Source organism: Halalkalibacter wakoensis JCM 9140, from assembly GCF_000513095.1.
GTDB classification, from domain to species: domain Bacteria; phylum Bacillota; class Bacilli; order Bacillales; family Bacillaceae_D; genus Halalkalibacter; species Halalkalibacter wakoensis.
The window spans coordinates 55011-111840 of sequence record NZ_BAUT01000005.1 but is presented as its reverse complement, the minus strand read 5'-3'; the positions used below and the strand labels follow the sequence as shown (position 1 = coordinate 111840).

The following is a 56830-nucleotide window of genomic DNA, read 5'->3' as shown; positions in this document are numbered from 1 at the left end:
GACTTTTGGTAAGATATCATTTGAAACACAAGGTGTGATCGATGACAAGTTAGAAATTGTCTCCATAACAGGAGATGATCATGCTCATCATTAAGTGAATGTGAACGGGAAGGCAGCTCATTGTTTTTCGCCTTTCCGTTCTTTTTTAAAGGAGAATGGATAGATGAACAGATTGTTAGTAGTGGATGATGAAGTTCAGATGCAAAGATTAATATCGATTTGCTTAAGTGAACAAAATTATCATATTGATCATGCCTCATCAGGAGAGGAAGCACTTCGTTTTCTAAGCGAGAAGCATTATGATCTCATGCTCCTCGATGTGATGATGCCAGCGATGAGTGGTTATACAGTTCTTGAGAAGATCGAACAACAATATTCCTCGTTGCCTGTTATTCTCTTAACAGCGTTAGGGGAAACGGAACATATAGTAAAGGGGTTGGATTTAGGGGCAGATGACTATGTGACAAAACCATTTGAACCTAGTGAACTCAGAGCCAGAGTCCAAGCCGTTCTTCGGAGAATGGAAAAACAAAAACATGAACAGGTAAACGAATTATTTGGAGTCTTGCTAAATGAACAGCAAAAAACGTTTACAGCAAATGGACAAGTCTTACCACTGACAAGAAAAGAATATCAAATTTTGCACCGCTTGTTTTGCAACCCAGGCCAAGTATTTACAAGAGATCAATTGCTGGAGCTGGAATGGGACGGTTTTGCTGATCGCTATGACCGGAATATCGATACGCATATAAAAAACATTCGGGAAAAAGTAAAAAGTGCTGGTGTTGAGAAGAAACTGATCGAAACAGTATGGGGAATTGGGTATAAATTCGCGCACCCTGAGCAAAACACATGAAGCTCTCAACAAAATTAATTTTTCTCGTGTTCTTTTCTTCTTTAATTGGAATTATGGCTATGAGTATTTCGTTTTACCAAGTGTCAAAAACCTTTTACAAGACCCAACTACAACAAGATATTGAACATCGCCTTGCAGCCCATCGTGAAATTATCGAAGAAGACTTTACTTCTCATACTCTTCATCATGTTGTAGTGATGGAAAGGAGAGGGCCTGAAAGTTCATTTATTATCTTTGATGCAAACTTTCGAGTAATGGACTACTCTTATCCAGTTGATCCTGAGAGATTGATTTTCTATCGTGAATGGGTAAGCCAAGTGAATGAATTAAGCCAAACACAGTTTGTCGAAACAATCGCTCACCACATTCCTCATATTTGGTCGGCTGTTCCGTTAAAACAAAATAATGTGGTCGTTGGGTATCTGTTTATTGATCAAGATACAGGAGATTTTGAACAAGCAAAATCGAAGTTGCTTTTCATTTCCATGATTATGGCTTTGTTTTCTCTTCTTTTGTCAGCTATCATTACTATTTATTTATCAAAAAGGTGGACAGACCCATTAGTAAAAGTACGTAATTCTACAAGGGAGATGGCAAAAGGAAACTTTGAGGTAAGGTTGGATGCAAAAGGAAATGATGAAATAGCTGATTTGATGAAAGACACCTCATCGATGGCTGAACAACTAAAAGAATACAGGGATTCAAGACAACAATTTTTAACAAATGTTTCGCACGATCTACGCACTCCGTTAACGTACATGAAGGCATATGCGGCAATTCTCATGGAGAAAACACAGTTAGAAAAAGAGGCACAGGAGCATGCTACTGTCATTTATCAAGAGGCGAAGCGAATGGAGCGTCTCGTCAATGATATTTTTCAGTTAGTGAAGCTTGACGAGGGAAAATACACAATTGATTTTCAAGAGGAGGATTTGGTGCAACTCGGCAAAGAAATACTCCAGAAAAATAAGGTAGAAGCAGAAAACAAAACAATCCAGTTTACTTTTTCAAGCAGTGATCCTGAAATTGTGGCTATGGTCGATCGAGAAAGGTTTGAACAAATTTTGTTGAATTTAGTTACGAATGCTATTCGACATACGCCAGAAAATGGCACAATCTCTCTTGTTATTGAACAAAAGCCTTCTATAATTTCAATTACTGTACATGATACAGGAGAGGGGATTCCTAATGAAAACCTAAAGCATATTTGGGACCGGTTTTATCGAGTTGAGAAATCACGATCGACAAAACATGGTGGCAGTGGATTAGGTTTAGCCATTACAAAACAACTTGTGGCATTACACAATGGAGAGATAACGGTAAAAAGCAAGGTAGGGGAAGGAACGATTTTCGTCATAAAACTACCAAACAACATGCATATATGAAGGGAAACAGATCTAAATGAATAAACGAATTCTAATTATAGCTATATTATTTTTGTTAACAGCCTGCGGGGAAAGCGATCATGTGGAATCTTTCATGCATGTACACGGGTTGGAGTTTGATCATAGCGGTGATCGTTTTTATGTTGCGACTCATCATGGACTTATAGATGTTAGCGAAAAAGGCTGGTATAAAGTTGGGAAAGATGAGGAACAGCATGACCTTATGGGTTTTACTATTTTACAAGATGGAAAAATGATCTCGAGTGGGCATCCAAGTCACAAGTCAGATTTAGAAAATCCACTTGGAGTAATTGTAAGTGAGGATAAAGGTGAATCATGGACACCAATTGCACTTCACGGAGAAGTAGATTTTCATGTTTTGCATGTCAATAAAAGGAATGAAAACATAATGTACGGGATTGATTCTTATCACTCTGAGCTATACAAGTCAGTAGATGGTGGCGACCAATGGGATCAAGTCGTTACAGAAGGTTTACCAGGATCTGTTGGAGAAGTTTATGCCCTTACGACGAGGTTAGAAAATCCTGATGTGCTCTTAGCAGGAACAGAATTCGGACTATTCATCTCTGAAGATGGAGGCTTAAAGTGGGATGAATATCAAAAGGACTTTATAGCTACTGCTTTTGAGTACGTTAATGAATCAGAGCTGCTGCTTGCCTATTTTATAGGTGAAAAAGAAGGTTTACATGTAAGTGACGATTTTGGGCAAACATGGGTCTCGATGAATCTTCAATTAGAAGAAGATGCAGTAACCTATATAAGTGTTCACCCATTTAATGATGATGAAATAATCGTTGGGACAGTACAACAAAGTGTTTATCGAACAACAGATCTAGGTCGGAATTGGGAAGTGTTGGCAACAGAAGGCGAACCCAACCAAGCCTATCATCCAAATAATGAAACGTGATAATGTGATTATTGTTGGGGAGGATAAGGGAAAAAGAATTTGTGGTGATCGTGTGGAAAAGAAAATCATTGAATTAGCACCTCCTCATTTGCAGGAAAAAATGAAAGAAGAACTGGGGGCTTTGAGTTTCACAAAAAACTTCAGATCGGCTACAGCTGAAGAGTGGTATGTTTTTCTTAAACATTATCATGATCCGAAAACAGGAGGAGCTGCAGGTAAAGCAATCATACATTATGATCTACAAGGGAATCGAGATGTTTTTATTAACACAACAATTATTTTCGACGACCCGACCCTTTACGAAGACCATCTTCAACCACTTGTCTATGCCATAGCTGATGAATTAGTCAATCGTCTAGTTGGGTATGCCAATACGCTACTAGCCGTACATGCAGGAGCCAACTCCTTTGAAGCCGAATATGTTCGTTGATAAACGAAAAAGCTGTGTAATTCTCGTATGAAAAAGAGATTACACAGCTTTTTTAAGTTGTGTCTATTTCTTTGTCGATCACTAATTTGAGTAGGCGACTGCATCATCTAACTTTTGTGCATTTTCTTGAATTTCAACAGCATAATCACTTTTGGCAGTACCATGGTCGTCTATATAATTTTCAAGACCGCCAACTCCACGATGATAGGCTGTAAGTGCATAGTTCCAATCCTCATATTGATCATAAAGATAGTGTAAATAGACGACAGACAGTTGAATGGAATATAACGGATCAAACAGCAGATCATCTTCGTAAGGAAGTTCGGCCATCTCGGCAATCCATGGAGCTGTATTTTTCATGAATTGAGCCATTCCGTATGCATGTCCATACCGCGTTTCTGGACCGACAAGAGTCGGATCAAAGGTTCCCCCTGTTTCTGTTTTGAGCAATTCATATACGATAAACGGATCAATTTCACGTTGTTGTGCGAGTTCTGCTAAAAATATGCCCCATTCCTTTTTAAACTTCCCGTCACTATCCTCAAAAAATTGTTCAGCGAGCAATGACGAAGCAACCCATGATTCATAGTTGAGCACCATATCTTCTGAGGCATTAAAATTTGATAGGTGTTGCTTCAGTTCCATCATCTCTATTTCTATTTGTTGTTCTTTAAGTTCATTATTTGAGTCAGAAATGGCTTGTTCTAATTTTGCTTTTTCAACATAAAGGAATCCAATCGTGAACGCAAACAAGGTAAACAAGCCAGTAAAAAGTATTCGTTTCATAGATGTGTCACCTCTTTTTCTTGAATAACGTCGTCTATCTTAACGAATTCCGGCTAAATTCTCAAAGGTGTAAAGAATCCATAAAGCATAGGAGAAGGTGCTGTAGTTTCTTTTTTTAAAGCAAATCAACTAGGATCTTCTGTTTCACCCCACATGCTTTGCCTTCCTTCAATATTCAACTAATTTTCAGGAAGGCAGTAGAAAATTTAATAAAAAATGGAAAATATTCTTAATTTGAACTGTATTTTTATGGAAATACCTTGAAACATTTTGAAATTCATCATATACTACATTACAACAGTAATGCACTATGTTGTTGAGGGGGTGTTTTATTAGATGATTCAAAGTGATGGGTCAAAGCCGATTTACGTACAGGTTTCTGAATGGATGGAAACAGAGATTTTACGTGGAAGTTTTGAATCTGATCAAAAAGTCTATTCACAGTATCAATTGGCAGATATGTTTAACATAAACCCGGCTACCGCGGCAAAAGGATTAAATATGCTAGTAAATGAAAACATTTTATATAAAAAGCGAGGATTAGGATTATTTGTTGCAAGTAATGCAAGCGAAATGATCTTAACTCGAAGGAAAAATGAAAATTTAGCAAACTTGGTCATGGATGTAGTGAGGGAAGCAAAACATCTACATGTAACCGAGCAGGAACTAATTAAGATGATTCAGCTATCATTTACAAAGAAGGAGGATGACAAATGAATATAGTTGAGTTTCAAAATGTGACAAAAAAGTATGGCCCTAAAACAACCATAAATAATCTCTCCTTTGCAATCGAAGAAAATAAGATTACAGGAATTATTGGTAGAAACGGTGCAGGAAAGACCACTACATTGAAGATGGTAGCAGGACATATTAAACAAACCTCGGGGGACATAGTTGTTTTTGGGGAGAATCCATTTAATAGTTTACTAGTATCAGCAAACATGATTTTTGTTCACGATCAAATGAATCTACCAACCTCTTTGCGTTTAACTGATATTTTAAAATCGGCTGAAATGTTCTATGTAAATTGGGATTCAGAACTAGCTGGACGGTTGTTTCGCTATTTCTCTTTGGACCCGAAGCAAACTCACGACAAATTATCAAAAGGAATGAAAAGCACATTTAACATGATAGTCGGATTGGCATCAAGATGTCCTTTAACAATTTTTGACGAACCGACAACGGGGATGGATGCAGCTGTGCGAAGTGATTTTTATCGGGCTTTGTTAAAGGATTACCTAGCTCATCCACGGACAATTTTGATATCAAGTCATCATTTAAATGAGATAGAAGAGTTATTGGAGGATATTCTTTTGATCAAAGAGGGTCAGAATCATTTGCATCTGTCTTTATTAGAACTAAAAGAAATGGCGATTGGCCTATCTGGCAATAAAGAAGTGCTTCAAGAATGGATGGGGGATAGGGAGGTTTATTACCGAACTAGAGTAGGACTTGATGATGTTTACGTTGTTACGAAAAACACTTTTACTAAAGAAGATCTTGCAAAAATGACCGATACAGGAGTTGCCATTTCAGCTGTGTCACCAAATGATCTGTGTGTCTATTTGACGAGTCCATCAACGGGAGGAATTGATGATGTCTTTAAGTGAGATTTCATTTTCGACAACAGTGAAAAGATTGTATTTTTATAAATTGAAAGCGAATGTAGGTATATTTAGTTCATTAGTATTGTTGCAAATAATGGCCATCTTGTTTTCGTTAAACGGTACTGGACAGATGGGAACGGGGGGGATGGGCTTTTCGGTTAGTGTCAATTATTATTCAGCGAACTTGGTCATTGGATTTACTATGTTGTGGGCTTTTATCCAATCGATCATGCTCACAACAAAGTCATTTCGATATGATGATTTTACCTTTGTCACAAATCGGGTAACGAGTAATATTGCCAATATCGCCTTCTTAGTGACCGTTAGTTTCGTCGGCGCAGTACTAGCTTTATTAACGAGTCCACTTTTAAAAGTAGTCGCGTATTATTTTCTGAATCATGAAGTTCTTTTAGAAACCAGCGCCTTCTATTCTCCAACGGAGTTTATGATTGGTGTGGGAGCAACGAGTTTATATGTTTTACTTTTTAGTGCATTAGGTTATTTGGTAGGGACATTCGTTCAAATAAGCAAAATATTTAGTGTGATTTTGCCTGCGGTCTTTTTTGCTACTTTATTTTTGGAAGCGAGAGAAGGGGCAGGGAACCTTTTGGCATCGATCATTTCTGCTTTGTTTACAGAGTCGTCATTTGCTTTGTTTTTCATTAAGGTCGGAGGAAGTGTTCTTTTGTTCTTTTTCTTAGCTACCATCATGTCTAATAGACTGGAGGTAAAACAATGATGTTTCTCGGAACGATTATTATGTTTGGTTTTATTGTAATCGTGATCACCTTATCACTAAGATTATCACGTTCCAAACAAATTTCCATTTCCTCAAGTTGGAAGACGAAAGGATTTATCGGTGGATATACGGGCCTATTAGTAATAGCTCTTGTAGTGTCAATGTTCCTGCCGATTGAAACAGCCAAACAGCATTCAATTAGTCAAATGGATTTGGATCAAAGGTATCAACAATTTTATGATGCAGCTAATGAAGGAAGAATCGATGAGGTAGACTCCATATACGTTGCTAACACATGGGAATTTGAAGTAGAGGATAGGATCATTGAAGTTATAAGCAATAACAATGAGTATGTAGGGGTTTCGGTTTTTGCACAAAGAAAAGAGACGAATGATGGAATAGTTGAGTTAGCGTATTATACAACAAGACCAATGGTTGAAGGGTACGATTTATCACATTTAATCAAACCAACACAAGTAGGCTTTGAAAATAACACGATAAAATTGAGTCAGCCTGAGGATGTACATGTGAACTTTACGAAATTTACAAATGAATTTACGATTAGTCAATTCACGGGAGAACCGAGTCTTATGGACCCAGATTATAGTACCGTTCAAATAGGTCCTTCTTTATTGTTCATAAAAATTCCAAAAGACACCGAACTGGTGGACTTATCTGATATTTACATTAACTTTGTAGATGAAGCGTTACTGAATCAATAAAGTGAAAGCTGCCCTTAACAAGTGATGATGTTTGTTAGGGGCAGCACGAATTACTCCTTTTCTTCCAAAACCATACGTAAACCATATTTGGGTCTTAACGTAATAAGCGGTTGTGGTTTTACTATATGATGATTTGATGCGAGCTTCCACTTAAATCGTTTTGCGATACAAGCTAAAACCAACACCGATTCCATAATTGCAAAGTGGTTTCCGATACAAACGCGCGGTCCGCCACCAAATGGAAAATAGGCGAAAGTTGGAATCGTTTTAATAAAGTTGTTTTCAAACCGTTCTGGGATAAATTGTTCCGGGTTTTTAAAATATTCTTCCCTTCGATGAACGCCGTATTGACTCATCATAATCATATCGCCTTTTTTGAAATGATACTCGCCTACATTCACATCTTCATCAGCACGTCGTCCGATCACATACGCAGGTGGGTACATGCGAAGGGCTTCTGAAATAACGTTTTGTGTAAATGGCAACTTTTGATAGTGCTCGGGAGTCACCGGGGTGTCTCCAATAACTGACTCTATTTCATCATGAAGCTTTTGCTGCTTTTCAGGATGTTGTGTCAACAAATATAAAGTCCATGAAAGTGCATTCGCTGTTGTCTCGTGCCCTGCTAAGAAAATCGTCATTAGTTCATCTTTGAGTTGATCATCTGTCATTTTTGCACCACTTTTTTCATCGCGAGCTTGCAATAATACCCCAAGAAGATCTTGAGAAATAGAGCCTTCTTTTCTTCTTTTATCAATAATAGAGGAAATAACCTCATCCAATGATTTTATTGATTGTTTATATGTTCGATTGGCCTTGGTCGGAACCCACAATGGTAGAGGATATAGAGACCTCATCCTTTTAACAGCCAGTTTCATATACGTATCCATCGGTTCTCCGATTTTTGAAACTCCTTCTTCAAACTCCATACTAAACATGGTTTTTGCAATAATACCTAAAGTAATATTCATCATCTCATCGGTTATAACTACTTCTGCTCCATGTTCCCAATTAGACAGACATTGATTAGTCGTGTCAATCATATCCTGTGCGTACTTGCTAATATGAGCGTGTTGAAAAGAAGGCTGAATCATTCGCCTCTGCTGGATATGAACTTTTTTTTCACTTGTGAGAAGTCCTTCCCCAACAACATCCTTCAAGATTTGCAAATCTTGGGACTTTACAAAGCTTTTTTGTTTTGTGACGAGTATTTCTTTTATTAAAGCTGGATTAGATACGACATACACTCTTCTTGGGCCAAAGCGAATTTTGGCCAAATCTTTATATTCGGTTGAAAGAAAAGTGAGAAACCCAAGTGGATCTCTTTGAAAATCTTTCACATGCCCAGTCAACCATTTTCCGCTTGGTCCGTTTATAATCTTCTCTTTTGTCATCAGTCTTTCCCCCTTTTTTCAGTGCCCTCCTTTTTTTAGAGTAAGGTGACATACGGTTTAGTTTATGAATAAAGGTTGTTTTGGCTTGTACGGTAGCGGAACCCTCTTTTTTATTTGTGAAACATGGACAAATCTGCAAGCAGCATACACGTTTTTGAATATATAAGTAAAAGTACAACTTTAGGTTGAAAGGGGAAGGCGGAAAATGGGGAAAAAGAAAAAAAGAAAAAAACAGGAAGTGAATCTAGGCAAACTCGTAAAGCATTTTGGCTACAGATCAGAGGTGAAACTAAATAAATGGTTACACCAACTATTTGAAGATGATCAAATGATGAAATTAATAAAACAAGGAGCGAAAAATCACAGGAAGGGATTGAAGGAGTTACGAGAATATATGAATGTTATCGCTCTTTACTTAAACGTTCCTACTAAAGAAGATGTAGCAAACGTAGCAAAAATTTCAAAGCAAATCGAAGAAAAGGTGGATGCAATAGAGGAAAGACTAATGACTGGTTCAACGGAAGTTAAACGGCCAGAACGAGTCACGAAATATGAATATAAAAGAGAATTAAAAAAACTATTAATTCAAAGCATAGTAGATTCATCTAACTTAAAAGAGAAATAACTTATCGTTTGTAAGGAGGAAGCTAGATGGATGAGAAACAAGACAAGGGTACTAATAGGTGGGAAGGCATTCGATCAATCTTTCTAGACCCGGTCCCAAAAGTTGGCCAAACAAACAAAGAAACCATATGGAAGCTAAACAAATCTACATTATTCTATTATCCATCTCCAAACAAACAATACAATACACCATTGTTTTTGATCTACTCACTTATTAATGAATCATACATTCTCGACCTTCACCCGGGTATAAGCATGATAGAAGCATATGGAAAAGAAGGATATGATGTTTATTTACTCGATTTTGGAAAAGTCGGCTATGAGGATAAAGACATAAAGCTTGATGATTATATTCGTACGATTGAAAAGGCAGTGAAACGAGCAAAAATACACGCCAATTCAACAGATATTAGTGTAATTGGCTATTGTCTAGGGGGCACATTAGCTGTAATGCATGCGGCTATTACAAAAGAATCAATAAAAAATCTCGTACTGCTTGCACCTCCAATTAATTTTACAGACTCACCTTTTTTGAAAAAATGGTTCAAAGATCTTAAAAATCATGATTTAAACATGGAGTTACTAGATGATTATGGGATCGTTCCAGCAAAAGTAATGGAATGGATGATGAGGCTTGTGGTATCACCACTAACGTATAGTTCTTATTTGTCACTGTTTCACCGCGCGAATGATCCAGCTGCTGTAAGGAAATGGCGGTTATTTAACCAATGGGTAAAAGGACATGTACCATTTTCTGGTGCTGCCTTAAAGCAATTCATAACGGAGGTTATTAGAGACAATAAACTAATCAAAAGCCAGCTTATCTTAAATAGGAATGATGTTTTGTTATCAAGAATTCAGGCCAATTTATTAGTCATTTCCACAACTGGAGATGACCTTGTCCCTGAATTCTTTACGAAACCGTTGATGAATGAAGTGTCGAGTCAAGATAAGACATACAAACTAGTAAAAGGAGGGCATGTTACGCTTGCTATGACTGGAGAGATTCCCGATTTTCTAAGTGAGTGGCTAAGAGTGAGGTCATAAAAGCTCTGCTCCTATTGTGAAGGAGCAGGTTTTTTTTTGAAAGCCCAATTAGTATGTAATTCAATTAGGTATATTCTTCTTCTTCATACCTTTTAATAAATATCCACCTTTAAACTTACGAGGTTCATAAGAAACAATAAAGGCATGTGGTTCTTTCTCTTCAATCATGCTGATGAGTTTTTGTTCCATGCTTCTTTTTGTTAAAATTTGTAATTGATATCTTGTGCTATCTTTGCCCATTCCTTCAAAAACAGTTACTCCAAACCCTTCATTTCGCAAGCTTGAAATTAAGTCAACATTCCTTGTTAACAGATTTACTGTTAATGTTGTATATCCTAAAGCTAGTTTATTCTCGATGTATCCTCCAATGTAGATACCAGCTCCAAACCCTACCGCATAGGTTAGCATTTCAGCGATGTTTTGTTCTCCACTTAGTACGATTGAAAGACCAAAAATATGAACTAATGCCTCCAAAAAGCCAAAGGCAGAAGCAAGGATAGTCATATTCTTTACTACAAAAATAATTCTAAGAGATAATACCGGTACTAAAATGATCTGAAGTAATAATATTAAAAAGATGTTATACATAAGCGTCACCCTGTCATTAACCTTTGGACTTCTGCTCATATCATTTCCAATTCAGTTTTGCGATATGTAACCAAACCAAAAGTACTGCACATGTAAGACAGAAGAATGATCATACTAAATATGATAAGAGAGCTGTCTTATCTTTCATAACTCAGGACAGGAGGATTTAACATGAGCAAAAACAATCCACAAGGTCAGTACGATGAAGTAGAATATTCTGAGGAATTAGCTGACGCTAAAGACAAAGAAGCTATGGCGAGAATGGATCAAGCCGATGAACGCGCTCAAAAAAAGCAGGAAAAAAACAGGTAACCGGTTGGGGTGAAAAGGTCTAGTTAGACCTTTTGCGCTATTTCATTACTTATGTAAAAATAAAGTTCTTGGTCTTTAACTATATATTTTTGGATGTAGATGAATTATAGTTAAAGTAACTATGAATAGATGAGGTTTTTATTTTATGGGACGGATGAAGAAATTTGATGAGACAGCTCAACAAGTTCTTAACTTAATGAAGGATACCATTTCAGCAAAAACATTCTTTGTTGCGACAACTCAGGATGAACGATTTCGAATTTTACAAACCATTAATCAAGAAGGCGGTTGTTCAATCCCAGCTAAAGTGGATGCACCATTATCGGAATCCTATTGTGGAAAGGTGGTCCATGACAGTAGACCACTATTAATAAAAAACTCCCTTCAATCAGATTTAGTTAACAACATGCAAGTTACATATGATTTTTCAATCGGTTCCTATTTAGGTGTGCCCATCACATTTGAAGATGGGACGACATTTGGAACGCTCTGTGCTTTGGACCCATCTCCTTATGTACTGGAAGAAAGGGATATTAAAAAGCTGGAAGGGTATGCAAAGTTAATTGCTAATTCTTTAGAATTGGAAAAGGCCTTTTTGAAATTACAAGATTATGAATTACAAACAAAAAAAGAGTTTCAATTAGCAAGAAATGTCCAACGTTCAGTCATAAGCAAACCATATAAGGATGCTCATATAGAAATTGATTCTATTTATACACCATCGTTTCATTTATCGGGAGATGTATGTACGTGGTACAAAATTAAAGAGAATCTTTATGGTGTGATTGTATTAGATGTCATGGGGCACGGTGTCTCATCCGCTTTAATTGGAATGGCGCTGCATGCATCACTAAAAGACATTATCATGCGCGAAGTTGAACCGTTTGAAGTAATGAACGAATTGAATCAAGTTGTTCTTACGTTATTTGAGGACGACTCAAATATGGTCACTTTTGTGACAGGAATATACACACTAATTGATTTTAATATAAAAACCGTTCGATATATGAACGCAGGACATCCCCCTGGTTTAGTCATACATAGTAAGCACCATGAATTATTAGATAGAGGCTCTATGCCTTTAGGGATCTACCCCCAATTAACTCAAAAGACAGGGGAGGTTTCTTTTGAAAGTGCAGATGAAATTTTGTTGTATTCAGATGGATTAACAGATTTTCTCTACACGGAAAAGGAAAGTGCAGCTGAAACAATGGCAAGAGAGCACTCAACAGCTAAAAAGGAAAATCAAACAACGATTTCTCACTTTTCCAATTACGTGCATTCTCAGTCAGATCATGCTGACGATATATGCTTAGTTTCCATTAAATTAAAGCGCTAAAAAATGGAGTCAGTTTGTTCGATTTAATCGTTAATAGCTGATATGATGGTACTGAATAAGGTGAATGATCGGAGGAAAAATGATTTATGTAGTTATTTTCGCGGGCATTGTCTGTGCAATATCTCTTATTATAACGTTAAATCTTACAAAAGTTGAAGACGAAAACTACAGTAGTAAAAAAAGTGTAAATAGTCAGCTCTGGTTGTATCTTGGATTGATTCCGGTTGTGGCTTTAATTATGTATCTAGGTTTTGTTTTTGTCTTTTAAAAGCATGAGAGAGCTAGATGTAATCATAGCTAGCTTTCTCATGCAAAGGTTATCATCTCGGTTTAACTAATTCCCACTCGAGCATATTATCTTGTTGATTTACTTTCTTCATACCTAATTTTTCTAAAACTTTAATGGAGGCAATGTTATCCTCTAGACATTCCGCTTTTACTATTTCAACCTCCTCAAATGCAAAAGCCCATTGTATTAAATTTTGTACGGCTTCTGTTGCAAACCCCTTATTTTGGGCTTCTTCTATAATGCCATAACCAATCTCAACGCTTTTTTTTGAGTCTGGTTTTCCTTTGAAGCCTATATCGCCTATAACCACATTCTCTTGAGCGATAACGAACCAAACACCCCAACCTAGAAGAGATTCATTTTGTTCAAGATCATTAACATAACTTTCAATATGAGGGCCGATTGGATAATGGCTTTCAATGCTGGATAAGCTTTCGTTTGTACAGGGAATTAGTGTTAATCGTTTTGTGTTTATTTTCATGATGTTCTCCTTTGTAAATAGTCATGTTTTGTGTGAAAATTATAAATAAATTTAGTTTAAACAGGCGTAGACTATCTATTACGTTATGTCTTTAGTTTACATCTGAAGAGAAATTTGGCAATATAATTCTGAAATAATAACATTGTTGGAGGAAAAGATGGCTGAGATAAATTTTGAGATTGTAGAACATGTAGTAGTTTTATCAGAAGGAAACAAAGGCTGGAAGAAAGAAGTGAACCTTATTAGCTGGAATGGTCGAGAACCGAAATACGATATTCGAGATTGGGCACCAGATCACTCAAAAATGGGAAAAGGAGTTACTTTATCCGAAGACGAAATGCAAATTTTACTAAGAGCTTTTTCGAATAAATCATGATATAAATGATCAGGGAATCTATGTTAATGTAGATTCTTTTATCATTTTCATTTATTATACAGAATGTGATAAAGTTCACAGAATGATTGTGACCTTATGACTAAAATAAAGGTGAAACAAGATACTAATGAAAGAGATGATAAAAATGGTGACACGTGAACTAGTAGAAGTAAAACAATATTTACAAGAAGAATTAAAAAATCATTATTATGTTGTTTGGGAAAAAGTTGAAATTTGTTCTGACGATAGTGACACGATCTCAACAGAAGAGGTTGTAAAAGTGATGTTTGAACCAAGTGACAACAGTTCACTCGTTCCGATGTTTGTAGTTACCGTTTTAAACCCGAGCGATATTGAAGACACATTAGAAGTTGTTAAAAAAGAGTGTAAAACCATTTTTAAAGAAAAGGTACCTGCCTAAAAATTTTATAAGCTCTAGAGGGTACTGAAAAAGGAAATCACCTTTTTTAGTACCTTTTTTGTAGGTGTATTTTGATAATTTATTAAAAAAAATGCTAGTTTTCGAATCATTCAAACTATATAATAATGAAAACATTGTTTTGGAGAAGATCATTATGACAGAAGGTTTGCTTGTTTATATCATCTTTGGAATAGCTGGTGGATTGCTAAGTACGTTTCTGTGCTTATTTGCTTTTTTAAAAATCAGGCATGCTCCAGGAGCGAAGTATTATATTTTAGCTACATGCATGTGTGCTATTTTCACTTATGGCTATGCATTCGAGTTAACAAGTACATCATTAGAAGAAATAAAATTTTGGCTTCGTATTCAATACCTTGCTTTACCGTTTATTCCTGTTTTTGTCTTGTATATGTGTACGGATTATATAGGATACAATCTACCAAGGTCGATTTCTGTCATTCTTAATGTGATTCCCTTCGTGACCATTATTACTCATTTTACGAATGATTTACATTCCCTTTATTACACCTCCATGGAGTTGCGGATGGAAAGTCCTTTTCCCATTATTCAATTAACAGGGGGATTGTTTTTTTACATCCACTCTATTTTTTTATATGCTTGTATGACATTAAGCGTTGGGATTTTGTGTGTCCAATTAAAAAAGGTAACGAATCGATTTCGTTTGCAATTGATTATGATGATTACGGGACTAATTGTTCCGGTCATTGGGAGTGTCTTTTATTTAACAGGTTTAAGCCCCCATGGAATTGACTTAGGACCTATTTCAATGAGTATCGCTTTTATATTTCATGGTGCTGCATTAATTTCTTTTCAAATGTTTAATGTAGTTCCGATAGCGAGACATAAAGTATTCGAAAGTTTGCAGCAAGGTATGGTTGTTTTAAATCATAATGATGTGATTGTGGACTATAACGATGCAGCTAGAAACATTGTTCCATCTTTAAATAAAACAAGTATTGGGAAATCTCTTTCCAATATATTGAAGGAAGAAATACTTAAAGAGATCGTGCTTGAAGAAACGGAGTCCGATTATGAGTATAAACAAGATGGTTCTAGAAGGTGCTATCAGATTCGATTTACTCCAGTCATTAGTAAATCGAATCTAAAAATTGGTCGTATTATCACTTTTTTTGATGTGACAGAGCGGGTCCAGTTACAAGAAGAGCTTCACCGTCTTGCAAGTATTGATGGACTAACTCAGGTGTTTAATCGAACATTTTTTTTGAAAGAAACGGAACAACTATACGCAGGGTCAGGGAATGACTTCGTTTCGATAATATTATTTGATATTGATCACTTTAAAATATAAATGATACATACAGCCATGAGGGTGGAGATCTTGTTCTGAAGTCTGTCGTAAACCTTGTAAAAGAGTGCTTACGTAATACGGACCTTATTGGAAGGTACGGTGGGGAAGAGTTTGTTATTTATTTACCGAATACTCCAATAACAATAGCAGCTCAAATGGCCGAAGCAATTAGAGTGAAAATAGCTTCCGGTCATGTTAGATATATGAATGAACCCATTCATGTCACATCTAGTTTTGGTGTTTCTTCGATTTTCCAACATAACGAAAGCAAAGACACAATCACTAGCCTCATAAAACAGGCGGATCAAGCTCTATATAGAGCTAAGCGAAGTGGAAGAAACAGAGTCGAATGTTCAATTGAAACGTCAACAATGCCCCGGTAAGGGAACAAATGAAAAAAGTACTGAAAAGCTGAACTGCTTTTTTCAGTACTTTTTTTCAATTATTATTAAAATTTTCTTTGACGTAATAAAATAGCTAATGTATAGTTAATAACATAAAGTAAGTTAATTAATATTAGAAAGTGATAATTTGGAGGGATAAAAGCATGACAACGTTTAAATTAGATAAAGTACACAGTGGAATTGGTTTTTCAGTGAAGCATATGATGGTATCAAAGGCAAAAGGGGAATTTAAAGATTTTGATGTTCAAATTGAAGGAGACATTGAGAATCTAGAGGCACTGAACGTAAACGTAGAAGTTAAAACAGCTTCTATTGATACTAATAATGATGATCGCGATGGTCATCTTCGCTCTGCTGATTTCTTTGATTCAGAAAACTATCCTGTAATCAAGATTCAAAGTGAATCTATTAAAAAAGTTTCTGATGAGGAGTATGAAATGACAGCTCAAGTCACGGTGAAAGATGTTACAAAAACAGAAACCTTCACAGTTGAGTACAACGGGACATCCAAAAACCCTATGGATGGAAGTACAGTAGCTGGATTTGATGTTGAAGGCAAATTAAACCGTGAAGCTTACGGATTGACTTGGAATGCTGCACTTGAAACAGGTGGAGTGTTAGTCGGAAAAGATGTGAAGTTACAGGCTAATTTCGAGTTTGTTGTTGAATAAAAAAGAAGTATGAAGTGTGGCTGAATAAGCTGCACTTTTTATTTTTTCATCCTTTACAAGTTGTATGTAAATTTAATAAAATGAAAAGGGTTGAAGGGATGGTGTGTTACATTAAAGAATATATTAGAAATACAGCTCTCATTTTTATAGTACTAATCGTGATAAGTAGCCTAATTGGTTGGTACTTTGGGTATGAAATTGTCAATGTGGCTTTTATTGTTGGAGCTATTACATTGTTATTATCTACAACAGGCCTTTCCACTGAAGCGCACCTTGCCATGAAAACGTTTGGAAATTACGTCCCGAAAGAGGGAAGTAAATTGCTTTCATTAAATCCTTTATTGGTAAGTTCTTTATTATTGTTAGTGTGTAGCTTCTTATATGCTATTTTGTAATAAAAAGAAAAAGGCTGTATTCACATCCTTTTTCTTTTATGAGCTATAAAAAAAAGAAGACCCTGAGTGAGGTCTTCTTTAAAATTTATTACTTTTGAACGTTAGCAGCTTGTGGACCACGAGCGCCTTGTTCAATTTCGAATGTAACAGTTTGGCCTTCTTCTAAAGATTTGAATCCTTCTCCTTGAATAGCAGAGAAGTGTACAAATACGTCATCTCCACCTTCAACTTCGATAAATCCGAAACCTTTTTCTGCGTTAAACCATTTTACTGTACCTTGTGTCATGATATTGCCTCCAAATGTGGATGATCCACTAATTATTACTATCCTTGCTCATACACATAACCCATCAAGACAAAATCACATTTAGTAAAGAAGTCTTAAATCAATTAGTTACTCCGAACAAAAATAAGCAATCTAATCATACCAAGTTTGGTATGAAAATGCAAATAATAAAATTTCTTCATAAAACCAACTTGACAGATATGAATTAACAGAATAATATAATCATATAAATTTAAAATCATAATCATAAGTAAAGCTGATTGGACGCACCGAAGGCTTATTCTTTTTAACAAAAGGAATAGGCCCTTTTTTATCTTTTAAAACACACTAAACTAATTGGTTTTATTGGAATGGAGGATGGATAAGTTGAGTTTTGAGATTGTATTTGTCATTTTGGTTGTGGTTGGAATGCTTATCTGTCTTATAAAAGAAGTGGCAAGACCTGATTTTATCTTATTTTGTTCATTAGCTACATTAATTTTATTCGGAATCTTGACCCCGGCGGAAGCGTTAAAAGGCTTTTCAAATGAAGGGATGTTAACTGTAGCCTTACTGTTTATTGTGGCAGGAGCTGTTAAGCAAAGTGGAAGTTTGAATCACCTTGTAGAAAAAGCATTAAGTTCTGGAAAGAGTCCGCGTCGATCCCTTCTTCAAATGATGGTACCAATTTCGGGGATGTCAGCTTTTTTAAACAATACACCGATGGTTGTCATGTTTACACCTGTTGTTCGTAAGTGGTGCAGAGATCGAAATATTTCTCCATCAAAATTCTTGTTGCCCTTGTCGTATGCAGCTATTTTTGGAGGGACATGGACTTTAATCGGAACATCAACGAATCTTGTGGTTCACGGATTTATGTTGGAGAAAGGAATGGCTGGTTTTTCTATGTTTCAATTAGCCATTGTCAGTATTCCAGCTAGTATTGTGGCGATTACTTTTATGGTGACGATTGGGTATAAGCTATTACCAGATCGAAAAACATCAGAAGAGACGTTTGAAGAAAGTTCACGAGAATATTTATCAGAAGCTATTGTTGAGCAGCAATCACCGCTCATTGGAAAAACAATCGAAGAGGCTGGTTTACGTCAATTAAAGGGATTGTATTTAATTGAGGTGATCAGCAATGGAGATCGAACTGCTCCTGTTCCTTCCTATTATAAAATCAAGGAAGGAGATCGGTTGATTTTCACAGGTTTGTTTTCAACGATTGTCGAACTTCAGAACATTCGCGGATTGACCGTTGAAACGGGAACTCACTTAAAGCTAGGAGATTTGCAAAATGGGAGTGCTTCACTGGTAGAGGCAGTTGTTTCCCATCAATCTTCGTTAATTCATAAGACAGTAAAAGAGAGTCGAGTTCGTAGTAAATACGATGCAGGTGTAGTCGCAGTGCATCGGAATGACGAAAGAATTAATAACAAAGTCGGCGACATTAAATTAAAGCTGGGGACACCTTACTTTTATTAGCCAATAAGGACTTTTTGAAAAGGTGGTCCAATTCAAACGACTTTTATTTGCTTTCTACGATTGATGAACCAGAAATCATTAATACAAAAAAGTCTCCTATTGCTATTATTACGTTGCTTTTAATGATTGCATTAGCAGCTTTTGAAATTTTACCAATGTTCCAAGCCGCTGTTTTAGCTGTTGTAGCGTTGTTTTTAACAGGGACTGTTTCTTTTGAAGGAGCAAGAAAGTACATTCAGTTTGATGTGTTACTCGTCATTGCTTGTGCAATTGGGATTGGTATTGCTTTGGAATCAACAGGAGCGGCAGCATTAATTGCCAATCAGTTTATACTGTTAACACAAGGATTTGGTATACTTGGAGCAGTGTTTGTTGTTTATTTGTTAACAAGCTTTTTTACTGAAATTATCACAAATAACGCTGCCGCAGTATTAATGTTTCCTATCTCGTTGCATATTGCAGATCAGCTTGCTGTCGACCCTATGGCATTCTTCGTTACAATCGCGATTGCAGCTTCAGCTAGTTTTGCAACGCCAATTGGATATCAGACGAATTTAATCGTATATGGACCTGGTGGATACCGTTTTTCGGATTACTTAAAAGTGGGAATTCCACTAAATATCATATATTTGATTATCACAGTGACAATTGTTAACTTCGTATGGGTTGGATAATGTCAACGTACTCTCTCTAGTTTTAACAACTAGAGGGAGTTTTTTATTGCAAAAGTCGATAATAATATTATGTAAACTTATAGGGATGGGATTAGTTATGTTACTTTTTAAATCAGTTTAGTTGAAAGATTTCGTAACTAGGAGTAAAGTGAATACTTGCATAAATCTGTCTGAATAGGAGGACAAAATTGAAACACTTTTTAGAGGAATATCGGTACATCATTTATACATTTGTCCTGTTTCTATTCGTTGCAAATACGTTTTTAGATAATAAGATAATTACATACGTAGTAGGCGTCTTGGCAATTCCTATGCTCTTTATTTCGTTTCTATATGCGGCAAAACTTTTTCGTGTTTTAGGGCTTATTTTTCTACTCGTAGGAGGTGGCTTGTTTGTTTATTCTGGGCTTCCTTTTTATGAGCTGCCATTATTTTTTACATCTACCATGCCATTGTTATCTTTCTTAGCTGTTTTACCTTGGATGAATAGCGTTGTGCGCTCAGGGAGGTTTGACCGAAGAATTAATGAACTCATGAAAACCAATATCTCAAGTTTAGGAAATCTATACACAAGAAGCTCTCTAACTACCTATATATTATGCACTTACATCAATTTGTCAGCCCTTTCTATTTCACAAGAGGTATTGCAGGATAACATGGGAAAAATGAAGAAAAAATTAAGAGACTCCTTCATAAGTCAATCTACTCTTAGAGCTTTTTCTTTAGCGCTAGCATGGAGTCCAATGGAAGTGATTGTTGCTATCACGGTTGATGGAACAGGAGTGAGTTATGTAACCTTTTTACCGTGGCTTTTGTTGTGTTCTTTTACTGTGCTTTTTATTGATTTAGTATGGGGGAAACGGAAGTATGGGTCCATGCCTTACGAGCAATCGGAAGCAAATAGAAAACAGTCGTTGTCGTTTAAACAGATCTTTTTTCATATTGTCAAATTAACAACGGCTCTTTCCATATTTCTTGTTATTGTCGTTAGCATTGGAAATTACTTTGAACTAAATTTTATATTATCCGTAACGCTAGTCATTTTACCATTCTCATTTATTTGGGCTTGGCTGATGAAGAGGTTTCGAAGTTTTGTGGTTATTGGTTGGAGTTCGTGGAAGCTAAGAACAAACGGAATGCAGAATTTTGTTGTTTTATTTTTAACGTTAGCCTTCTTTTCAAGTAGTCTAAATGAAACCCCGTTCTTACAATTCATTCAACAACCTTTTTTCGCTGCAGCAGATCATCCACTTTTGATCTTGTTTTTAATTCAACTAACGTATCTTGTGATGAGTATGATAGGAGTTCATCCGATTGCTACGATTGGAATTTTATTAGAAGCATTGCCACCACTCTTTGAAATTATTAATCCACTAAGTATAGGGATTGTGCTTATTACAGGGGCGTTGGCAACAGCCACAGTTGGAACATATGGTGTCACCGTAACCATAACAGCAATGAATACAAATCAAAGTCCTTATCGCATTACGGTAAGAAATTTACCTTTTGCTTTGTTATATGGAGGCGTTGGTACTCTGATAGGTTTTTTCATTTTATATTTATAAGGTAAAGGAGAAAAAGCTAAGGGTAAGACCAAGTAGCGTACGTAGGTGGAGAGTGGGACGACCATTTGCTGCACTTATTTTTATCAAATAGAGCAGGAGTGCAAGTAATGAAAAATGCGGGTTCGAAATAGATGCTGGTGTGAATGAGAATTACAAAAGGCTTTCCTAAATCCTTGCAAAGATTGGAAAGGAATAACTTATGAAACATATTATTGAAGCTAATAATCATACATTGCATGGTTCATTTAGTAATGAATATGAACCGATTGTAACCATTCAATCTGGTGATTCGATTCAATGTTCCTCCATTGATATTGGTTGGGGCTTGAATCATCCAACAGGAAAGCGGACGAAGTTTACATCTAGGGAAAAGGAAGGGTTTTGGGGTCATCCAATATTGGGGCCTATTGCGATCAACGGAGCTGAACCTGGAATGACACTAGAGGTGAAAATCAATGATCTAGTGCCTGGTTCATATGGCTCGAATTGTGCAGCTGGTAAAGCAAGTTGGATCAATGATCAATTAGGCTTATCTCAAGAAGAACAGATTACATTTGAATGGACGATCGATCAACAAAAAGAAATCGCCATAGGAAAAAGAAAAGAAAAGGAATTTTCTGTGCCGATTCGACCTTTTATGGGTGTAATGGCTACGGCACCCAAAGAGCCTGGCGTTTTTTCAACGGTACCTCCACGCTACTGTGGAGGCAATATGGACTGCAAAGAATTGATTAAAGGAAGTACATTGTATTTGCCAATAGCAGTTCAAGGTGCTTTGTTTTCCGTTGGAGATGGTCATGCCGCACAGGGAGATGGGGAGGTTTCTGGTCAAGCGATAGAGTGTCCAATGGACGTTGTTGACTTGACATTGACTGTTCGCGAAGATTTGCCTATACAGATGCCATTTGCCCATACACCGTCAGGCTGGGTTACATTTGGATTTGATGAAGATTTAAATAAAGCAACGATTGTGGCTTTAAATGAAATGATATCTTTTATACAAAATCGATATCATGTGAGTAAATCGGAAGCAACTGCATTAGCAAGCGTTGTGGTGGACCTTCGAATTACACAAATCGTTAACCAAGTGAAAGGTGTACATGCAATCTTGCCACATGGAGCACTATGATAATTTACGACCAAATAGAAAGTAGTTTGGAGTAGAAAAATGTTAATAGTTGATTGAAAATCATCTCTTTGGTTCAAAATAGAAGTAGCTTTACGTAAATAAAAAGGCGAATATTATAAAGAGGTGATCGTTCATGACATTAGATTGGTTTGATCGAGTTTCTGCAGAACTACAAGACGATCTTGAATCAATTTGTGAAGAATTTGACCAGATTGGTCACATGTCCATTGATAAAGGTGCTAAACACCCTCGAATTGAATTCTTTGTAGAAACGGAAGAAGAGGATCGTGAGTATTTCTGCACATTATTCTTTGATCCATTTAACAATGAATTTTACATCGAATCATATGACATCGAGTTCGATCTAATATCTAGAACGATTTTAGAAGATATTGAAGATATTATCGATGTTGTTCACGAGAGCTTTCACGAATTCATGAATGACGAAGAGGAAGACTTTGAATATGAGGATGAGGATGACGAAATCGTTTATGTGGAAAGCTTGGACGAGTATGATGATGACGAGTATGAGACACTTGATGTTGATTGGGAAACTCCAGAAGTTACAGCATATATTGATGAAAGTGAAGATGTTGAAATCACTTATAAATTTGGGGTTATTCAAGAAACGGGAGATGGAGTTTTACAGAGAACCAATCGAGTGAAAACGGCTGATGATGAATTAATTAAAGACGAGTTTAACTTCATTTTTAGCAAAGACGAAGCAAGTACAATTATTGCTATGATTGCTAGTCATATGGACTCCATTCAAAGTTTGGACGCCGATTCCTGATCTTTAAAACAAAATGATATATGAAAGGGCAGTGAAAAGGTTTGTGACACCTTCATCAGTGCCCTTTTTTTGTCCCCTTTTGTGGGTGTTCGCTGATAAACATGAAAAATTCAACTTGTTTTCTTCATTTGTCTACTGTTTTTATCGTTTGTTTTTCTTTTTATTTTGGATCATTTTTAAAAATGGGCACGTATTCAATGTAGTCTGATCGTCTCTCAAAAAATATTGTTTCCACTCTAAATTGTGAGTGTCTCCGTACATCCTTAATTCAGTATGTGGAGGGATGTCATCATATTGAATGAGACGTTCTCGAATAGCAGTTCTAATTTTAGTTGCGTAATAAGGGGTCTCATCAAACTGTTCTAAAACCCACCGGGGGGTAATGGCGAATAAAAAATAAGGAAAATATCTACTTTTACGATGCAGGTGAGAAGGTGTAGCGCAATACATAAAAAAACGTTCATTTTGAAAGCAAAATTCCCAAGAGTTATGATCTGGATCAAATGGAATGACATCAGGCCATTTTTGTTCATCTAGTGTGTGAAGGTGTGTTAGTTGCTCCCAAAACAATTGTTCAAAAGTTTCCATGTTTGCGGAAGCCAAGTCTTCAGGAGTTTGAAAGAATACAATAAGAGACGAATATTTTCCAAAGACATTCGAATGAATGGCATACTCCTTTAAAATGTCAGCCAGTTCATATTTCGTCTTTGGAATTCTAGGATCTCCGACGAACGCGTAGCGCAAGTGATTTAAAAAGAACGATTGCGTTGCAGGAATACAAGGAAAAAGATTCTCTTTATTGGACATGTTTTTTTTGAACTGATCAATGGCGTCTTGTTGCCAATCAGCTAGGTTAATATCCTCAATTAAGTCGTTTAAGTGATGCAATATCATTCCTTAGCCCTCCTCTCTTCACTTTATTAAGAAAAAGAGAAATGGTGATTAATGGAGGGCTTGAGGAGGTCAATAAGAGATTTTTCGTGCACTAAAAAAGCGGTAATTGATCTAAATTATTTTCTTTGATTCCATCAGGTTCACTTCTAACAATGTCACGCCCATATTTGTGAAAGACATCGACATGTGCAAGATTTCCAGCCTTCGCTTCTTCTAGTGCTTGTACGTAATCTAATTCACGACCAGTACTTGTCTTAAAAGCGATTAAATCACCTTCTTCATTTTTCCTGACAGCCACTATTGATTCGCGGTTGTCTTCTCCTTGATATGCTTCATTTTCAACCTTCTTTTTTCCTTGCTCACGATACTGTTCAAACACTTGCTCAAAACGATCATCTGACATTTAGAGACATCCTTTCCAATGGGGTTTTTTCTTAGGCTATGCTATTTTAAAGTTTGAATACAAACACGTTTATTGTTTAAAAATACATACGTAACATTAAAAGTAACGTTTGAATTTGGTGAATTATGGATTTTACAAAATCTTTACAATATCTTTACAAACGAATCATTTACATTCTCTTAACAGTTTTTTAATATGTGTAAGGGGGACAAAGTTGTAGAAAAATGTCGAACACCATATAAAGAGAAGGGTTGATGAAATGGATTTACAAACAATTCTGTTCATGTTTTTGGGAGGCTTAGGGATCTTCTTATTTGGTATCAAATACATGGGAGATGGTCTACAGAAAGTAGCAGGTGACCGTTTAAGGGATTTACTTGATAAATTTACAACGAATCCATTAATGGGCGTTCTAGCCGGTTTAGTCGTTACGATTTTGCTGCAAACAAGTACTGGAACAACGGTTCTAACGATTGGTCTTGTTAACGCTGGGTTTATGACTTTAAAACAAGCAATAGGGGTTATAATGGGTGCCAATATTGGAACCACTGTAACGGCTTTTATTATCGGGATAAAAATTTCAGCCTATGCACTACCGATTATTGCAGTAGGTACGTTTTTAATCTTCTTCTTTAAAAAGCAAAAAATAAACAACTATGGTCAAGTTATTTTTGGTTTTGGAGCGTTATTTTTAGGCTTAAATTTCATGGGTGATGCGATGAAGCCATTACGTGAAGTACAGGCTTTTGCTGACTTAACAGTTAGCATGAGTGATAACCCATTATTAGGCGTACTCATTGGTACGATCTTTACTGTCATTGTACAGAGTTCTTCAGCATCGATAGGTTTATTACAGACATTGTTTTCACAAGGCTTGATGGATTTAAACGCAGCCTTACCGGTTTTGTTTGGTGATAACATTGGAACTACAATCACAGCTGTACTTGCATCATTAGGTGCCTCCATTGCAGCTAAACGTGCCGCTTTAACACACGTAATTTTCAACTTGATTGGTACTGCCATTGTGTTACTTTTATTTAGACCATTTGTGATTCTTATCTCATATATTCAAGATGCGTTGATGCTAAATCCTGAAATGACAATTGCTTTTGCTCATGGGATTTTTAATGTATCTAATACATTTATCCAATTACCTTTTATTGCCGTTTTAGCTTTAATTGTTACAAAGATTATACCAGGAAAAGATTCAGCTATTGAATACAAAGCAGTTCACTTAGATGAGCGTTTCATTAGAGAAGCTCCATCAATAGCATTAGGACAGGCGCAAAAAGAAGTATTAAGAATGGCTGAGCTTTCAGAAAAAGGACTTGAAGAAGTCGGAAAGTATATGAAGACTCATGAAAAGAAACACGGGGAATTAGTGCCACAGTTTGAAGATGCCATTAATAATTTAGACCGTAAAATTACGGACTACCTTGTTCAATTAGCATCACATTCTTACACAGTTGAAGACTCAAAGCTCCATTCAACCTTAATGAATACGGTTAGAGATATCGAACGAATTGGAGACCATATGGAAAACATTATGGAACTCGTTGATAATCAAGTCGTCAACAAAGTGAAATTTTCAGATTCAGCTATAGAAGATTTAGATGCAATGTTTGATTTAACATTATCGACATTAAGAGAATCAATCAAAGCATTAGAAACAAATGATTTAGAAATGGCTAAATCTGTCTTAGAGAAAGAAGATAAAATTGATAAAATGGAACGTGATTTAAGGAAAAAACATATTACTCGTTTGAATGAAAACCGCTGTACAGGATCTGCAGGAATTATTTATGTTGATATCGTAAGTAACCTTGAAAGAGTAGGAGATCATGCGGTAAATATTGCCGAGGTCGTAATCGGCGAAGAATAATATGAAGGAAAAGACTAGACGTGATGCGTTTAGTCTTTTTTCTTGTGAAGTAAATGTTACAATTAAGTTAAAAACTGTAAAGGTTTAGATTTGATTACATTAGGTATTCCAGCATAAACTAAATCATAACCATAAGTTAATTTTAAAATGAGATATTTAATGATGTCACGTCACACTTTTGAAGGAGTTTGCTATGAATAAACTAGTTACTGTTTATCCGCAAGCAGTTGAACATACAAAAAGAAAAATAATGGAGGATATTGAAAAGTATTTAGAAGAACGGGACAAAAGTGGTACGTATGAGCAATACATTGAAGAGCGTCATAACTATGTAGAGCAAATTTGGATCAATGTTTGGTTAAATAAAGCGACGAATGATGTTCCAAAGAGAGAAAAGAAAGCTTTTCTTACGGAAAGAAAGTATGAAGTTGACGGGGTAGATAAAAAAGTAATCAATCGTCTGTTTAGAAATGAAATTAGAAAGTACCAGCCGTTTGATGTGATCAACTGGTTAAAAGAGCATTTTAAAGGCCAAGAGCGTGAATGGGAAGAAATGTTTCAAGTAGCTAAGAGAAACTTATTGAAGAGACAAGAAGAAGAGCAACTTGCCACAGAGAGAAAACGTGTTGAATTACAAATCGAAAAGGTTCTGCAGAACATCTTTGAAACAAAACAGCATTCGTTTTACCTTTATATTCGACATCGTGTCAGTCAACAATTAGCCTTCGATTTTAAAGAAAAAAGGAAATATCGAAAAATTGAGACGTTTCGTATTGAAGAAGAGCTTGAAGATTTAGGTCCTTTTCGCCCTGAAGATTACTTTACCGTAGCGAAATTTTTTGATGAATTAACAGGAGCGGTTCAGAAAGCTTACTATTGGGAATATGAAAGATATCTTTTTGTTTACCAACGCTTTATTAACGAGAAACTTCGATTGTACGTTAGTAGGCTTGTTTTTGAACAATTGCCTGAAGAACTTCATGAACAATATAAAAAAGTATTTAATGAACGTTTAACGGAAACAAAAATCAGTATTTTGGTTAAACCGTATCTTCCATATTGGGAAAAGCGCTTTTTGTCTAGCATTCAATCGGAGCTACTTGATGACCTTTTAAGCCTTGCAGACATTCCATTTGATGTGGAGAAGCATATGAAGATTTATGATGAGGACTTAAAAGAACGGGAACGAAAAAAAGCTGAAGAAGAAGCCGAGGAAAAGCGAAGGCTGGAAGAAGAAGCTCGGATTTTGGATGATATTTTTTCCCGTGAATATAGACCATCAGCTGGTAGAAACATTCGTTACGTGTTACACATTGGTGAGACCAATACAGGGAAAACCTATCATGCTCTTGAGAAAATGAAGAAGGCCTCAAGTGGCTTGTACTTAGCTCCACTACGTTTGTTAGCATTAGAAGTGTATGACAAATTAAATGCTGAAGGAGTTCCGTGTACGCTTAAAACAGGTGAGGAAGAAAAAGTTGTCAACGATGCTAGACATACTTCCTGTACAGTAGAGATGTTTCATGAGAAAGAATTTTATGAGGTAATTGTGATTGATGAAGCTCAAATGATTGCTGATAAAGATCGTGGATTTTCTTGGTATAAAGCTGTAACAAAGGCAAATGCAAATGAAGTTCACATTATTGGTAGTCGCAATGCAGAATTGATGGTTCGTCAATTACTTGGAGATTCGGAGAATATTGAAATACATGACTATAAGCGAACGATTCCACTCAAGGTGGAAAGAAAAGAATTTAAAATGAGTCACACGAAAAAAGGTGATGCGTTAGTTTGTTTTTCTAGAAGGAGAGTGCTGGAAACAGCTTCACAGCTTCAAAAAAATGGACATTCTGTCAGCATGATATACGGAAGCATGCCTCCAGAAACGAGAAAAAAACAAATGCAACGTTTTATTGATGGTGAAACAAATGTTATTGTGTCAACCGATGCAATCGGTATGGGATTAAATTTACCGATTAGAAGAATAGCCTTTTTAGAAAATGAAAAGTTTGATGGAACGAGGAGGAGAAGACTAACTTCACAAGAAATCAAACAAATTGCAGGTCGAGCTGGCCGTAAAGGCATTTATGATGTTGGAAAGGTTGCATTTGTTAGTGATATTAAAATCATGAGGCATTTGCTTCAGCAAGAAGATGAATCCATTCAAACCTTTGCGATCGCTCCGACAAATTCAGTATTTGAACGGTTTCAAAAATATTATCGAGATTTAGGCACGTTTTTTGAACTTTGGGATAAGTTTGAAAGCCCTCAAGGAACAAAAAAAGCGAGTCTTTCTGAAGAAAAGGAATTATACGAATCCATTAGAGGAACAGAGATCGAAGGACGGCTATCGATGATGGATTTATACGGCTTTTTGCACCTGCCTTTTTCGTCTAAAGAACCTGGCTTAACTGAACAGTGGCAAGAAAAAATGATCGCAATCGTAAGAGGAGAGGACCTACCTGAACCTCAAATTGTGAGAGGTTCACTTGAAGAACTAGAATTGTCGTATAAATCAATTGGTTTACATCTTCTGTTTTTATACCGCTTAGAACGAAGAACCGAAGCTCTCTATTGGGAACGAATACGTGAAGAAATTAGCGATGGCGTACATGACTTTCTTAAAAATGATGTAAGAAACTTAACGAAAGTATGCAAATATTGTGGGAAAACAATGGCTTGGGACCATGAATTTACAATGTGTGATGCATGCCATAAATCGCGTTATCGCCAAAGAGAACGTGGAGGATATCGAAATCGTAAGCATTATAGATGAAAATACAGTATTGTTTTGAAAAATAGCCTTTAAATAAGATATAGAAAAAGGGGTGTTGTAAGATGAGTGAGAAAAAGGTATTAACGTTATTAGGTTTCTTCTTTGTAAATGGTCTGTTCATTGGGAGTATTTTTACAGGACTTGATTATCTTATGGAAGTCCTTCTTTTTACCGTAGTAGCTAATGTAATCTATGTAGGATTATTGTTTTATTTAAAAAGAAATTCTAACTCGCTCGAGGCTAATTATGAGGAGTAACCATTTTTGATTTTATAAAGAGAAGGGTATAAAAGAGGCATCAATCTCTTCTATACCCTTCTTTTTACTTGTTTCGTTTTTCAATTACCTCTGAAACAACGCAGGCTAAATCATCATTTCCAAATAGAGATAACACTCCTAATACCGTCTCATCGGCAATTGTTTCAGATTCGTCTTTCGGCACCGTTAATTCTAGAGCTTGCTGCAAGGCGGGATTATCTGCTTGTGTTGGATATGCTTGAAGGTACACATGTTTTGGATCTAAACGGTTGTTTACACACCACTGAGCAAAGACAAGAATCATCATATGCTCATCACGCTGGAAATTACTAATTACTTTGTTTTCTACTTCTTTCTGATTCATTGGTTTATCTCCTCTATTCATTTTCCATAAGTTTATTGATTTTCTTGACGAAATTTTTGTTGTATGAAGTAATGATATGTGTTCGTGCTTTCGAAAGAGGGATCTCTGTTTTACAGCCTCGACCTTCACATAAAACTTCTTTTTGATCGATTTGAATTAGGTATTTTTTTCTTTTTTTACAACTGGGGCAGGTTGCGCTAATTAATTGTATCGTCGCGCCTCTAGAAAAAGCTCCTCCTGTTTTATCTTTTGTTTCTTTTGATAATTCTTGAAACAATACGGCATTTGTTGCTGCACGTCCTGTTCTCTTTATGAATGTATCAAGGGAAAGTTTGGGTGTTTGATTTCTACTAGGGTTTTTAATAACCGTAATTGAATCAAACTCATCAATTTCTAACAAGCCATAGCCTTTAGGGATTTCATCAAGTTTCAGTAATCCTTTAGGCGTTAGTAGATAGGCGTAATCAGCCACTTGGTGGTAGCATAATCTGAATGAAGAACATCATCCCTTAGGAAGTCAGAACGAGTAACTTTTACCTCGATAATCCGGACTTCTTTTCTCTTAAGATTGATGCCGACTGCATCTGCCTTAAATCGTTTCCTATGCACAAAAAGTTTTACTTCATTTGCACATAAATCAGTCATTTTTCCTTTTAGCCAGTAGAGAGCTTGTGTCTTAAGGTGTTTGTGTGCCTTGCTTTCCATAATTCATTCCTTCCTGTTGTTATAACCATCCTAAAAGATAAAAAACATAAATGGCTAAAGTTAATGCGACCCCCACAATACAGACAAATAAGAGATTTTGTCTTACGATTGTTCTTGCAGGTTTATCCATAAGCTTAGCTGCCATAAGCACTTGACCTGAAAATGGTGACAGTTGAGTTGAGACGGTCCATGCAATTAATAGGACTAAAGCTAAATATTCTGGGCTTACACCAAATTGACTTGGTGATAAGGCACTTCCAATCCCTATCAAAATAATAACAGGATGGATGCCGATTTGCGCTAAAAGAGTCGTGAAGATAATTAAAAATACACTGATCAAAAATACGGAACCAAAGGAAATTTCAAATAATAATATCGATAAATGGTCCCCTATTTCCGTAAGTGTCATGGCCATGCCGAGAAAACCAGCACTAATAAAAACAGCTAGTTCATTTTTTAACCGTACAAAAGAAGACTCCATTTGTAAAATTACATCATGGAGATATTGTCCAAGGATGCGTGTGGATAGTGCCCAACAAAGTGGTAGGACAACCGCTAATAATGAAACAACGGTTAACATCTGTACGGGTAATACGTAATCGAACAAAAACGATAAAGAAATAAGAACGATACAAAATGCAATAAATTCATAAAGAGAAGAGGAGACTCGACTTTTTACATCGTTTTGCTTTCGTTCAATGACTGGGTCATCATCAAATGAGATTCTTTTAAACATTAAGATGCAGATTCCAATATATATACATGCTAGAAAAAGACCATAGCCTCCAATATCCAACCACGTAATGTCAAACAAAACCAATACGAGTCCAACATTTACAAAATAAGGTGACCAGAGCATAGAAGTGGCAAACCCGCGCATAATGGTTAAAGTCAAAACGTTATGTTGAAAATGAGAGAAGCTTTCATCAGCAATTCTTTTCACAATCGCCATAGATCCGAAATTTAAAAGTATGCTCATTGTTGCCGTTAAAAAGAAACTAAGTCGATAAGGGTGTTGACCAACTGTTTCTTGTCTTTCTTGTACTTTCTCTTTTAAAGCTGTCAAATATCCAGCTGTAGACATAAACGTACCAATAAGAGGAATGAGTAAAAACAAAGAAAGCAAATTGGCATTTTCGCCAAACCCTAGAAGAGCAAATTGCCAACTACTGTTTTCAACTACTAGCAAAATAGAACCGCTAAATAAGAGCAGAAGGACAATAATTCGATTGATTCGAGTTAAGTAAAATAAGGCAGCAAAAAGAAGGATAGCAGAAAACAAACTATATGTACTTTTTAAGAAGTTACTCGGTATAAACGATTCGATCAAGAACAAAAGTGTTGTCACATAGCAGAGAACTCCTAATATTCGCGTAAAAAATGGTTGTTGCGTAATATCCATCTCCTTTTTTACAAAACTGTAAAGAAATTCATTGTACCCTCTATTCTAAAATGATGAAAGAGGAACGTAAAGAAAAATGATGGGATTCGACAAAGATGAGTAATAAGACAGATTTTGATTTGATATGAATGAAAGATGGCAAAAGATTAGAAAGGAGAATGAGTTGATTTGGACATTTTTGAAGCGATATATACGAGAAGGACAATTGGACTTGTAAAAGAAGATCCAGTCCCAGATGAAAAAATCGAAAAAATTCTTGAGGCAGCTACGTACGCACCAAATCATTTTCGAACAGAGCCTTGGAGGTTTTTTGTACTAAGAGGGAACGCTAGAAATCGGTTAGGAGAAGTTTTTGCTGAAATCACGCAAGAAAACATGGAAGATGCAGCGTCAGAGGAAAATCAAAAAAAAATCAAACGAATCGAATCGAACCCACTTAGAGCTCCAGTTGTGATAGGTGTTGCCGTTGAACCGAGCTCAAAGAAGAACGTGATAGTTAAAGAGGAATATGCAGCTGTAAACAGTGCCATTCAAAACATGCTTCTAGCTGCACATGGCCTTGGGTTAGGGGCAATATGGAGAACAGGTCCGATCTGTTATGAGGAAAAAGTAAAACAGTTTTTTCAACTAACGGAAAAAGGAGAGTTACTAGCTTTTCTTTACATCGGTTATCCAAATATGAAAACGCCAAAAGTAAAAAAGACACCATTTCAAAATTATACAAAGTGGCTTGATTCGTAAAACGCACTTATCCTTCATTAAAAGCTAAAGCGTACTTTTGATGAAGGATAAACATCGTTAAATGAAGTAACGGAGTATATAATACGTTCCCCATAATGATTGAGCAAAAAAGAGAAATCCCCAAATAAAGGCTGGGATGTGGGTTAGTTTTTGCAATCCAGTAGCATCTCCTGCATTCCCCGAGCTTTTCATACTTAACAAAAAAACAGTCCATGATGCGAATACAGATTGCACTAGAATCACACTTGCCAATATGTATACAAGAACTTGTTTCATTGCTGAAAACTGAAAATGTATTAATAATCCGCAACCACCAACATAGAGCAATAACCAAAATACACCAAAAACGTTCCTTACCCATAATAATAAGTTTACTGTTGCTAGCCCTAGAAAAAAATAAAATAAAAAAAGCGTCTCTCCAGTTGAAATAAAATAAAAACTGAAGTAGGCAACGATCGTAGCAAATGTATATCCTGCATAAGAGACAAAAATGGAGCGAACCTTAGACTTAGAGGATGTGATTGCAAGCCCGTCAGTTGTTTTATATAAAGAAATGGCATACACCTTCCCGCTTGTTATGAGCGCTGCAAGAGCATGCCCGCTTTCATGGACTAACGTATGAATCGTTCCAAACATTGAACGAATGACTGGGACAAGGGAAATGAGTATAGCGACTATTAAATAAATGTACATTTCATTCAATTTTATCCCCCCTATGTTATCTATTTTATCCAAGCTGAATCATTCATAAAATAATACAAAGACACCGTATGAATAACAAGCAAAATAGACAAAAATAGGAAACATGTTATCCTAGTAATGTAACATTAATCCTTTTTTGGAGGCTTTATAATGAGTTATACCACTATCATTGTCTCATTGATCTTTAGTTTAAACACAGCCCTCGCAGCAATGATCATTTTCTTAGAACGAAGAAATGTAAGTTCTATTTGGATGTGGGTGCTAGTGTTAACGTTTTTACCATTAGTCGGTTTTTTCTTATACATTATATTTGGTCGTAATTTAAGTCGATCAAAGTTATTTAGATGGGATGAAAAGAGCTACCATTTATTAAAGAGAATGGTTACAGAACAATTAACCACATTTCGTGATAATCGAGTCAACATAGAAGATGCTGCGATCAACAAATATAAAGATTTTATTATTATGAATTTAACTCACAATGCGGCCCTTCTTACTCAAAATAACAAAGTTGATGTGTTTATCGATGGAAAAGAAAAGTTTCGGACATTATTAACGGATATAGAGCAAGCAGAGAAACATATACATATTTTATACTACATTATTCGCGACGATGAACTAGGCAACAAACTAGCAGATCTATTAGCAAAAAAAGCAAGCGAAGGCGTCTCGGTTCGGCTCCTTTTTGATGATTTGGGCTCTCGACAATTAAGCAAAACTTTTGTACAAAAAATTAAATCTGCTGGAGGAGAGGTAGAAGCTTTCTTCCCTTCTAGAATACCTCTCATTAACTTAACGATAAATTTTAGAAATCACCGGAAGCTGGCCATTATTGATGGAGAAATAGGCTACATTGGGGGATTTAATGTTGGTGATGAATATCTTGGTTTAAACGAAAGATTTGGTTACTGGCGAGATACACACTTACGAATTCTCGGTGATGCTGTAAATAATATTCAAACACGATTTATTCAAGATTGGAATCAAGCAGCAAAAAAGGAGTTATTAATTAACGAATTTAGAGTTCCATTTAAAAAGGAATATGGCCAGTATGGAATTCAAATAGTCTCGAGCGGTCCAGACTCTCAACTCGAGCAAATAAAAAAGGCATATATTAAAATGATTTTATCAGCAAAACGCTACGTTTATATTCAATCGCCCTATTTTATTCCGGATGAAAGTCTTTTGGACGCTTTGAAAATTGCTTGTTTTTCAGGTTTGGATGTTCGTATAATGATCCCGAATAAACCAGATCATCCTTTTGTATATTGGGCGACTTATTCGAATATCGGTGAATTACTTAAAATTGGTGCAAAAGTCTACATCTATGAAAATGGCTTTCTTCACTGTAAAACCATTGTCTCAGATGATGCGATTGGATCAGTTGGTACGGCTAATATTGATGTTCGAAGCTTCAGGCTTAATTTTGAAGTGAATGCCTTTTTGTATTCAGATAAGGAAGTGACAAAACTGACTGAAATCTTTCATACTGACATGGAACATTCGAGGGAATTAACGCTTGACCAGTACGAACAAAGATCATTAAAAATTCGATTTAAAGAATCAGTTTCAAGATTACTTTCTCCTATTCTTTAAAATAGGAGTTTAATCGATTTTACAAGTAACAATCTATGTGAAAAGAGCCTTAAATACGAATAGAACTGTAAGGGAGGTGCTCTTACATGTTTCTAAAGCCTTTTGAAACGAAACAGATGCTAGAAGCCATTTTAGGTAGTATTGATGAAGCGATTCATGTCGTCAATGCCGAGGGAATTACGATTTATTACAATGATGTTGCTGCAAAGAACGACGGTACAACGATTGAAGATGTCCTAGGTAAACATGTATTAGACGTATTCCCTTCTCTTAACAAAGAATCTAGTACTTTGCTTAAAGTAATAAAAAGTGGAAATCCGATTATTCAACAATCGCAAACATATAAAAACATTAAAGGACAATTAATTGATACGGTTAACACAACATTACCGATTAAAGTCGGGGAACAACTAATTGGGGCGGTCGAGATCGCTAAAGATTTAACGACGGTAAGAAACCTTTCCCAATCCTTGATGGACCTTCAAGCAAAAGTTCATCACCAAAAGTCAAAACCAGTTGCCATTCATGGAACAAAGTATGGCTTGGATGACATTGTTACCAACAACGATGACATGATAAAAGTAAAGGAACTTGCAAGAAAAGCAGCGTCGACGTCTTCACCCGTTCTGATCTTTGGTGAAACAGGTACTGGAAAAGAATTGCTCATCCAAGCGATACATCAAGCATCAAGAAGAAGAGATCAACCGTTTATTGCTCAAAATTGTGCAACCTTGCCTTCATCATTATTAGAAAGTACGTTGTTTGGAACGAAGAAAGGCAGTTTTACTGGTGCTGTTGATCGAGTTGGTTTATTCGAGCTGGCCCACACTGGTACCCTTTTTTTGGATGAAATCAATACAATGTCGCTTGAGTTTCAAACAAAGCTTTTACGAGTTGTCGAAGATGGTATTATACGTCGTATAGGCGGAACAAACTCGTATGCAGTCGACGTACGAATGATTGTGGCGATGAATGAACACCCTTTAACTTGCATTGAAAAGAATCAATTACGAGCTGATTTATATTATCGCTTCAATGTCTTTTTTATAGAAATTCCTCCACTTCGAAATCGACTAGACGATGTTCCTCTTTTAGCGGACCACTTTGTTAAAAAATATAACTTTTTATTTGGTAAATTGGTTTTGTCAATTGATCCACTAGTTATAAAGGTACTTCAAACACATAATTGGCCAGGAAATGTTCGAGAACTTGAGCACGCAATTGAATTTGCTATGAATATGGTGGAGGGAGATGTTTTGTTAGTGGAACACCTTCCTGTTTACTTAAAAGCAAAAAAAGAACGACAAAGCTATCGAGGAAACTCACTTAAAGCAACGTTAAAAGAGGTAGAAGTTTCGATGATCATACATGCTTTACAGCAGTGTAATTACAATGTGTTTCATGCTGCCCAATTATTAGATGTCCCTAGACAGACACTGCAATACAAGATAAAAAAGCACCAGATCTCTTTGAATCGATGAACGGAAAGGAGCATGAGTTATGCAACTTCCAGAAACAAAGACTTTAAAAGGATCCACCTATATGGCAACTGTATTTTTAGATTATTTTAATGAAAGATTACGCGTTGACCAATATCGTGGCAACATTGATGACATTATGACAAGAATTTCAACGATGGTCGCGGAACATTCATTTTCTAAAATTCTCTTTCATTCAAAACCAGAAGATTGGAAACAGTTGCTTTCTTATGGATTTGAACTAGAGGCCATTTTCGAGGCGTATAACAATGGTCATGACCAATATACGATGGCGTTGTACAAAACAGTTGAGCGAAGAACGAGTGTTCATTGGATTAAGGAAGATGAAATATTACGATCAGTTTATCAAAAAGGGAGGACGGTTGAACAAAAGAGCGCACCAGATCAATATAAATTTAGAAAGGCAACCAAATCGGATGCAACAAAGCTTGCGATGCTATATGATCACGTGTTTGACATTTATCCAACGCCTATGAATGATCCAGAGTATATAAAAAAAGTGATGAAGAATGGATCCATTTTTTATATTGTTGAGTACAATCAAGACATTGTTAGTGCGGCTTCAGCTGACGTAAATAAGACTGATCATAATGCTGAAATGACTGATTGTGCCACTCTTCCAGAACATAGAAAGTTTGGCTTGATGAAGAAATTACTTGTAAAATTAGAAGAAGAATTACGCAATGATCATATTTATTGTGCTTTTTCCATTGCCCGTTCATTATCATTTGGCATGAACGCAGCTTTTTTTCAACTTGGGTATCATTATAAGGGAAGACTTAGAAACAATTGTTATATTTATGACAAGTTAGAAGATATGAATGTATGGGTCAAGGACTTGTCAAGTTCGTAAGCCTATTTAATTAACGAGCGATGCTTTTTAATAAGCATCGCTTTCTTTTTAGTAAAAGGAGAGCCTGTGTAACATTTATAAATTATTCTGAATAAGAAGATGAAAAGCTTGAATGGAACATATATAATGATATTACATTATAAAAACCGCGAAAAATGAATAAGGATGTCAAATATGAAATTACTAGATTCTTCTCTGTTTTCAACTTTGGATATAACAGAGGAAAAGCAAAAGCTGTTAAAGGACTATCTATTCCATGAGAATGTACAACGATGTAAGTTGTTTGCTAAACTTGTAATTCTTTTTGAAATGATTTTAATTGCATTGAATGTGCTTGCCACATACTCCTCGAATACAAGTTTTATTAATCCGTATCTTATTTTCTACATCACTTTGGTTGTCTTTAGTTTTCTATTGCTATTTTATATTTTTCTATTTGAAAAAAAAGAGAGATTAACAGAAAAAGAGGGAAAATGGTTTCAAGCGGGTGTATTAGGATTTGTTTCTTTCTTTTTACTATGGGGGACAGTAGTTACCCTTTGGGATCAGAAAGAATACGGGCATGTAATGGTATTTGCTATTAATTTTATGTGTGTATCCGTTTTGTTTCATGCTTCAAACCGAACGATCCTCACATTGTACTCATTGCCAACTATCGTTCTGGTAATTGGTTTACCGTTTTTTCAATCTTCCACTGAGGTCTTATTCGGACATTACGTTAATCTATTAGTATTTTTGTTCTTTTGTTGGCTTGCTTCGAGAATGTTATACCGAAGTCATGTGAGTGCTTTTTATAGCAAAATGCTCTTAATGGAAAAAAATAAAGAGTTAGCGAAGAAAATAGAAGAAAATGAAAAAATAAATAATCAATTGCAACAAGCCAATGTGAGCTTACACCAATTAACATTAATAGACGAATTAACTAAAATACCAAATCGAAGAGGCTTTCAATCCTATATTAATAATGCGTTACATGATGATAAACGTTCACGAACCTTAGCTATCCTTATGCTTGATATAGATTATTTTAAGTTGTTTAATGATCATTATGGGCATATAGAAGGGGATCATGTTATTCAAATGGTCGCACAGAACATTCATGCATGTATCGATCCAGCCGTAAGCTTTAGTGCTCGTTTTGGTGGGGAAGAATTTGTTGTAGCTATTTTTGATCAAGAGAAACGAGATGTAGTAGAGTTAGGGGGAAAAATAAGAAACTCAGTGCTTAAAAGTAGGATTGCCCACAACTTTTCTCTATGTCATGATGTTGTTACAGTTAGCATAGGGGCTGCTATTGCATGTGTACAATCAGTCGAAGATGTTGAACAATTAATGATAGCAGCTGATGAAACTCTGTATAAAGCAAAACAAAATGGGCGAAACCGGTTTGAAGTAAGCTGAAAATTAGCTTTAGTACGTACATTAGCACCGACCATACCTAGACTTGATTGCAGTGGAGTGAAAGGTTAATGGGGTTAAGTAACCTTATGTAGGAAACAGGTGAGTTTGAAATGCGAGAGGTGAATAGAAACATGTTAAAAAGTCCATGAGTCATTACAGATCGTGTTGTGTACAACACAAAGGATACACGAGTTATTACAAACCTAAGTCAACTAAGTGGAACAAAGAAGAAAACCGTCGTATTAACCTTTGATGACGGTCCTAGTAAACATCTTGATGACTTCTTAGATGTTTTAAAGGAAGAGCAAGTGCCAGCTGTGTTTTTTTGGGAAGCTCGTATGCTTCACCATAAAAGACCTTGGAAACGTGCGTTACAAGAAGGGCATATCATTGGATCGCATGCGAACAGGCATCGCAACTTAGTAAAATTAAGTACGGAACAACAAAGGGCACAGATCGAGACAAGCATCCGCACAATTGAGCATGTAACGAAACAACCAGTACGTTTTTTTCGACCGCCATTCGGTCAGTACAATGAGCATACATTGGAAATAACTTCAAGCTTAAATTTACAGACGGTCATGTGGAGTGTCACTTCATTTGATTGGGAATTAAAGACTCAGCCTAATCAAATCGTTCATAATGTAGTTGAACATCTTGATGATGGGGCTATTATTTTGCTGCATGAACGCATTCAGACTCTTGAGGTTTTACCTTTACTCATTAGGAGTATAAGGAAGAAAGGGTTTTCTTTTAGTGTATTTTAAATATCCAGATAAAAAGGTTGTCTAAGAAGGGTTTTCACCCTTTTTGGATAACCTTTTTTGTTAAGCAAGCATTTTCCTCAGTGGTACTGATCTTCTTCCGCAGCCATTGCCTCTGCTTTCGTTTGGTGAACGGTTCCATATGGATGTTCTGGTGGGGCATAGATAGAATAAAGTTTGATTGGCTTATTACCAGTATTGGTTAAATTGTGCCATTTACCAGCAGGCACAAAAATGGAATAATCATCAAAGACTTCTGCTTGGAAATCTAGTTGGTCTTTGTGATCGCCCATTTGCACGAGTCCTTGGCCCTCTTCAATACGGAGAAATTGATCTAGATGCGGATGGACCTCTAAGCCTATATCTTCATTTATATTTATACTCATTAAAGTCAATTGTAAATGCTCACCTGTCCATAAGGCAGTTCGAAATGTGTTGTTTTGTTTTGTAGCTTTCTCTATATCGATCACAAAAGGCTCGGATCCATAGTCCATCAGCTGACGAGTTTCATCTTCTAGGATTGAGTTTAACTTGGAGATATTTATCTGTTCCCCTTGTAACGCCCATAAAAATACATTTTGCATGTAACGATCTTCTGTTTGCGAATAATATCTATGATATTCTTCATAATCTTCTACTTCTCCTTTATAAGCACTTTGCAATCCTTCGTAGTAGCCAAGAATAGGGATATTATTAACTCGATACTCAGGTTGCCTTCCGCAAAAATACATATAAAGGTTAGTAAATTGTTTTAGATGAGCTTTTCGTACTTCTAGTGCTTGAAGAATATCCTTTTTGTGTTGCTGATTTGGTGCGACATTAGCTAATTGTCTATAAAGGTTAATTGCTGAAGCTTCTCTTTGGATACTAGAAAAAATCTGTTCCAATTGTTGATTTTGTCTATTGCCAGGATGATTTCCACTACTACGGTTAGTATGTTCAGGGTGTGTACTTAATTTAGGCACATGATGATACATGTTGTTCATTCCTTTCAACTTTTATGAAATTATCATATGCCTAGTGTTTTTAGAATGTACTCAACCTAAAGTTGTAGAGCAAGCCTATTATTCTAGTTGAACTCCTGCCTATTCACTTAGCAAAAGTCACGCTATAGCAATGGTAGATGAACGAATACCTTTTTATATGTAATTTATGACATATTTAGCCTTTCTCTATGTGTTATAATGGTTCCTACTAATCATAGACAAAAATGATAGGAATTATTTTTAATGATAACTTCATTCAAGTGAAAACCGTATAAAGGAGTGATAGCAATGAAAGCAGTTGTTCATGAAGGGAAAATAGGAACTGACGGTTTAAGCTATCGTGAAATGGAAGAGCTTCAGCCAAAAGCAGGGGAAGTAAGAGTGAAGTTAAAAACAGCTGGATTAAATCATCGTGATTTATTTGTGCTCCATCGGCACTCCTCTACCGAACCACCACTCATTATCGGTTCTGATGGAGCTGGTGTTATTGAATCAGTTGGTGAAGGGGTGCAACACGTTCAAGTTGGTGACCCTGTTATCGTAAATCCTGGGCTAGGGTGGGATCAAACAAGTGATGCACCTCCGGAAGGGTTTGAAATAATTGGGCATCCTTTTCATGGAACGTTTGCTGAATCCATTGTCGTTCCAGCAAAAAACATAGAAACAAAACCAGATTACTTAACTTGGGAAGAAGCAGGTGTATTGCCATTAGCAGCATTAACAGCTTATCGTGTTTTGTTTTCGAGAGGGAATATACAACCACATATGAAAGTGCTTATACCAGGGATTGGAAGTGGTGTTGCAACATTTCTATTACAATTTGCGAAAGCGGTAGGTGCTAACGTTTACGTAACTTCACGTTCTAAGGAGAAACGGGATAAAGCGATTGCTCTTGGCGCTGACTATGCCATTGATAGCCATGCAATTGATTGGAGTCTTGAGTTAGATGGAGAGAAAATGGACTTAGTGGTTGAATCAGTTGGTGCAGCAACATTTAACAAATCACTTAGTCAAGTTCGACCTGGTGGAACGATGGTAACATTTGGAGCATCCGCAGGAGATGAAATTCATATAAACATTCGCCAATTTTTTTACGGACAGTTAAACCTTCTGGGTTCGACCATGGGGAGCGCAGAGGAATTTAAGGAAATGCTTGAGTTCATCCAAGTCCATAAAATTCGTCCTGTTCTTGATCAAATGGTCCCATTAAGTCATTACGAAGAAGCGTTTCAACGACTTGAAGCAGCAGAGCAGTTAGGGAAAATTGGCTTTTTAATCAAATAGGGTGTAAATCAAAGATGCTGTCTTAGTAACGAAGACCCAATCAAAGACTTCAGTCTTTTACAGATTGAATAGGGTGAATCGTTATGAGGCGGCTTATTTCTTTTGTATAGAAAATTCTTGATCAGAAGCATCCTTTTTCTATTATCCACGTCTATAGTTATGACAAAAGAATAGGAGGGTGAAAAAATTGAACGATCACGAACTCATACGTGAGATTCTTTCAGGTGATCAGCAAGCTATTCAACAATTACATGATCGATATGTGGAACGGATTTTTCAATATATATACATACAGACGAATAGCTATCACGACACAGAGGAATTGCTGCAAGACGTTTTCTTTAAAGCTGCAAGTCAGCTTGATCGATTTGAAGGGAAAGCTTCTTTTAAAACATGGATTTTTAAAATTGCACGTAATACAGTTATTGATTATTATCGCAAACAAAACAAAGAACGACAGTCTATGGCCATAGAGCAAGGTTTTTTGGAAGAGCTTGGTGGAAAGGACGAGTCTGCTGAAGAAATCGCAGTGCGTCATATACATATGAATGAGGTTTTAGAAATCATTGATAAATTGCCTACTCACTATCGCAACGTTTTACATTTACGGTTTATTGAAGATTTTTCCATTAAAGAAACAGCTGACATTATGGGGAAATCCGTTCTTTCCGTTAAGTCGATACAACGACGAGCGCGAATGGCTTTATCAGAAAAAATGGAGCTGGAGGTGAGTAGCCGATGAGCCATAACCGTCATGATGATGAGCTTCGAACGATTCTTAAACAAAAACAAAAAGTGAAAATAAGTAAACAAGTTCGTGAAAAAAGCCTTCAATCATTTCAGGAAGGATTAAATCAATTGGATAAAGGCAGATCTTTAACTAGAAAGAAAAATCACAAAAAGCGTCGTTCACAATTGATCGGTGGAATCGCTACGCTCACTGCAGCTGGGATAGCAGGACTTTTAATTGCCAATACAAATTTTCTTGAAGATGAAGTAGTTCCAGCAAATCCAACAGATTACGAAGAGGAAATCAGGGGTGGGGAAACGGTCCAAATTCAGCAAAATGAAGAAGAGGATGCGTTATTAGAAGAAATATTTGATAGGCCTACATTTGATTATGATGACTTAAATGGTATGAGAACGAATAACATTTACAATGACACATTTTCTGTTTATTTACCTTCTGGTTGGTCCATTGAGGAGAGCCATGTAGAAGATGAGCACTTCATTCAGGTGACAGGGAATGAAGGTCAAACGATGAATTTGTCACTATTTGACGAGAGTGTAACAGAAGAGGTTTTAGAAGAGAGGAAGCAAGAAGCTCTGGCAGCTTTTGCCCACTTAAACCAAGTTGATGTTCCTCCTGATAGGCTAATCGAACATATGAGAATGAACTTCACCATTTCTTTTCCATATAAAGAGGTTTTTCCTTTTAGCATGGAGAGTACAGAGATGTTTGCCTTCTTTGATGAAGACGAAGGGAAATTCATCGAAATATATGTTTCTGAGTTATTTGGGCAATCGATGATTTATACGGCTCAATATCCTCTTCATACCAAAGAGAGTTGGACGGCATCTTGGCTTTTCTTTACTTATTTGGGTACTGTAGGAGAGTCCTATACTTACGGTGAAGGAGAAAGGCACCCTGATTACGAACGACCAACCGAAAAGAAAGCACTTCTTCGAATAGGAGCGTTTGGTTATGAGGAGATACATTTAGAACTGTTTGAAATAGAAGAATTACGAATAACTAGTTATATACCTACCGACATCTCTGTTGAACAAATGGAGCATGATTATTTTACAGAATGGCGCTTTTTCAATCCGGAAGTATCGGAAAAAAGTTTTTATTCATTCGGAAAATTAAAAGAAGGATTTCCACTGGACCGAGGAAAAGAAATCATGTTTGAAACGTTTGGGATAGATCCTTCTTACCATGAAGATTTAGGCGGTGGAACTCCCCATCACTACGCTTATTACAGCGGAATGGATGATGCGTTTATTGATGGATCTATCGAGCTTTTTGAGCAGTCAGGAGAGTGGTATTATAAACATAAGCATGCAGATCGAGAAGATTATAACGGTGGGGTGTTTATGCAAAGACTACAGCTTTTTATTGATTCGCTGGAATGGCATTAATTTGTTAAATCACTGCTGAAAATTAGTCAGTGCCAGTTTTTTAGCATTCCATTAAAAATACTAGTTAATAGGAAATGACTTTATTAAGCTGCCTAAAAATAGGCAGCTTTTTTTGTTGTCTTTATAAAACATTAAGATATTTTAGTGCAATTCAAGTTGGCATAACAATTGCATTGTATAAGGTAAGCAAATGTTAGGAGGGTTTATGAATGAAAATGGATTTATATAAACCAAGTCGCCATTGGAAAGACATTGAATTGTGGAAAGATGTAAAGCAGGAACAGTGGGATGATTGGATTTGGCAGCTCACGAATACGATTCGTACGTTAGATGACTTGAAAAAAGTCATCAATCTGACTCCTGAAGAAGTAGAAGGCGTCAGGATCTCGACCAAAACCATTCCTTTAAATATAACACCTTATTATGCATCACTGATGAACCCAGATGACCCAAGATGTCCAATACGAATGCAATCTGTTCCAATAGATGCCGAAATCAATAAAACGAAACATGACTTAGAAGATCCTTTAGAGGAAGATGAAGACTCACCAGTTCCAGGATTAACTCATCGCTATCCTGATCGAGTATTATTTTTAGTCACAAATCAATGTTCGATGTATTGTCGTTACTGTACAAGGCGACGGTTCTCAGGACAAATTGGCATGGGCGTCCCCAAAAAACAATTAGACGCAGCGATTGAATATATTCAAAACACCCCAAATGTACGGGATGTTCTTTTATCTGGCGGTGATGGCCTATTAATTAATGACAAAGTATTAGAATATATATTAAAAAACTTACGAAACATTCCTCATGTTGAAATTATACGAATTGGAACAAGAGCACCGGTCGTTTTTCCACAACGAATTACAGAAAACTTATGTAACATTTTAAAAAAGTATCATCCAGTTTGGTTAAACACACATTTTAATACGTCTGTTGAGATAACGGCAGAATCAAAGAAAGCTTGTGAGATGCTCGTTAATTCGGGAGTACCTGTCGGAAATCAAGCAGTCATTTTGGCCGGAATTAACGATAGCTTGCCGATTATGAAAAAGTTAAATCATGATTTAGTAAAAATGAGAGTAAGACCTTACTACATTTATCAATGTGATTTATCAGAAGGAATAGGTCATTTCCGTGCACCTATTTCAAAGGGGATTGAGATCATTGAAGGGTTACGCGGTCATACATCTGGTTATAGTGTACCAACGTCGTTTCTTATTGAGAGTACCACAATAAAATCAACATGAAATTTCTCAAGTAGAAGGGAATGGATGGAACGTGGCAACTTTAGGAGAGATCAGACATGTGGCAATGTATCTTCGTATTTCACAAGATAAAAAATTGGAAAACTTTGAAACGTTGGTTAATCATCGAACTTTGTTAGAATCTTTTGCCTGTAAGAATGGTTTTACTTTTGAAACTTATGAGGAGGTTCTCTCCGGAGGCTCGTCTGAACTAGGGAAACGACCACAATTGCAGAGATTACTTAATGAAATCGAAACATTTGATGCGATCCTCGTCGTTGAACTATCGCGCTTATCAAGGAATGGATTAATCTCTGAAACTGTTCTTCAATATTGCAAAGATTATGATAAACCGATTATTACACCAGAAAAAGTCTATGATCTAGCAAACAATGATCATGATGTTCTTACGTTTCGATTTGGAGCGCTTATTGCTTCCCAGGAGCATGCTCTTATAGGGAAGCGATCGAAGAACAATAAAATTCAGATGGCTAGAGCCGGTTTATACATTTCAGGAAGTCCTCCGTTTGGATACGTGCGAAACCCCAAAACAAAAAAGCTGGAAATTAAGGAAGAAGAAGCGGAAACGATTCGTTACATTTTCACTCTTCATTCTCAAGGGTTAGGTAGCTTCAAAATAAGAGACATTCTCAATGCAGAAGGGTATAAGTCAGCTACAGGGAAATATTTCAATTTATCGTCTATTAAACGAATCATTAAAAACCCAGTATATAAGGGGTGGACGGTTTTTCATGATCGAAAAAAAGTGAAGAAAGAATGGCAAGTTTATCTATGAAACATTAGAGAAAATAGTATGTAAAGAAACGCACCCAGCAATTATAGAAGAAGAAATTTGGGATGAAATAAATAAAGACAGAAATGAGCGCGCGATAAAATCAACTTTTTTCCGTGAGAAACCAGCGAATAAAATGGGTGTAACACTTTTAAAAGATTTGCTTTATTGTTCTTTATGCGGAAAGAAAATGACAACACAAAAAAGCAATAATGGCAACATGTATACGCTAAAAAAGTGTGAGTACTTAAATGAAAAAGGGAAGAAATGTGGAAATGCTGGTATTAAGCTAGAGTATGTCGAGAAGCACGTGATTCTTCATCTCCAAACGTTTAAAGAGGAAATCATGGAAGCGATAAAAGCACTAGATGAAAAGAAGTTCGCTACAAATGACAAAGATTGCATTCACCGACTTAACAGGATAGAAAATAAAATCAAAGAAGTAAAAGATGAAAAGAAAAATCTAATTGATCTAGCAGTGGCAGGGATTTTTACGCATAAAGAGGTAAGGGAAAAGAAGCAGGAATTAGAAGATTTACTTTTGTATCTTCAGCGAGAACATAAAAATCTTAAAGATGAAATTAACGATAAAAAGGCAAAGACTTCGGATGCTCAAATTTGTGGAGTACTTTCTAAAATGAGCCTTAGTAACATAAAAGATCACTCGGATCTATTAAATGAAACGCTGAAATTGGTCATTAAAAAAATTTATTATTCAAGGAAGATGCCAACTGATGTTTCAAATAAATCAACACGTAATCCAGAAAGACGAAATTACCCTTTTCAATTAGTAATTGAATATTATTAATTAGTAGACTTAAGGTGACGCGGGTATGAGTTGAATGAAGGACATTGTAAAAATTCTGGTATGTAATATAATAGAGATTCACTTTATAAGCTAGTTTTTGCTAAACAAAAATTAGCTTGTTTCATTTTTAAAGGTTGAACCTGTCACCTTTCCGAACAATTTGAACATAAGAATGATAAAGTAGTACATCTCAACAATAAAAGTAGGAGGGAAGAAGCTTGAAACTTACTTATTTACTTTTAGCTTTGTTGTTCCTAGTTGGCTGTAACAATGAAGAGTTAACGGAAAACCCGAATATAGAAGGTCATATTCATGGTATGGATGAAAGAGAGTTCTTTATAATGGTTGATGATTTACTAACTGAAGAAGAGCGGCAATCATTTGTTTCGCCAAAAGAGATTGAGGCTTATCGAATAACTTTTGATGAGGAGGTACCTTTTTATGACGAGAATGGCAATGAAGTTACGTGGCAAGAAAGCTATCCGTCTCTTAGTGCTAACGTCTGGGTAAAAGGTGACTTTCAATCAGAAATAACGAAACTTGAAAAGGATGATCCATATGCGAACTTACCAGTCTATAAAGCTGGTAAAGTCGAGATACGTTCCTTTCATGACATCACGTTCGAAGAGGTTATTTCACGTTATACTTCTGATAAAGAAGGATCATATTGCGTGTATGTTTTTATGGAAGATGATGTTACGAGCAAAGAGGGAAATGTTATTCAAGCTGATATTCATGAGATTGCAAATTTAACGGCACATGCAAGTTACATCAAATGTTTAGGCTTTACAACTTTTTCAAATGATTCGGCTATTGACTATCAAGAAATATTAACAATCAACCATCCAACGGAATTTTTCGTGTTTGATCATAAAGGTATTGTTTTTCAATCAGGTGAAATAAATGAATTGGAACAATACTTGCGTCAGTTTGAGTGGTATAAGGGGAGAGAGGATAAAGAATGATTACGAAACAAGAAATTCGAGAATCAACATGGAAGTATCTATCAGAAAATAAATTAGGGAGATTCCCTTTTCCCTTACAAAACCGTATCCCGAATTTTAAAGGTGCAGAAAAAGCTGCTCAATTTGTAACGTTGATGCCAGAGTACAAGGAAGCAAATGTCATTAAGGTTAATCCTGATGCTCCACAACTACCGCTTAGAACCCAAATCATTAAGGATAGAAAAGTATTACTTGTACCGACACCAAGACTAAAAGCGGGGTTTATTATGATAAGGCCAGAATGGGTTCCAATTGGAGAAGAAAAAAAGGCAGCTAGTCTTTCTCATATGAAAACTTACGGCAAAGAAATTGCCCTTTCGGATCTTCCGCCAATCGATCTGTTCGTCGCTGGTTCTGTTGCTCTGCATAAAGATGGTAGAAGGGTCGGGAAAGGTGAGGGCTATGCAGATAGAGAATATGCGATTATTCGTGAACTTGGGAATCCTGATGTTCCAGTAATAGGTACAGTCCATAGTGCTCAATTAACAGATGCTGAGCTACCAAAAGATCCATTTGATTTAACCGTTGATTGGATTGCAACTGAACATGAACTGATAAAGACAAATTCTACATATGAGAAGCCTAATGGAATTCAGTGGGATCTTGTAACGGAAAAAGAACTGGAGGAAATGCCTGTATTAAGGGAAATATGGGAGCTTACAAGAAGAAAAGAATAATCAGGTGGAAAAGGAGTTCTTACTAGAAGGTAAGTTCTCCTTTTTTGCTGAGTCCGAATATCGTTCACATAATAGTATGAGGACTAGCAAATTTATCTCGCGTTTTGAATATGAATTTAAGAAACATTGAATAAGGGTGATTTCATGAAAAAGACATCTAAGGAACATCGTTTTAATTCAGAACCACCTTGTCAGATAAAAGAGGTCAATAAGCCTAATCTAGAAAGAATGGCAAAAGCATTTTTGAGGATCTTAAAAAAAATTAAAGCTCAATAAGGCAATTTAATTGCAAATTTACTACTGACCTTGTTGTGCTAATAAGGTATTTAATTTCTTGTTCATCTTATAAACATATCTTATTAATATACCACTATATAGGGTCGTAGCAACGGCACTACCAATTGTAATGTAAAGCATAACAAGGAACCTTTTTTTGAATTCAGTTAACATCGTTTGTCCACCACCTTTTTGGTATACCTTTATTTTCTCTTCTTTTTTGTATTTCATTACAGAAAACAAAGAAGTAATCTTATTTTATTTTTTAAGAATAGGTAAATGATTCAAGCAAGGTTAAGCCATAAGGTTTACCTTGCTTGAATTTATTATTGAATAAAAATAGAGTTTAAACGAAAAATAATCTTACATGGTTAGTTATAAATGGGTTCGTACATATCAATCTGGAAAGGGTCAACATTATGAGCTATCGACAATATTGGGATGAAATTTATCAAACAACTGATGAGGTAAACGCACTAATCCATGCATTTTGGAGTGAATATTCCCATATGGGAACATGGCAATTTTGGGTGTCTCTTTCATTTCTAATTTTGCCTTTGGTCCTTTTGGTTTTCACAGTAGATCGTAAACGTATTTTTGAGGTTTTCTTTTTCGGCTATACCGTACATATGTTATGGACTTATACGAGTCTTCCGTTAGAAAGATATGGTTATTTTACTCATACATATTTTATAACGCCCCTTTTACCTTTTGCATTAAATGTGACTTCTTCTGCCCTCCCAGTTGGGTTTCTATTGCTGTATCAATATTGCACAAACAATAAAAAGAATTTCTATTTATTTACCCTTCTGTTAAGTGCGATTTTTGCCTTCGGATTTGCTACATTTGAAGAATTTCTCGGGTTGGTTGAATTTAGAAAAGGTACAAATCAACTTCATTTATTTCTAATCGATGTCATCATTGCCTACATGGCTTACTGGTTTACAAAAATTTTATTAAAGGTCAAGAGTCAAGTTGACTAGAAAGCTTATGGATTAATTTCCGTAAGCTTTTTTTGAATGCTTCATTTAAGAAATGACGTACCCACGTTTGTAGTAGATGCACCAGGAGGTGGCGGTAAAATAACCCTCCAACCGAACTATATGATTTCACAAAGTCCAGAAAAAGTGGTACTCCGCAATTTTGAGGGTGTTATAACCACTTATCCGGAACCAAAAGGATATGTTCCAGGCAGAGCTGATGATTATTTCAGTCAAGTTTATCAAAATTATCAAGAAAAGCAGTCCAACACAGGGATTTCTTCTCTATTAAACGATGAAAAGAACAATCTTGTTCCTCATTCGTTAGACCGGTATATTCGTCGCTCATCCTTCCAAGAAAAAGTGGGACACATAACTTTAAAAGACAAAAGAGTAAAGCGCGATGAATTAAAAGAAAAGAAATATCAAGCTGAAATGAAAAAATATACGACAGATCCTACTTCAGATGATACGAAAGGAGTGTAGTAAATGGTATGCGCATGGTGTGGACAGCATGAAGCAAAGGAAGTCTCTTGCACCGTTTACTGGGAGTTGCCTGATGGAACCAGCGCTATTGAAATTACAAAAACACCAGGAGTAAAATGCAAAAGCTGTGGAATGGAATATCAAACGGATGAAATCATTGAACAAATAGAAGATCAATTGCTCCTCATCGATACAAATAAGTTAGAAAAATCAGTCCGGTTTGCAGAGTTAATGAACATGAAAAGGTTATTAAAATACAATTATTTTCGCTTTTAAATGAAAAGGCTGTTTTCGTAATGAATGGTTGCTGAAAGGTTGATTTTAGTAAAGTGCAATGGAACAAATGGAGCATGAAACATGTGCCTGATCAAGACAAAGTTTGCGAAAACAGCCTATGTAAAAGAAAGAGGAGTGTTTATGAAACATGTGCATTCATTACTAATTAAACCGCTGATGGGTGAATATTATCCAACCGTTGTTCGGGCAAGAGGGGTCTATATTTATGATGAACAAAATAAAAGGTATCTTGATGGATCATCAGGCGCGGTCACTGCTAGTCTAGGTCACGCAATTCCTGAACTCATAGAGGCAATGTATGAACAATCACAAAAGGTTTCTTTTGTCTATCGGTCTCAATTTACTTCTAATCCAGCTGAGAAGCTAGCACTAAAACTTAGTGAATGGTTAGATGCGAAAGAGGAATATTATTCGTTTTTTGTTAACAGTGGTTCTGAAGCAACTGAAACGGCGATGAAAATGGCCATTCAGCATTTTCAAGAGAAAGGATATAGAGGGAAAAACAAAATTCTTTCTAGGTGGGTTAGTTATCACGGAATTACTTTAGGAGCGTTATCTATGTCTGGCCATGTGAAAAGGCGAGAACGTTTCGTACCCTTACTTGAAGATAGTCCAACGCTTCCTGCCCCCAACTGTTTTCATTGTTCGTTCAATAAGACGTATCCAACCTGTAAGCTTGCTTGTGCAAGTGAGCTCGAAACAGCAATTAAGCGAGTAGGAAAGGAACATATTGCAGCTTTTATTGCTGAACCAATTGTTGGAGCAGCTGGAGGAGTCCTTATCCCACCTGCTGGCTATTATCAAGAAATTAAAAAAATTTGCCAAGAAAATGAGATCTTATTTATTGCCGATGAAGTGATGACGGGCCTTGGTAGAACAGGGAAGATGTTTGCTCTTGATCATTGGGATGTTAAACCAGATATCCTCACATTAGGGAAAGGATTGAGTGCGGGATATTCACCAATTGCAGCTACACTTGCTAGTGAGAACGTAATGTTGCCGATCCTTAATGGATCAAAGTCCATTATGAGCGGGCACACTTTTAGTGCTAATCCTCAGTCTGCTGCAATTGCATTAGCTGTACTCAATTACATTGAAAAAGGAAATTTAGTTGAGCGTGTTCGAATAATGGGCGATTATCTCCTGACGCGATTAAAAGAAATAGAGAATCAATTCCCTTTAATAGAAAATGTTCGAGGAAAAGGACTTTTAATTGGAATTGAATTCCAAACCTGTTCGCACGGAAATCTAACACAACTTGTTGTAAACATAGCAAAAGAAAAGGGGTTGCTGCTCTACCAGCCTCTGCAGGGAGAGAGGGAATAGATGGAGATGCGATTATTGTATCTCCACCATTTACCATTACTAAGGATGAAATCGATGAATTGATTAAGCTTTTAACTATTACGTTACAAGAAGTTCAAGATCAATGGAGTGGTGATCAATAATGAAAAAACATCCATTTAATAAAGTGAAAAACATTGAAGAAGTCATCTCTTTTATTGAAGATGGATGTACGTTAATGTTTGGTGGATTTGGAGGAGTAGGAAGTCCACCAACACTAATTAAGGCATTGCTCGAACACGATGTGAAAAACGTAACGTTAATTGGTAATGATGCTGGATTTCCGACAATTGGTATTGGTAAGTTTATTAGTCAGAAAAGAGCAAAAAAATTAGTCGCTTCTCATATTGGTTCAAACCCTATCGCAGGGAAGCTAATGGTTAATGGTGAACTTGAAGTTGAATTCTCACCACAAGGGACACTAGCTGAGCGGATCCGAGCAGGTGGAGTCGGATTAGGTGGAGTCTTAACAGATATTGGGTTAGATAGTATTGTGGAGGAAGGAAAAGAGAAAGTTGAAGTCGGTGGTAAAACGTTTATTGTTGAGCCTGCTCTTACAGCAGATGTTTCCATTGTCCACGCAAAAAAAGCAGATGTGTTCGGTAATTTATTATATGATTCTAGTGCTCGTAATACGAATCCACTAGTTGCAATGGCTGGAACTATTACAATAGCAGAAGTCGAAGAAATTGTTCCTCTTGGTAAGCTGAACCCGAATGACATCATTACCCCAGGCATTTTTGTCGATGTTGTCATTAAAAGCAAAGGAGTCGATTGGAAATGGGCGTGGGAATGAACGTGCGTGAGAAAATGGCCAGACGAGCTGCTCTGGAAATACAAGATGGAATGATCGTAAATCTAGGAATCGGTATCCCTTCTCTTGTTGCTAACTATATACAAGATGATTGTCGAGTGATGTTTCATGCTGAGAATGGAATATTAGGTATTGGGAAAGCGCCTGAGGACGGAACAGAGGATCCTTCGTTATGTAATGCAGCTGGGTTTCCGGTAACAACTGTTTTAGGAGCTTCTTATTTTGATAGTGCAACAGCTTTTGGAATGATTCGTTCTGGCTCCATTGACGTTACCATTTTAGGTGGGCTAGAAGTTAGTGAGCAAGGAGATCTCGCTAACTGGATTGTTCCTAAAAAGCGTGTACCAGGTATAGGTGGGGCAATGGAGCTTGCGAAGAAAGCCAAAAAAGTAATTGTAGTTATGAATCACACGAATAAAAACGGCGATCCAAAAATCGTAAAAAAATGCAGCCTCCCACTTACAGCAAAAAAATGCGTTGATCTTATTATTACAGATCTTGCAGTGATAGAGGTAACGCAACAAGGTTTAATGCTAAAAGAGGTAATGCAACCTTACAACACTGTAGATGTAATAAAAGCAACAGGCGCTCCTCTTTTCATGTCAGATGAGGTAAAAAGATTTCTTTGAAAGGAAGGTGCAGATGGTGATGAAACACGAAGGATTAAAGGTTCATATTTCAAAATGGCTTCATATTGAACGGGAAAGTGGGATCGCGTTACTTCAAAAGTTGGTGCAAGCAGATAGTACACAAGGGAACGAGAAAAACGCACAAGCAATCATCATCGAAGAGTTAACAAAAATGGGATTAGATATAGATGTTTGGGACCCGGATGGTAATCAGTTGAAGGTACATCCCCACTTTGCATCTTCAAGGCATGACTTTCATGGAAGTCCAAATGTCGTAGGAGTTTTAAAAGGGAAAGGAGGAGGACGATCGGTCATTTTGAATGGACATATTGATGTTGTCCCAGCAGGAGATAGGGAGCAGTGGGATTATGAACCGTTTAGTGGAATGGTCGTAGATGACAAGATGTATGGACGTGGAGTAACAGATATGAAAGGTGGAAATGTATCTCTCCTACTTGCTATTCAGGCCATTCAGTCACTTCCAATTACGTTAAAAGGAGACATTATTTTTGAAAGTGTAATAGAAGAGGAAAGTGGCGGTGCAGGGACATTAGCTAGTATATTAAGAGGGTATAAAGCAGACGCTGCTATTGTACCGGAACCTACAAGTATGAAGATTTTTCCAAAACAACAAGGATCTATGTGGTTTCGCTTGTTCGTCAAAGGTCGTTCAGCTCATGGAGGAACAAGGTATGAAGGGGTTAGTGCCATTGACAAAAGTTTGCTAGTCCTTAAGCATATTGAAAAATTAGAAACAAAACGCAACCAATTAATCAACGATCCATTGTATAGCAATGTAAAGATCCCGATCCCAATCAATGTAGGTAAAATTGAAGGTGGAAATTGGCCTTCATCTGTAGCAGATTTGGTCACAATAGAAGGGAGAATAGGAGTCTCACCAGGTGAGACATTAGAAGAAGCGAAAAAGCAATTAGAAGAGTGGTTAATGAAATTAGCAGACAAAGATCCATGGTTCCAACAATTCCCAGTCAAATTAGAATGGTTTGGAGCAAGGTGGGTTCCTGGATCTGTTGATCCTGATCATCCCCTTGTAGAGTTATTGTCAAAAAATTATGTTCAAGTCGTAAAAAAAGAACCGGTTATTGAAGCATCACCGTGGGGAACGGACGGGGGATTGCTCACTGAAATCGGGAAAACACCTTCCGTCATCTTTGGTCCTGGCTTAACCGAACAAGCGCATTTTCCTAATGAATACATTCAAATAGATCAAGTCTTTCAGGCGGCAGAAATTATTGCTTGTACACTGCTTGATTGGTGTGAGTTTGAGCTACAGTAGAAAAATAATAAGTTGATGAGAGGTGTCTAAGAGGGCAATAGAAAAGGTTGATTTTTATCTTTTTATTGTATATTAAGCGGAACAACTAACACTGCTTTAGGCATCTTGTTTTATAGAATACTAAGTAAAGGAACAGAAAAACCTGTACATGTAATTGTACAGGTTTTTCTGTGTTAACTTTTGTTTTTCCATACTTCAAACATAGCATGAATAAATTCAATTCCTTGATATAGAAAAATGCTAAGTGCACTAATAGAAAAGACGGCCAATGTTATTAAACGTAACCAAAACATATACTCTCCTCCCTTCCCTTTAAGTTTGAGGAAAGAGTTCGCTTTGAAAGTAATTAGACATATAGAAAACAGCCAGTAAAAAATTCATATCTGCTTTTTGTATACTGTTCCAAGCAATAATCAGGTTCGATAATGTGAGAAAAATAGAGTCTGGTAAAAGAAGTGGAAGTGCTCCACTAACAGATTTTGTTTCAAACGGATCACAAGGGAGCTCATTTGTTCCTGCTCCGATATTAGGTGCAGTAAGTTCAATGAGTGCAGTTGATGGTGAGGAAGCTAAAAACAAGCAAACTAGACTTGTTATCATTAGTGTAAAAAGTTTATACATGACCTCACCTCTTTAAATTAGTGAAATCATAGCACGCCAGTTTACATTCGAGAATAGGGAAAAATAACTATATTCATAGAAAAGGCATGTTTTATTTTTTCTGGACATATATAAATGATGTGGGACGAACTATGAGAGGAGAAATGGCATGTCGGATCTTGTGAAAATACTCGTATTTTCCCTTTTTCTAAGTATTTTATGGGTGATACCACGATTTGATTTAATCCTTTCATGGATTACAAGTCATATTTGGCAATTCGTGTTAATTGGAGCAGTCATCATTTCTTGCTTCCTTATATTTAATAAAATCATTTCAAAAAGAGCTCAAAAAGTACAACAAGGTCAATTGGAAACAGAGAAATCAGAAGGGTAAACAAATGAACGAGGGAGAATTTCTAAAGAAATTTATACTTAATGACTTCTGTTATGATTATTTAATCATAGCAGTTTTTTTATGAAGTTTGGAAGGTACAAGCCCTGTATGTGAACTAATATGTGGAAATAAGAGAAGCATTTCGTTAAGATAAAGAGAAAACATCAATGGAAGGAGGGATTTGCTGTGGAAGGGGTCAGAGTTTTTCATGTTGATGCGTTTACAACGACGGCTTTTGGCGGGAATCCTGCTGGTGTCGTTCCAAATGCAGAAGGGTTAAACAAAAAAGAGATGCAACTGATTGCGAAAGAATTGAACTTGTCGGAGACGGCTTTTTTGACAACGTCCTCTTCATCACAAGCTGATTATCAAATACAATTCTTTACTCCAACAAAAGAAATTGACTTTTGTGGTCATGCAACAGTTGGTGCTGCGTGGGTTCTTGGTACTATGTATCAGCTAGCTACAAAAAAAGATCAAGTTGTTTTTGAAACAAATATCGGAATCGTACCCGTTCAGTTTATGGTAGAAAATGACAACTTGCATTCAGTACTAATGACACAAGTAGAACCGAGTGTGAAAACAATCTCTACGGATCTTACTGAATTAGTGCGTTATGTAGGAATAAAAGAGAGTGATATTGACAGTCAATACCCAGTTAGACTTGGATATACCGGGAATTGGCATTTACTCATCCCTGTTAAATCGAGAAATGCAGTTGATGAGGCTTCACCAAAGCTAGATCTGTTAAAAGAACATAATGAACGTCACCACATTAGTACTACACATCTTTTTACTTTTGACTGTGAAGAGGAAAATTGTTTGGTATATACAAGAGACTTTGCTCCGGCTTTTGGCATTAATGAAGACCCTGTGACAGGGTCAGCAAATGGTGCTTTATCGGGGTACTTTATATTAGAGGGAATTTTAGATGTAAGCAAAGACCATCATTTTCAAATTGCACAAGGACATTCAATGGGACGGCCTGGATTCTTACAAGTTATCATTAAAGTAGGTAACGATAGACCCGTTATTCAAGTTGGGGGAAGTGCGGTCATAACCATTGCTGGAAATTTACTTGCTCGGCGATAAACAATGAGTTAACTTCCGACTTTTTTCGTATATTTATTTGCGTAACTTGATGCGACAAATGCATCAGGTTTGATTTTGGGTTCAACCCCCATGGTTTCTAATCGGGCCACCATTTCTTGTACATATTCTCGCGTTTTGTTTCGTTGGCCAGAACCGATGTCGATGTGACCTTCAATTGTAAAGGAGGCACCTTGGTAAACAGAAGGGAGTACGATATCAATCATTTTGTTTTTGTGTGACTCAGTAAACAAACGAACGACTTCCTCGGTTAATGTTGTTTCTAAAGAGATTCTTTCGTGTAAATGAATCATTTTTCGAGGTACCGTGTACTTTCGTATACAGGCCCAAGCGCCTTTACCGGTGTTTTGAATGACGATGCCTGTAATGAAAACCGTGCATG

Annotated in this window: 63 protein-coding genes and 3 pseudogenes (2 of these 66 only partly in view); 50 read left to right on the top strand and 16 right to left on the bottom strand. The window is 36.4% G+C overall.

Annotation, left to right across the window (positions count from 1 at the left end; all coding sequences use genetic code 11):
- The 5 genes from JCM9140_RS04150 to JCM9140_RS04130 form a co-directional block, all read left to right on the top strand.
- A protein-coding gene (locus tag JCM9140_RS04150; RefSeq protein ID WP_034742727.1) for a hypothetical protein crosses the window boundary here: on the top strand, positions 1–94 show its end. 1205 nt of this gene lie to the left of the window's left edge; the window shows 94 of its 1299 coding nt (coding positions 1206–1299); its start codon lies off the left edge, out of view; it ends in the stop codon at positions 92–94.
- 69 nt (positions 95–163) lie between these two features.
- Positions 164–856 carry a response regulator transcription factor gene (locus tag JCM9140_RS04145; protein WP_034742724.1) on the top strand — a complete coding sequence of 231 codons (693 nt, stop codon included), beginning with the start codon at positions 164–166 and terminating at the stop codon, positions 854–856.
- Positions 857–915: 59 nt separating this feature from the next.
- Positions 916–2241 carry a sensor histidine kinase gene (locus JCM9140_RS04140; protein ID WP_235715270.1) on the top strand — a complete coding sequence of 442 codons (1326 nt, stop codon included), beginning with the start codon at positions 916–918 and terminating at the stop codon, positions 2239–2241.
- A 16-nt stretch (positions 2242–2257) separates the two neighbouring features.
- A complete protein-coding gene (locus tag JCM9140_RS04135) occupies positions 2258–3169 on the top strand; it encodes a F510_1955 family glycosylhydrolase (RefSeq protein ID WP_034742718.1) in 912 nt (303 codons plus the stop codon).
- Between the two features lie 100 nt (positions 3170–3269).
- Positions 3270–3599 (top strand): hypothetical protein, encoded by a 330-nt coding sequence (locus tag JCM9140_RS04130; protein ID WP_052002052.1) that lies wholly within the window; start codon positions 3270–3272, stop codon positions 3597–3599.
- Positions 3600–3680: 81 nt separating this feature from the next.
- Here the strand turns inward: JCM9140_RS04130 and JCM9140_RS04125 are convergent, their stop codons facing one another.
- Positions 3681–4385 carry a transglycosylase SLT domain-containing protein gene (locus JCM9140_RS04125; RefSeq protein ID WP_034742716.1) on the bottom strand — a complete coding sequence of 235 codons (705 nt, stop codon included), beginning with the start codon at positions 4383–4385 and terminating at the stop codon, positions 3681–3683.
- A 336-nt stretch (positions 4386–4721) separates the two neighbouring features.
- Here JCM9140_RS04125 and JCM9140_RS04120 point away from each other — a divergent pair, with 336 nt between their 5' ends.
- From JCM9140_RS04120 to JCM9140_RS04105, 4 genes are read left to right on the top strand one after another with little or no spacing between them, the layout of a single operon-like run.
- The gene (locus tag JCM9140_RS04120; RefSeq protein ID WP_034742713.1) at positions 4722–5102 is read left to right on the top strand and encodes a GntR family transcriptional regulator; all 381 of its coding nucleotides are present in this window, start codon (positions 4722–4724) and stop codon (positions 5100–5102) included.
- Positions 5099–5995 carry an ATP-binding cassette domain-containing protein gene (locus tag JCM9140_RS04115; RefSeq protein WP_034742710.1) on the top strand — a complete coding sequence of 299 codons (897 nt, stop codon included), beginning with the start codon at positions 5099–5101 and terminating at the stop codon, positions 5993–5995. The genes JCM9140_RS04120 and JCM9140_RS04115 overlap by 4 nt, the downstream gene beginning before the upstream one ends.
- Positions 5982–6731, top strand: coding sequence for a hypothetical protein (locus JCM9140_RS04110; RefSeq protein ID WP_034742708.1), 750 nt, complete (start codon positions 5982–5984; stop codon positions 6729–6731). Before JCM9140_RS04115 ends, JCM9140_RS04110 begins: the two co-directional genes overlap by 14 nt.
- Positions 6728–7453 (top strand): hypothetical protein, encoded by a 726-nt coding sequence (locus tag JCM9140_RS04105; RefSeq protein WP_034742706.1) that lies wholly within the window; start codon positions 6728–6730, stop codon positions 7451–7453. Before JCM9140_RS04110 ends, JCM9140_RS04105 begins: the two co-directional genes overlap by 4 nt.
- A gap of 50 nt (positions 7454–7503) precedes the next feature.
- Here JCM9140_RS04105 and JCM9140_RS04100 read toward each other — a convergent pair whose 3' ends face one another.
- Entirely contained in the window at positions 7504–8847 is a 1344-nt protein-coding gene (locus JCM9140_RS04100) for a cytochrome P450 (protein WP_034742705.1), read from the bottom strand.
- Between the two features lie 205 nt (positions 8848–9052).
- On the opposite strand from JCM9140_RS04100, the gene JCM9140_RS04095 reads away from it, so the two are divergent.
- Both JCM9140_RS04095 and JCM9140_RS04090 read left to right on the top strand, forming a co-directional pair.
- A complete protein-coding gene (locus tag JCM9140_RS04095; RefSeq protein ID WP_034742702.1) occupies positions 9053–9472 on the top strand; it encodes a hypothetical protein in 420 nt (139 codons plus the stop codon).
- A gap of 26 nt (positions 9473–9498) precedes the next feature.
- Complete coding sequence (locus JCM9140_RS04090; protein ID WP_034742699.1) at positions 9499–10518, top strand: alpha/beta fold hydrolase; 1020 nt, start codon at positions 9499–9501, stop codon at positions 10516–10518.
- A gap of 60 nt (positions 10519–10578) precedes the next feature.
- Here JCM9140_RS04090 and JCM9140_RS04085 read toward each other — a convergent pair whose 3' ends face one another.
- Complete coding sequence (locus tag JCM9140_RS04085; protein ID WP_034742696.1) at positions 10579–11106, bottom strand: DUF2179 domain-containing protein; 528 nt, start codon at positions 11104–11106, stop codon at positions 10579–10581.
- Between the two features lie 171 nt (positions 11107–11277).
- Between JCM9140_RS04085 and JCM9140_RS22965 the strand changes: the two genes are divergently transcribed.
- A complete protein-coding gene (locus JCM9140_RS22965; RefSeq protein ID WP_081727555.1) occupies positions 11278–11418 on the top strand; it encodes a YfhD family protein in 141 nt (46 codons plus the stop codon).
- 145 nt (positions 11419–11563) lie between these two features.
- Positions 11564–12757, top strand: a complete 1194-nt coding sequence (locus JCM9140_RS22310; RefSeq protein WP_052002049.1) for a GAF domain-containing SpoIIE family protein phosphatase — start codon at positions 11564–11566, stop codon at positions 12755–12757.
- Between the two features lie 320 nt (positions 12758–13077).
- Here the strand turns inward: JCM9140_RS22310 and JCM9140_RS04070 are convergent, their stop codons facing one another.
- Positions 13078–13527: a GNAT family N-acetyltransferase gene (locus JCM9140_RS04070; protein WP_034742693.1), complete on the bottom strand. Its 450-nt coding sequence runs from the start codon at positions 13525–13527 to the stop codon at positions 13078–13080.
- A gap of 157 nt (positions 13528–13684) precedes the next feature.
- On the opposite strand from JCM9140_RS04070, the gene JCM9140_RS04065 reads away from it, so the two are divergent.
- The 6 genes from JCM9140_RS04065 to JCM9140_RS04045 all read left to right on the top strand — a co-directional run bounded on the left by JCM9140_RS04065 (position 13685) and on the right by JCM9140_RS04045 (position 17124).
- Positions 13685–13903 carry a YdbC family protein gene (locus JCM9140_RS04065; protein WP_034742690.1) on the top strand — a complete coding sequence of 73 codons (219 nt, stop codon included), beginning with the start codon at positions 13685–13687 and terminating at the stop codon, positions 13901–13903.
- Positions 13904–14030: 127 nt separating this feature from the next.
- The gene (locus JCM9140_RS04060; protein WP_034742688.1) at positions 14031–14324 is read left to right on the top strand and encodes a hypothetical protein; all 294 of its coding nucleotides are present in this window, start codon (positions 14031–14033) and stop codon (positions 14322–14324) included.
- A 154-nt stretch (positions 14325–14478) separates the two neighbouring features.
- Positions 14479–15654 (top strand): histidine kinase N-terminal 7TM domain-containing diguanylate cyclase, encoded by a 1176-nt coding sequence (locus JCM9140_RS04055; protein WP_034742685.1) that lies wholly within the window; start codon positions 14479–14481, stop codon positions 15652–15654.
- Positions 15651–16037, top strand: a complete 387-nt coding sequence (locus tag JCM9140_RS25120; protein ID WP_081727553.1) for a GGDEF domain-containing protein — start codon at positions 15651–15653, stop codon at positions 16035–16037. The genes JCM9140_RS04055 and JCM9140_RS25120 overlap by 4 nt, the downstream gene beginning before the upstream one ends.
- Before the next feature lie 164 nt (positions 16038–16201).
- Positions 16202–16729 (top strand): YceI family protein, encoded by a 528-nt coding sequence (locus JCM9140_RS04050; RefSeq protein WP_034742682.1) that lies wholly within the window; start codon positions 16202–16204, stop codon positions 16727–16729.
- Between the two features lie 98 nt (positions 16730–16827).
- Positions 16828–17124 carry a hypothetical protein gene (locus tag JCM9140_RS04045; RefSeq protein WP_156314753.1) on the top strand — a complete coding sequence of 99 codons (297 nt, stop codon included), beginning with the start codon at positions 16828–16830 and terminating at the stop codon, positions 17122–17124.
- A gap of 88 nt (positions 17125–17212) precedes the next feature.
- Here the strand turns inward: JCM9140_RS04045 and JCM9140_RS04040 are convergent, their stop codons facing one another.
- Positions 17213–17410: a cold-shock protein gene (locus JCM9140_RS04040; protein ID WP_034742676.1), complete on the bottom strand. Its 198-nt coding sequence runs from the start codon at positions 17408–17410 to the stop codon at positions 17213–17215.
- A 366-nt stretch (positions 17411–17776) separates the two neighbouring features.
- Between JCM9140_RS04040 and JCM9140_RS25115 the strand changes: the two genes are divergently transcribed.
- The 5 genes from JCM9140_RS25115 (at position 17777) to JCM9140_RS04020 (ending at position 23038) form a co-directional block, all read left to right on the top strand.
- On the top strand, positions 17777–18877 hold the full coding sequence (locus tag JCM9140_RS25115; protein ID WP_369384397.1) for an SLC13 family permease: 1101 nt from the start codon (positions 17777–17779) through the stop codon (positions 18875–18877).
- A 14-nt stretch (positions 18878–18891) separates the two neighbouring features.
- Positions 18892–19551 (top strand): SLC13 family permease, encoded by a 660-nt coding sequence (locus JCM9140_RS25110; RefSeq protein WP_369384396.1) that lies wholly within the window; start codon positions 18892–18894, stop codon positions 19549–19551.
- A gap of 188 nt (positions 19552–19739) precedes the next feature.
- A complete protein-coding gene (locus tag JCM9140_RS04030; RefSeq protein ID WP_034742673.1) occupies positions 19740–21116 on the top strand; it encodes a hypothetical protein in 1377 nt (458 codons plus the stop codon).
- 199 nt (positions 21117–21315) lie between these two features.
- Positions 21316–22245, top strand: a complete 930-nt coding sequence (locus tag JCM9140_RS04025; protein WP_034742670.1) for an acetamidase/formamidase family protein — start codon at positions 21316–21318, stop codon at positions 22243–22245.
- 133 nt (positions 22246–22378) lie between these two features.
- Positions 22379–23038: a hypothetical protein gene (locus JCM9140_RS04020; RefSeq protein WP_034742667.1), complete on the top strand. Its 660-nt coding sequence runs from the start codon at positions 22379–22381 to the stop codon at positions 23036–23038.
- Positions 23039–23179: 141 nt separating this feature from the next.
- On the opposite strand, the gene JCM9140_RS04015 is transcribed toward JCM9140_RS04020, so the two are convergent.
- Both JCM9140_RS04015 and JCM9140_RS04010 read right to left on the bottom strand, forming a co-directional pair.
- A complete protein-coding gene (locus JCM9140_RS04015) occupies positions 23180–23932 on the bottom strand; it encodes a YqcI/YcgG family protein (protein WP_034742665.1) in 753 nt (250 codons plus the stop codon).
- Positions 23933–24023: 91 nt separating this feature from the next.
- On the bottom strand, positions 24024–24335 hold the full coding sequence (locus JCM9140_RS04010) for a DUF3892 domain-containing protein (RefSeq protein WP_034742662.1): 312 nt from the start codon (positions 24333–24335) through the stop codon (positions 24024–24026).
- A gap of 259 nt (positions 24336–24594) precedes the next feature.
- Between JCM9140_RS04010 and JCM9140_RS04005 the strand changes: the two genes are divergently transcribed.
- The 3 genes from JCM9140_RS04005 (at position 24595) to JCM9140_RS03995 (ending at position 29250) form a co-directional block, all read left to right on the top strand.
- Entirely contained in the window at positions 24595–26217 is a 1623-nt protein-coding gene (locus JCM9140_RS04005; protein ID WP_034742659.1) for a Na/Pi cotransporter family protein, read from the top strand.
- A 193-nt stretch (positions 26218–26410) separates the two neighbouring features.
- The gene (locus tag JCM9140_RS04000; RefSeq protein WP_034742657.1) at positions 26411–28993 is read left to right on the top strand and encodes a DEAD/DEAH box helicase; all 2583 of its coding nucleotides are present in this window, start codon (positions 26411–26413) and stop codon (positions 28991–28993) included.
- Between the two features lie 62 nt (positions 28994–29055).
- Complete coding sequence (locus JCM9140_RS03995; RefSeq protein ID WP_034742655.1) at positions 29056–29250, top strand: hypothetical protein; 195 nt, start codon at positions 29056–29058, stop codon at positions 29248–29250.
- Positions 29251–29314: 64 nt separating this feature from the next.
- On the opposite strand, the gene yxiS is transcribed toward JCM9140_RS03995, so the two are convergent.
- The 4 genes from yxiS to JCM9140_RS03975 are packed head-to-tail and all read right to left on the bottom strand — an operon-like array spanning position 29315 to position 31667.
- Entirely contained in the window at positions 29315–29614 is a 300-nt protein-coding gene (yxiS, locus tag JCM9140_RS03990) for a protein YxiS (protein WP_034742652.1), read from the bottom strand.
- A 13-nt stretch (positions 29615–29627) separates the two neighbouring features.
- Positions 29628–30014: a hypothetical protein gene (locus JCM9140_RS03985; protein ID WP_156314751.1), complete on the bottom strand. Its 387-nt coding sequence runs from the start codon at positions 30012–30014 to the stop codon at positions 29628–29630.
- Positions 30015–30061: 47 nt separating this feature from the next.
- A complete protein-coding gene (locus JCM9140_RS03980) occupies positions 30062–30319 on the bottom strand; it encodes a hypothetical protein (protein WP_034742645.1) in 258 nt (85 codons plus the stop codon).
- A 19-nt stretch (positions 30320–30338) separates the two neighbouring features.
- A complete protein-coding gene (locus tag JCM9140_RS03975) occupies positions 30339–31667 on the bottom strand; it encodes a hypothetical protein (RefSeq protein ID WP_034742642.1) in 1329 nt (442 codons plus the stop codon).
- Positions 31668–31889: 222 nt separating this feature from the next.
- On the opposite strand from JCM9140_RS03975, the gene JCM9140_RS03970 reads away from it, so the two are divergent.
- Positions 31890–32462, top strand: a complete 573-nt coding sequence (locus tag JCM9140_RS03970; protein WP_034742639.1) for a nitroreductase family protein — start codon at positions 31890–31892, stop codon at positions 32460–32462.
- A gap of 57 nt (positions 32463–32519) precedes the next feature.
- Here JCM9140_RS03970 and JCM9140_RS03965 read toward each other — a convergent pair whose 3' ends face one another.
- Positions 32520–33155, bottom strand: a complete 636-nt coding sequence (locus tag JCM9140_RS03965) for a M50 family metallopeptidase (protein WP_235715272.1) — start codon at positions 33153–33155, stop codon at positions 32520–32522.
- 159 nt (positions 33156–33314) lie between these two features.
- On the opposite strand from JCM9140_RS03965, the gene cls reads away from it, so the two are divergent.
- The 5 genes from cls to JCM9140_RS03940 all read left to right on the top strand — a co-directional run bounded on the left by cls (position 33315) and on the right by JCM9140_RS03940 (position 39280).
- A complete protein-coding gene (cls, locus tag JCM9140_RS03960) occupies positions 33315–34760 on the top strand; it encodes a cardiolipin synthase (RefSeq protein ID WP_034742633.1) in 1446 nt (481 codons plus the stop codon).
- 86 nt (positions 34761–34846) lie between these two features.
- A complete protein-coding gene (locus JCM9140_RS03955) occupies positions 34847–36241 on the top strand; it encodes a sigma-54 interaction domain-containing protein (protein ID WP_034742631.1) in 1395 nt (464 codons plus the stop codon).
- A 19-nt stretch (positions 36242–36260) separates the two neighbouring features.
- Positions 36261–37112 (top strand): putative beta-lysine N-acetyltransferase, encoded by an 852-nt coding sequence (ablB, locus tag JCM9140_RS03950; RefSeq protein WP_034742629.1) that lies wholly within the window; start codon positions 36261–36263, stop codon positions 37110–37112.
- Between the two features lie 174 nt (positions 37113–37286).
- Positions 37287–38513: a GGDEF domain-containing protein gene (locus JCM9140_RS22305; RefSeq protein ID WP_052002047.1), complete on the top strand. Its 1227-nt coding sequence runs from the start codon at positions 37287–37289 to the stop codon at positions 38511–38513.
- A 167-nt stretch (positions 38514–38680) separates the two neighbouring features.
- On the top strand, positions 38681–39280 hold the full coding sequence (locus JCM9140_RS03940) for a polysaccharide deacetylase family protein (protein ID WP_034742626.1): 600 nt from the start codon (positions 38681–38683) through the stop codon (positions 39278–39280).
- A gap of 77 nt (positions 39281–39357) precedes the next feature.
- Here the strand turns inward: JCM9140_RS03940 and JCM9140_RS03935 are convergent, their stop codons facing one another.
- Positions 39358–40254, bottom strand: a complete 897-nt coding sequence (locus JCM9140_RS03935; protein ID WP_034742623.1) for a cupin domain-containing protein — start codon at positions 40252–40254, stop codon at positions 39358–39360.
- A gap of 297 nt (positions 40255–40551) precedes the next feature.
- On the opposite strand from JCM9140_RS03935, the gene JCM9140_RS03930 reads away from it, so the two are divergent.
- From JCM9140_RS03930 to JCM9140_RS03900, 8 genes and pseudogenes are all read left to right on the top strand, one after another.
- Complete coding sequence (locus JCM9140_RS03930; RefSeq protein ID WP_034742620.1) at positions 40552–41547, top strand: zinc-binding dehydrogenase; 996 nt, start codon at positions 40552–40554, stop codon at positions 41545–41547.
- Between the two features lie 187 nt (positions 41548–41734).
- A complete protein-coding gene (locus tag JCM9140_RS03925; protein ID WP_034742619.1) occupies positions 41735–42289 on the top strand; it encodes an RNA polymerase sigma factor in 555 nt (184 codons plus the stop codon).
- The gene (locus JCM9140_RS03920; RefSeq protein ID WP_034742616.1) at positions 42286–43689 is read left to right on the top strand and encodes a hypothetical protein; all 1404 of its coding nucleotides are present in this window, start codon (positions 42286–42288) and stop codon (positions 43687–43689) included. The genes JCM9140_RS03925 and JCM9140_RS03920 overlap by 4 nt, the downstream gene beginning before the upstream one ends.
- 209 nt (positions 43690–43898) lie before the next feature.
- Positions 43899–44921: pseudogene (gene kamA / locus JCM9140_RS03915) on the top strand (lysine 2,3-aminomutase); the annotation flags it as partial.
- A gap of 85 nt (positions 44922–45006) precedes the next feature.
- Positions 45007–45735 carry a recombinase family protein gene (locus JCM9140_RS24345; protein WP_235715271.1) on the top strand — a complete coding sequence of 243 codons (729 nt, stop codon included), beginning with the start codon at positions 45007–45009 and terminating at the stop codon, positions 45733–45735.
- A gap of 187 nt (positions 45736–45922) precedes the next feature.
- The gene (locus JCM9140_RS24340; protein WP_235715269.1) at positions 45923–46540 is read left to right on the top strand and encodes a hypothetical protein; all 618 of its coding nucleotides are present in this window, start codon (positions 45923–45925) and stop codon (positions 46538–46540) included.
- Positions 46541–46758: 218 nt separating this feature from the next.
- Entirely contained in the window at positions 46759–47505 is a 747-nt protein-coding gene (locus JCM9140_RS03905) for a hypothetical protein (protein ID WP_034742614.1), read from the top strand.
- Positions 47502–48221 carry a 5-formyltetrahydrofolate cyclo-ligase gene (locus tag JCM9140_RS03900; RefSeq protein ID WP_034742612.1) on the top strand — a complete coding sequence of 240 codons (720 nt, stop codon included), beginning with the start codon at positions 47502–47504 and terminating at the stop codon, positions 48219–48221. Before JCM9140_RS03905 ends, JCM9140_RS03900 begins: the two co-directional genes overlap by 4 nt.
- Before the next feature lie 297 nt (positions 48222–48518).
- On the opposite strand, the gene JCM9140_RS23550 is transcribed toward JCM9140_RS03900, so the two are convergent.
- On the bottom strand, positions 48519–48740 hold the full coding sequence (locus tag JCM9140_RS23550; protein WP_162232185.1) for a hypothetical protein: 222 nt from the start codon (positions 48738–48740) through the stop codon (positions 48519–48521).
- A 176-nt stretch (positions 48741–48916) separates the two neighbouring features.
- Between JCM9140_RS23550 and JCM9140_RS03895 the strand changes: the two genes are divergently transcribed.
- From JCM9140_RS03895 to JCM9140_RS03865, 7 genes and pseudogenes are all read left to right on the top strand, one after another.
- Positions 48917–49480: a hypothetical protein gene (locus tag JCM9140_RS03895; RefSeq protein WP_034742610.1), complete on the top strand. Its 564-nt coding sequence runs from the start codon at positions 48917–48919 to the stop codon at positions 49478–49480.
- Between the two features lie 57 nt (positions 49481–49537).
- Positions 49538–49963: pseudogene (locus JCM9140_RS03890) on the top strand (lysine 2,3-aminomutase); the annotation flags it as partial.
- Positions 49964–49966: 3 nt separating this feature from the next.
- Entirely contained in the window at positions 49967–50239 is a 273-nt protein-coding gene (locus tag JCM9140_RS03885; protein ID WP_034742605.1) for a YokU family protein, read from the top strand.
- A gap of 150 nt (positions 50240–50389) precedes the next feature.
- Positions 50390–51708 (top strand): annotated as a pseudogene (locus JCM9140_RS03880) (aspartate aminotransferase family protein).
- Positions 51708–52400: a CoA transferase subunit A gene (locus tag JCM9140_RS03875; protein WP_034742602.1), complete on the top strand. Its 693-nt coding sequence runs from the start codon at positions 51708–51710 to the stop codon at positions 52398–52400. Before JCM9140_RS03880 ends, JCM9140_RS03875 begins: the two are co-directional and overlap by 1 nt.
- Entirely contained in the window at positions 52385–53047 is a 663-nt protein-coding gene (locus JCM9140_RS03870; RefSeq protein ID WP_034742598.1) for a 3-oxoacid CoA-transferase subunit B, read from the top strand. Before JCM9140_RS03875 ends, JCM9140_RS03870 begins: the two co-directional genes overlap by 16 nt.
- Positions 53048–53066: 19 nt before the next feature.
- A complete protein-coding gene (locus JCM9140_RS03865; protein WP_034742778.1) occupies positions 53067–54344 on the top strand; it encodes a peptidase in 1278 nt (425 codons plus the stop codon).
- Between the two features lie 312 nt (positions 54345–54656).
- On the opposite strand, the gene JCM9140_RS03860 is transcribed toward JCM9140_RS03865, so the two are convergent.
- Positions 54657–54965, bottom strand: coding sequence for a hypothetical protein (locus JCM9140_RS03860; protein WP_034742595.1), 309 nt, complete (start codon positions 54963–54965; stop codon positions 54657–54659).
- A 148-nt stretch (positions 54966–55113) separates the two neighbouring features.
- On the opposite strand from JCM9140_RS03860, the gene JCM9140_RS03855 reads away from it, so the two are divergent.
- Both JCM9140_RS03855 and JCM9140_RS03850 read left to right on the top strand, forming a co-directional pair.
- Entirely contained in the window at positions 55114–55338 is a 225-nt protein-coding gene (locus JCM9140_RS03855; RefSeq protein WP_034742592.1) for a hypothetical protein, read from the top strand.
- A gap of 186 nt (positions 55339–55524) precedes the next feature.
- Positions 55525–56430, top strand: a complete 906-nt coding sequence (locus JCM9140_RS03850) for a PhzF family phenazine biosynthesis protein (protein ID WP_034742588.1) — start codon at positions 55525–55527, stop codon at positions 56428–56430.
- An 8-nt stretch (positions 56431–56438) separates the two neighbouring features.
- On the opposite strand, the gene JCM9140_RS03845 is transcribed toward JCM9140_RS03850, so the two are convergent.
- Positions 56439–56830 carry the 3' portion of a ribonuclease H-like YkuK family protein gene (locus JCM9140_RS03845; RefSeq protein WP_052002051.1) on the bottom strand. It continues 103 nt past the right edge of the window, so only the last 392 of its 495 coding nucleotides appear in the window; the start codon falls outside the window, past its right edge; the stop codon is at positions 56439–56441.

Bases quoted from the DNA above. Each gene is read 5' to 3' on its own strand.
- JCM9140_RS22965 (WP_081727555.1), top strand. From the start codon at position 11,278: ATGAGCAAAAACAATCCACAAGGTCAGTACGATGAAGTAGAATATTCT.
- JCM9140_RS03935 (WP_034742623.1), bottom strand. From the start codon at position 40,254: ATGTATCATCATGTGCCTAAATTAAGTACACACCCTGAACATACTAAC.
- JCM9140_RS04065 (WP_034742690.1), top strand. From the start codon at position 13,685: ATGGCTGAGATAAATTTTGAGATTGTAGAACATGTAGTAGTTTTATCA.
- JCM9140_RS03895 (WP_034742610.1), top strand. From the start codon at position 48,917: ATGAGCTATCGACAATATTGGGATGAAATTTATCAAACAACTGATGAG.
- JCM9140_RS04130 (WP_052002052.1), top strand. From the start codon at position 3,270: ATGAAAGAAGAACTGGGGGCTTTGAGTTTCACAAAAAACTTCAGATCG.
- JCM9140_RS03875 (WP_034742602.1), top strand. From the start codon at position 51,708: ATGAAAAAACATCCATTTAATAAAGTGAAAAACATTGAAGAAGTCATC.
- JCM9140_RS24340 (WP_235715269.1), top strand. From the start codon at position 45,923: ATGACAACACAAAAAAGCAATAATGGCAACATGTATACGCTAAAAAAG.
- ablB (WP_034742629.1), top strand. From the start codon at position 36,261: ATGCAACTTCCAGAAACAAAGACTTTAAAAGGATCCACCTATATGGCA.
- JCM9140_RS03930 (WP_034742620.1), top strand. From the start codon at position 40,552: ATGAAAGCAGTTGTTCATGAAGGGAAAATAGGAACTGACGGTTTAAGC.
- JCM9140_RS04045 (WP_156314753.1), top strand. From the start codon at position 16,828: ATGGTGTGTTACATTAAAGAATATATTAGAAATACAGCTCTCATTTTT.
- JCM9140_RS03860 (WP_034742595.1), bottom strand. From the start codon at position 54,965: ATGTATAAACTTTTTACACTAATGATAACAAGTCTAGTTTGCTTGTTT.
- JCM9140_RS03865 (WP_034742778.1), top strand. From the start codon at position 53,067: ATGAAACACGAAGGATTAAAGGTTCATATTTCAAAATGGCTTCATATT.
- JCM9140_RS03885 (WP_034742605.1), top strand. From the start codon at position 49,967: ATGGTATGCGCATGGTGTGGACAGCATGAAGCAAAGGAAGTCTCTTGC.
- JCM9140_RS22305 (WP_052002047.1), top strand. From the start codon at position 37,287: ATGAAATTACTAGATTCTTCTCTGTTTTCAACTTTGGATATAACAGAG.
- JCM9140_RS03955 (WP_034742631.1), top strand. From the start codon at position 34,847: ATGTTTCTAAAGCCTTTTGAAACGAAACAGATGCTAGAAGCCATTTTA.
- JCM9140_RS22310 (WP_052002049.1), top strand. From the start codon at position 11,564: ATGGGACGGATGAAGAAATTTGATGAGACAGCTCAACAAGTTCTTAAC.
- JCM9140_RS04055 (WP_034742685.1), top strand. From the start codon at position 14,479: ATGACAGAAGGTTTGCTTGTTTATATCATCTTTGGAATAGCTGGTGGA.
- JCM9140_RS24345 (WP_235715271.1), top strand. From the start codon at position 45,007: ATGTATCTTCGTATTTCACAAGATAAAAAATTGGAAAACTTTGAAACG.
- JCM9140_RS04120 (WP_034742713.1), top strand. From the start codon at position 4,722: ATGATTCAAAGTGATGGGTCAAAGCCGATTTACGTACAGGTTTCTGAA.
- JCM9140_RS04005 (WP_034742659.1), top strand. From the start codon at position 24,595: ATGGATTTACAAACAATTCTGTTCATGTTTTTGGGAGGCTTAGGGATC.
- JCM9140_RS04070 (WP_034742693.1), bottom strand. From the start codon at position 13,527: ATGAAAATAAACACAAAACGATTAACACTAATTCCCTGTACAAACGAA.
- JCM9140_RS04090 (WP_034742699.1), top strand. From the start codon at position 9,499: ATGGATGAGAAACAAGACAAGGGTACTAATAGGTGGGAAGGCATTCGA.
- JCM9140_RS04110 (WP_034742708.1), top strand. From the start codon at position 5,982: ATGTCTTTAAGTGAGATTTCATTTTCGACAACAGTGAAAAGATTGTAT.
- JCM9140_RS04115 (WP_034742710.1), top strand. From the start codon at position 5,099: ATGAATATAGTTGAGTTTCAAAATGTGACAAAAAAGTATGGCCCTAAA.
- JCM9140_RS03870 (WP_034742598.1), top strand. From the start codon at position 52,385: ATGGGCGTGGGAATGAACGTGCGTGAGAAAATGGCCAGACGAGCTGCT.
- yxiS (WP_034742652.1), bottom strand. From the start codon at position 29,614: ATGAATCAGAAAGAAGTAGAAAACAAAGTAATTAGTAATTTCCAGCGT.
- JCM9140_RS04140 (WP_235715270.1), top strand. From the start codon at position 916: ATGAGTATTTCGTTTTACCAAGTGTCAAAAACCTTTTACAAGACCCAA.
- JCM9140_RS04025 (WP_034742670.1), top strand. From the start codon at position 21,316: ATGAAACATATTATTGAAGCTAATAATCATACATTGCATGGTTCATTT.
- JCM9140_RS04060 (WP_034742688.1), top strand. From the start codon at position 14,031: ATGAAAGAGATGATAAAAATGGTGACACGTGAACTAGTAGAAGTAAAA.
- JCM9140_RS04000 (WP_034742657.1), top strand. From the start codon at position 26,411: ATGAATAAACTAGTTACTGTTTATCCGCAAGCAGTTGAACATACAAAA.
- JCM9140_RS04145 (WP_034742724.1), top strand. From the start codon at position 164: ATGAACAGATTGTTAGTAGTGGATGATGAAGTTCAGATGCAAAGATTA.
- JCM9140_RS04135 (WP_034742718.1), top strand. From the start codon at position 2,258: ATGAATAAACGAATTCTAATTATAGCTATATTATTTTTGTTAACAGCC.
- JCM9140_RS04015 (WP_034742665.1), bottom strand. From the start codon at position 23,932: ATGATATTGCATCACTTAAACGACTTAATTGAGGATATTAACCTAGCT.
- JCM9140_RS04020 (WP_034742667.1), top strand. From the start codon at position 22,379: ATGACATTAGATTGGTTTGATCGAGTTTCTGCAGAACTACAAGACGAT.
- JCM9140_RS04105 (WP_034742706.1), top strand. From the start codon at position 6,728: ATGATGTTTCTCGGAACGATTATTATGTTTGGTTTTATTGTAATCGTG.
- JCM9140_RS04100 (WP_034742705.1), bottom strand. From the start codon at position 8,847: ATGACAAAAGAGAAGATTATAAACGGACCAAGCGGAAAATGGTTGACT.
- JCM9140_RS04095 (WP_034742702.1), top strand. From the start codon at position 9,053: ATGGGGAAAAAGAAAAAAAGAAAAAAACAGGAAGTGAATCTAGGCAAA.
- JCM9140_RS03965 (WP_235715272.1), bottom strand. From the start codon at position 33,155: ATGTACATTTATTTAATAGTCGCTATACTCATTTCCCTTGTCCCAGTC.
- JCM9140_RS04010 (WP_034742662.1), bottom strand. From the start codon at position 24,335: ATGTCAGATGATCGTTTTGAGCAAGTGTTTGAACAGTATCGTGAGCAA.
- JCM9140_RS04040 (WP_034742676.1), bottom strand. From the start codon at position 17,410: ATGACACAAGGTACAGTAAAATGGTTTAACGCAGAAAAAGGTTTCGGA.
- JCM9140_RS04125 (WP_034742716.1), bottom strand. From the start codon at position 4,385: ATGAAACGAATACTTTTTACTGGCTTGTTTACCTTGTTTGCGTTCACG.
- JCM9140_RS03920 (WP_034742616.1), top strand. From the start codon at position 42,286: ATGAGCCATAACCGTCATGATGATGAGCTTCGAACGATTCTTAAACAA.
- JCM9140_RS04085 (WP_034742696.1), bottom strand. From the start codon at position 11,106: ATGTATAACATCTTTTTAATATTATTACTTCAGATCATTTTAGTACCG.
- JCM9140_RS03855 (WP_034742592.1), top strand. From the start codon at position 55,114: ATGTCGGATCTTGTGAAAATACTCGTATTTTCCCTTTTTCTAAGTATT.
- JCM9140_RS03900 (WP_034742612.1), top strand. From the start codon at position 47,502: ATGATTACGAAACAAGAAATTCGAGAATCAACATGGAAGTATCTATCA.
- cls (WP_034742633.1), top strand. From the start codon at position 33,315: ATGAGTTATACCACTATCATTGTCTCATTGATCTTTAGTTTAAACACA.
- JCM9140_RS03980 (WP_034742645.1), bottom strand. From the start codon at position 30,319: ATGGAAAGCAAGGCACACAAACACCTTAAGACACAAGCTCTCTACTGG.
- JCM9140_RS04050 (WP_034742682.1), top strand. From the start codon at position 16,202: ATGACAACGTTTAAATTAGATAAAGTACACAGTGGAATTGGTTTTTCA.
- JCM9140_RS03995 (WP_034742655.1), top strand. From the start codon at position 29,056: ATGAGTGAGAAAAAGGTATTAACGTTATTAGGTTTCTTCTTTGTAAAT.